Origin of the sequence: Bradyrhizobium sp. 153, from assembly GCF_023073835.1 — a bacterium.
Classification (GTDB): Bacteria; Pseudomonadota; Alphaproteobacteria; order Rhizobiales; family Xanthobacteraceae; genus Bradyrhizobium.
This window is the reverse complement of record NZ_JADPKH010000146.1, coordinates 1-55,675: the sequence shown is the minus strand read 5'-3', so window position 1 is coordinate 55,675 and position 55,675 is coordinate 1. Positions and strand designations below refer to the sequence as shown.

The window sequence follows — 55,675 nt, the reverse complement described above, 5'->3', positions numbered from 1 at the left end:
GGTCCACACGATCGGCTTCCAGTCCGGCGCGAGGATGAGACGCGCGCCGGCGTTGGCGACCTCGACGCGGTTGCCGCCAGGCTCATAGACGTAGAGGAAGAAGGTCTGCTGGATCGCGTGCTTGTGCGGGCCAGTCTCGATGTGCACGCCGTTCTCCAGGAAAATGTCTGCAGCGCGCAAAATCTCCTCGCGGCTGTCGAGCGCGTAGGTGACGTGATGGAAGCGGCCGGGCGTGCCTGAATGGTCGAGCGAATAGGCGAAGTCGTAGCTCTTGTTCGACATCGTCAGCCACATCGCGGCTTCACGACCGTCGTTCAGCACGATCTGCTCGGTGAGACGGCAGCCGAGATAGTTCTCGAAGAACTCGCGGTTGGCCTTGATGTCGACGGCGAGGCAGTTGAGATGGTCGAGCCGGCGCACGTTGACGCCGCGGGCCGGAAAGCGCTGGGCCTGGTTCTTCAGTGCGGGCTTCAGCTCCGGCGGCGCCTGATACCATTCGGTCTCGTAATAGAGTTCGACGATGTGTCCATCAGGATCACGGCAGCGGAAGGTCGGCCCCTGCCCCATATCGCCGTCGATCCAGCCGATATCGAAGCCGGAGCCTTTCAGCGCGGCGACTCGGCGTTCCAAGGCCTGCTGACTGCGCGCGCGCAACGCCATGTGCTCCATGCCCGAGGTCTTCGAGGCCGTGAGCTTGAGCGAATAGCGCTCGTAATCGTCCCAACCGCGCAAGTAGACCGACTCGCCGTTCTGCCCGCTCACGGTCATGCCCATGACATCGACGAAGAACTTCAGGCTTTCATCAGGCTTCGGCGTCAAGAGCTCCATGTGGCCGAGATGGGCGAGATCGAGGATCGGTTCGGGCTGCATGCTTCCCTCCAAACGTCGCCGTCAGCGTTGGCTGCGATCCGCAGGACCGAATCCCGCAATCGGGCGTGAGACTGCGATGCGCCCACGCCATGGCGGACACTGAAGCCGTCGGTTCATTTGTACTAATGTACAAATCATTAGGTCTCGTCAACAAATCAAACATCTTCCAACGGGAGGGCGCGCCGCTCCCGGGAACAATTACTCCCGAACGGCGGAACCCTGACTGCCTCCAATGGTAAAGCCTTCCTTAACCGCCTTCGGCTCTCCTGAACCTCCCAATGTAGCTTTTTCCTGCCATTTCTTCTCTCAACGCGGATAGGAAACCACCTTTCGGCCGGATTGCCGCGGATTTAACGAAGCGGCCGCGCCTGCGGCTTAACCGTTTGTGCAGCGACGGCTGCGCATAGTCCGGACCAAACCCGTTGCTCTTGCCAGGTTCATTCATTGTGACATCCTTTGGACGCGTGATTTCGGTTCGCGGATCGCTCGCCCGGGTCGGGCTTCTGGCGGAAAGCCGGATGCCGGTCTCGGAGGTTCGGGCGACCGTCGGCCGCTTCGTCAGTATCCGCTGCGCAAACTCGGTTATCGTCGCAATGATCACCGAGGTCTCCTGCGAAAACCTGTCGGCTAGCGACAATTACATTGCGATTGCCTCGGTCGACCTGCTTGGTGAGATCCTCAACGCCACCGACAAGCCGAAATTCCAGCGAGGCGTCACCAATTATCCAACCATCGGCGATGCCGTCGACCTGATCACGAGCCAGGAGTTGCGCACGATCTACGCGCCGATCGGGTCGGACCAGATCAATGTCGGCTTCCTCCAGCAGGACCGCTCGGTCGTCGCCTATGTCGACGTCGAGGAAATGCTGTCCAAGCACTTCGCGGTGCTGGGATCGACCGGCGTCGGCAAATCGACCGGCGTCTCGCTGCTGCTGAACGAGATCCTGAAGGCGCGTCCGAACCTGCGCATCTTCCTGCTCGACGTGCACAACGAATATGGCCGCTGCTTCGGCGATCGCGCGCTAGTGCTCAATCCGCGGAATCTAAAGCTGCCGTTCTGGCTGTTCAACTTCGAGGAAATCGTCGACGTGCTGTTCGGCGGCCGCGCGGGCGTGCCTGAGGAGCTCGACATTCTCGCCGAGGTGATCCCGATCGCGAAGGGCGTCTATACCCAGTACCAGAACGCCGACCGCATCGGTCTCAAGCGCATCGATCCCAAGCAGGTCGGCTACACCGCCGACACGCCAGTGCCGTATCGCCTGGTTGACTTGATCTCGCTGATCGACGAGCGCATGGGCAAGCTCGAGAACCGCTCGTCGCGCATCATCTATCACAAACTGATCTCGCGCATCGAGGCCGTCCGCAACGACCCGCGCTACGCCTTCATGTTCGACAACGCCAATGTTGGCGGCGACACCATGGCCGAGGTGATCAGCCATTTGTTCCGCCTGCCGGCCAACGGCAAACCGATGACGGTGATGCAGCTCGCCGGCTTCCCGGCCGAGGTCATCGATTCCGTCGTCTCGGTGCTTTGCCGCATGGCTTTCGACTTCGGCCTGTGGAGCGACGGCGTCTCGCCGCTGCTGTTCGTGTGCGAGGAAGCGCATCGCTACGCCTCCGCCGACCGCAACATCGGCTTCGGGCCGACCCGCAAGGCTGTTTCGCGCATTGCTAAAGAGGGCCGCAAATACGGCGTCTATCTCGGCCTCATCACCCAGCGCCCGGCCGAGCTCGACGCCACCATCATCTCCCAGTGCAACACGCTGTTCACGATGCGTCTCGCCAACGAGCGCGACCAAGCGCTGCTCCGCGCCGCCGTGTCGGACGCGGCCGCCAACCTGTTGTCCTTCGTGCCCTCGCTCGGCACCCGCGAAGTGCTGGCGTTCGGGGAAGGCGTCGCCCTGCCGACGCGGCTGCGCTTCAAGGAGGTGCCGCCGCATCAATTGCCGCGCGGCGAAGCCACCATCAGCAGCGTGCCCTCGGTCACCTCCGGTCACGACATGCATTTCGTCAGCGCCGTGCTCGAACGCTGGCGCGGCGCCACCTCGCAGCGCGACGTGCCAAACGATCCACTGTTCTCGGCCCCTCCCGCCAAGACGTTGTCCAGCCTCGAAGCGCCGATGCTGCAACCGTCGATGGGCCTCGATCCCGACCGCTTCTCGCTGCTGAAGAAGCCGTTGAGGTAAGGCCGCGCGTGTCCCGGACGCGCTACAGCGTGCAACGCTGCTGCGCAGGGCCGGGACCCACGCCACACGCACCGCACTCTCGGAAAGATGGGCCCCGGCTCTGCAGGGCACCGCTGGACAAGCGCTGCGCTGCGTCCGGGGCGCGCCCCACGGAATATGCAGCACGTTGAGACGGCCGCCCGCATCGACTATGTTTGCCGCCCCCAAGCCGGAGTCCGTGCAAATGACAAAGCCCGCGCAACGCTTCCCCGCCCCCGCCCTCGACACGCTGCCGGACGACATCCGCACGCGGCTCCTCGCCGTGCAGGAGAAGAGCGGCTTCGTGCCGAACGTGTTCTTGACGCTGGCCTATCGTCCCGACGAGTTTCGCGCCTTCTTCGCTTATCACGATGCACTGATGGAGAAGGACGGCGGCCTCACCACGGCCGAGCGCGAGATGATCGTGGTCGCGACCTCGGCGGCCAACCAATGCCAATATTGCGTGATCGCGCATGGCGCGATCCTGCGCATTCGAGCCAAGAATCCGCTCATCGCGGACCAGATCGCGATTAATTACCGCAAGGCCGACATCACGCCGCGGCAGAAGGCGATGCTCGACTTCGCGATGAAGGTCTCGGCCGAGGCGCAGCGGATTTCAGAGGACGATTTCGCAGCACTCGCGCCGCACGGCTTCAGCGACGACGACATCTGGGACATCGCTGCGATCTCCGCCTTCTTCGCACTTTCGAATCGGCTGGCGAATTTCACGGGCATGCGCCCGAACGAGGAGTTCTATCTGATGGGACGACTGCCGAAGAAGTGATCGACAGGCAATGACCGAGCTCGACTGGCCCGAAATCGTGCTGCGTCTCGGCAGCGCCACGCTTGCCGGCGGAGCGATCGGCCTGAACCGCGATCTGCAAGGTAAGCCGATCGGACTGAAGACGCTCGGCATCGTCGGGCTCTCCACCGCGGCCGTCGTGCTGCTCGCGGTCGAGTTCGCCGAGCCCGGCAGAATCACCGATGCGGCGAGCCGGGTGATCCAGGGCATCCTGACCGGGATCGGCTTCCTCGGTGCCGGCGTCATTGTCCACGAGAGCAAAGGTTTTCGCGTGAGCGGCCTGACCAGTGCGGCTTGCACGTTCCTCGCTGCCTGTCTGGGCATCGTCTGCGGCACCGGACAATGGAAGATCGTCGCAGCCGCGCTGGCGTTCGCCTTCGTTCTGCTGACGGTCGGCCGCCGCGTCGAGCGCTGGCTGCACCGGATGCTCGGTGGCCAGGAGGAACTGCTGCATGAAACAGCCTCCGAGCAGAAGCCTGAAAGCAGCGTTTAGGCGCTTTCGGCTCGCCGTGCGCTCGCCGCGCGCTCACCTTCCGCCGCAGGGTCCAGCGACTCCGTACGAGCAGGGGTCGCGGTGATGCATTGCGTGCGGCTACGAAGCGCTATGCCGCTAGCGCTTTGCCATCAACTCGAGTGCCGGAGCAAAGCGCTCGGCAAACGTCAACGTCAATGTCTTGGCATGGTGAACTGCCGCAAACGAGGCCGAAACCCCCGCTGACGCAAGGGCGAGCAGGGCAACAGCGAAAACCAGACGGCGCATTCTTGCCTCCCGTGTGAGCCCGATTGCCCCAAAGGATGGGACGGCTCTATTTCAGGACCGCTTCATGCGGGCGGAAAATGATTTCGCTCAAGAGGCTGTGATGAGGTCGGATTGCGGTGCAGTATCCATGTGCCTCTAATCCTCGTCCGCCGGCCCGCACCAGCCGGGCAGATAGATCGCATCCTTGCTTCTAGCCGAGGACATGGCCTTCTCGAGCGCCTTGTCGAAATCGGCATCGACCAGCTTGCGCGAGAGTTTTCGGCGCAGATAGTCGGCCCACAGGAATTCGGAGAATGGCGTCGTATCCTTGGCGAAGCCGCCGATGCGGCGGAGCTCGCCGGCGAGGCTGCGGAACGGGTCATCCTTGAGGTCGGCCACCGATTTCGGCAGGTCCCGGAACGGCCGCCTTTCGCCCTTGGCGTCGTAGGGATAGACCCAGCGCTTGTTGTCCAGGACGCCCCAGAACGCCTCGCGCTCGACCATTCTGAGGTCGCCGACGATGGTGACCAGCACCTCCTTGATGCCCTCGTCGTGCAATGCGCGGCCGAGATGATGATGATCGATCACGTAATAGCGCTGGTCCGGGCCGTAGACGACGGGGATCATGTGCTTGCCGAGCAGGTCGGCCTGCTTCTTCTTGTCGTGCTCGCGCCAGCGCTTGCGCTTCTCCTTGACCTCGCGCATGCCGACCGTCATCTGCGTCGGCCGCAGCGACAGGATGGGGACCGGGTGCACTCTCGGCTCGCGCGTATTTGTCATCTCGAACGGTCTCTCACTTGGTTGCGATTGGCGGAACAGGTTCCCTGGACTATGCCATCGCCCCAGCGACGGCAAAGGCGTTGGGCTGCACGCGCAGATCACAAGCCGATGTGGACGAGAGCACGCGTGAGTTCCCCGGCCAATATTGCAACGCAACCGCATATTCTTGACCACTTTACGGCCGGCTCGTGACGCTTGGCGGCGCGCTATGCAAAATAGTGCGAATAGGAAATGCATCTGGGCGTTGAGAAGATTTTCTGCAACGCGCTCATCACGTATGCTATTTAAAAATCGCTGCTTCGGAGTGATCCCCTGCCCTATGAAAAGCCAGCGGCCCATAAGCTCTGATGACGAGCACCGGGTGCTCCAATTCAGGCCGCGCACCTCGCCTTCCGCCATGGTTCGCCGGGGCAGCGGCACCGTGCAGTCATTGCGCGCGGCGCCGGAGCCGCTCGACCTATCGCGCTACGAGCAGCCCCGCACCGGACCGGACGATTTCCGCCACCGCATGCTCGCCAATATCGCGGCGCTCGCCTTCACCATCGCGCTGACCGCGATCGGGATTTGGCTCGCCGTGAGTATTGCCGACCTGCGCCGGACTCAGGATTGCGTGCTGATGGGCCGCCGCGACTGCGTCAAGATCACGACGCCGCACATCTAGGCGCGCCTTGCCGGCGGTCCCTCACTGGACGGCCCGTGGCGGGCATCCCCAGCCCTGTCTCCGCGCCTGGCCGGCTCCATTGAACTCAGGGCGGCGCTCCGATATACGGGCTTTCGACCCGGCCAGAGGGGGGTTTGAGGGCGTCATCAGGGGCGCGATGCCCACCCACCGTGCCACTCTGGAATCTGACAAATACCTGCAATATATCAAAGGCTTAGTGATGTCTTCCACATTCGATCAGGTCGCCACGATCATCGCTGAAACCTGCGACATCCCGCGCGACACGATCACGCCGGATAGCCATGCCATAGATGATCTCGGCATCGACAGCCTCGATTTTCTTGATATCGCGTTCGCGATCGACAAGCAGTTCGGCATCAAGCTGCCGCTTGAAAAGTGGACCCAGGAGGTCAACGACGGCAAGGCGACCACCGAGCAGTATTTCGTGCTGAAGAACCTGTGCGCGCGCATCGACGAGCTCGTCGCGGCCAAGGGCGCGGGCGCCTAAGCGCGCGGCCATGCAACTCGAATACTTCCACATGATCGATCGGATCGTCGACTTAAACGTCGACGAGAAGACGATTGTCGTCGAGGCCCAGGTTCCGAACGCAAGCACCATCTTCGAGGGACACTTCCCGGGCTATCCGCTGATGCCCGGCGTGCTCCTGATCGAATCGATGGCGCAGGCTTCGGGCTGGCTTCAGCTCGGCGTGCTGAAGTTCGAGCGCATGCCGATCCTCGCCGCCGTGAAGGAGGCCAAGGTCCGCGGCTCGGTCTACCCCGGTGATGTCATGAGCATCGAGGCGACCCTGTCCCATCAAGGCTCGGGTTACGCGGTCACCGAAGCCAAGATCCGGGTCGGCGGCAAGCTGCGCGCGAATTCGACGCTCACCTTCACGCAGATTCCCTTTCCCAATGCGGATATGCGCGGACACATGGACGCAATCGCCAAACGCGTCGGCTTTCCGCAACAGGCCGTTTCGCCATGACCGACACCTTCGCGACGAAGCCCGCCCAGACGGAAGTCTGGATCACCGGCATTGGACTTGCCACCTCGCTCGGCGAGGGGCTCGACGCCAACTGGGCTGCGCTCCAGGAGAAGCGCATCAATGTCGACGAGAAGGGCTTTGCGCCCTACATCGTGCATCCCTTGATGCCGGTCTCTTTCGACAGCCAGATTCCGAAGAAGGGCGACCAGCGCCAGATGGAAGCCTGGCAGCGTATTGGCACCTATGCCGCGGGCCTGGCGCTCGATTCCGCCGGGATCAAGGGCAACAAGGATATCCTGTCGAAGATTGACATGGTGGTGGCCGCAGGCGGCGGCGAGCGCGATCTCAACGTCGACACCGGTGTGCTCACGGCCGAGGCCAAGGGCGCCAACGCCCCCGGCTTCCTCAACGAACGGCTGATGAGCGACCTGCGGCCGACGTTGTTCCTGGCCCAGCTCTCCAACCTGCTCGCCGGCAACATCGCCATCGTCCATGGTCTCGGCGGCACTTCGCGCACCTTCATGGGCGAAGAGGTCGCGGGCGCGGACGCCGCCCGCATTGCGCTCGCGCGCATCGCCTCGGGTGAGAGCGACATTGCGCTGGTCGGTGGCTCGCACAATGGCGAACGCAAGGACCTGATGGTCCTCTACGAATTCGGCGACTTCAACCTGAAGGACAAGTTCGCTCCGGTGTGGGCGCGCAAGGACCGTCCCGGCTTCGCGCTCGGTTCGGCCGGCGCCTTCCTGGTACTGGAGTCGAAGGCGCATGCAGAGGCGCGCGGCGCAAAGCCGTTCGCCAAGCTCACCAGCGTCGTCGCCGACCTTGCCCGCCGCAAGCAGCCTGGCGACATGGCCTCGACGCTGGAGAAGCTTTGGGAAAAGCTGCCCAAGCGCGAGGGCAAGGCCGCGATCATATCAGGCGCGACCGGCGCCGAGCCCGCGACCTCGGAAGAGCGCAGCTTCCTGAGGGGCCATGCGGATCTGCCGGTGCGCTCGACCGGCACCATGTTCGGCCACACCATGGAAACGCAATTCCCGCTCGGAATTGCCCTGGCCGCACTGTCGATCTCGCGCGGTGCATTGTTCCCGCCGAATGATTCCACCGGGACCGAGATTGAAATGCAGGGCGCGCCCACCCAGATCGTGGTGATAGGGGCCGGACACTGGCGCGGCGAAGGCATGGCGCTGATCGAGGCAGTGAGCTAGCTCAGGGGGTCGAAATGACTGCACCACGCGACAAATTCGGCCGTCCCGTCGTCGTCGTCACCGGCATGGGCATCATGACCTCGCTCGGCGCCGGCAAGGCCGACAATTGGGCGAAGCTGGTCGCCGGCGAATCCGGCATCCGCACTATCACGCGTTTTCCGGTCGACGGCCTGAAGACCACGATGGCTGGTACGGTGGATTTCGTCAGCGTCGATCCGTTCTCCTCCACCGGCCTCTCCGAGCGGATGGCGGAGCTGGTGACGGAGGAAGCGCTCGAGCAGGCCGGCATCGGCGCCAAGGAGGATTTCCCCGGTCCCCTCTTCCTCGCAGTCGCGCCGGTCGAGGTCGAATGGCCGCAGCGGCGCGAGCTTGGCCGCGCCGTCGGAAAGACCGACTTCAACTACGACGACCTCCTGCGCATCTCCGGCGGCGGCAAGTACAGCGACTATCATCACCGCTTCATGTTCGGCTCGGTCGCCGCGCATCTCGCCGAGACTTTCGGCACCAAGGGTTCGCCGATCTCACTATCGACGGCCTGCGCGTCGGGCGCGACCTCGATCCAGCTCGGCGTCGAGGCGATCCGGCGTGGCGAGACCGACGCTGCGCTGTGCGTCGCGACCGACGGTACCGTCAATCCGGAGGCGCTGGTGCGCTTCTCGCTACTCTCGGCGCTCTCGACCCAGAACGATCCGCCGCAGGCGGCCTCCCGCCCCTTCTCCAAGAACCGCGATGGCTTCGTCATGGCCGAAGGCGCCGGCGCGCTCGTGCTGGAAAGCTACAAGGCGGCGACCGCGCGCGGCGCAAAGATCCTCGGCGTGATCGCCGGCTGCGGCGAGCTCACCGATTCCTTCCATCGCACCCGCTCCTCGCCCGACGGCAAGCCGATCATCGGCTGCATGAACAAGACGCTGGCCGATGCCGGCATGACGCCGGACCAGATCGACCACATCAACGCGCACGGTACCGCGACGCCCGAAAACGACAAGATGGAGTTCAACACGACGTCGGCAGTGTTCGGCGAGCTCGCGCAGAAGATTCCGGTCACCTCTAATAAGTCGATGGTCGGCCACACCATCTCGGCCGCCGGTGCGGTCGAGGCGATCTTCTCGCTGCTCACGCTCGAGCATCAGCGTATCCCGCCGACGATCAACTACGAGACCCCGGATCCGACGATCCTGTTCGATGTCGTCGGCAACAAGGCCCGCGATGCCCGCGTCACCGCGGTGATGTCGAACTCGTTCGGCTTCGGTGGCCAGAACGCCTCGCTGATCCTGACCCGCGAACCGGCCTGACCGGACGCATGGCACTGCTGACTGCGAGCACGAAGGCCCGCGCGCGGGAGGCTGCCAAATCGCTCGGCGGCAGCTTGATCGGCGCCGCGACTGTCGGCTTGCTGCGCACCACGCGCTATTTCGATCCGGTCAAGACTTCGGACTTTTTCGCGCGCGTCGTAAAGCTCATCGGCCCGCGTCTGCGCGAGCATCGCATCGGCCGCGCCAACCTCACTGCGGCATTTCCGGAGAAGTCGCCAGAGGAGATCGAACAGATCCTGATGGGCGTCTGGGACAATCTCGGCCGCGTCGGCGCCGAGTTCGCCCATATCGACCATGTCTGGGACTACGACCGCGATCACCCCGAGAAGAGCCGGATCGAATTGTCGCCGCGCAGCATCGAGCTGTTCGACCAGATCCGCGACGATGGCAAGCCGGCGCTGATCTTCGCCGCGCATCTGGCCAATTGGGAATTGCCGGCGCTCGCCGCCGTCGCGCATGGGCTGGATACTGCGATCCTCTATCGCCGACCGAACATCGCCTCCGCCGACCGCATCATCCAGGAGATGCGCCAAGTCAACATGGGCACGTTGATCCCGGCAGGCCGCGACGCGCCGCTGCGGCTCGCGCAGGCGCTCAAGGACGGCAAGCACGTCGCGATGCTGATCGATCAATATCTGACGGCCGGCGTCGAGGTCACCTTCTTCGGCCGCAAGACCCGCGCCAACCCGATGCTGGCGCGCCTCTTGCGCCAGGTCGAGTGCCCGATCCACGGTGTGCGCATCATCCGCCTGCCCGACGGCCGCTTTCGCGGCGAGCTCACCGAAGAGATCAAGCCGGTGCGCGATGCCGACGGCAAGATCGACATCCAGGGCACGACCCAGGCGATCACGAGCGTGGTGGAAAGCTGGGTGCGCGAGCATCCGGAGCAATGGCTGTGGCTGCATAGAAGGTGGCGGTAGTTACGCCGCCATTGCGAGGAGCGAAGCGACGATTCAATCCAGAGTGCCTCCGCGGAGAGATTCTGGATTGCTTCGCTTCGCTCCTCGCAATGACGGGTGTGCTCCTCACCGCCCCGTCTTCACCTTGGTCCAGAGTCTATTGATGATGCGCTGCGTCGCCGGCTCGCGCGCGGTGATGACGAAGAGCTTCGAAAGCGTCGCCTCGTCCGGATAGATGTTCTTGTCGTTCAAAATCTTTGGGTTGACCAGTTTCTGGCTGGCGAGGTTGCCGTTGGCGTAGGACAGGAAGTCCGAGTTCTTGGCGGCAACATCGGGGCGGTAGAGATAGTTGATCAGCTCGTAGGCCTCCTTGACGTTCTTGGCATCCGCGAGGATCGCGAGATTGTCGAAGAACATCTGCGCACCCTCTTTCGGAATGGCATAGCCGATCTCGATGCCACTCTTGGCCTCCGCAGCGCGGGCGCGGGCCTGCATGATGTCGCCGGACCAGCCGACCACGAAGCAGATCTCGCCGGTAGCGAGCGCGCTTAAGTATTCGGAGGAGTGAAACTTGCGCACGGACGGGCGGACTTTTGCCACGACGTCGGCAGCCTTCTCCAGGTCCGCCTGGTTGGTCGAGTTCGGATCGAGCCCGAGATAATTCAGCGCTGCCGGAAAGATGTCGTCGGCGGAGTCGAGCATGTGCACCCCGCAGTCTTTGAACTTGGTCAAATTCTCGGGCTTGAAGACGATGTCCCAGCTGTCGATCTTCGCATCCGGCCCCAGGATCTGCTTCACCTTGGCGACATTGTAGCCGATGCCCGTCGTACCCCACATGTAGTTGGCGGCGTAGACATTGCCGGGATCATAGATCGCGAGGCGTTCGGTCACCACGGGCCAGGCGTTGGCCAAGTTAGGCAGCATCGACTTGTCGAGCTTCTGGAAAATATTGGCCTTGATCTGGCGCTGCAGGAAATAGGCGGTGGGCACCACGACGTCGTAGCCGGACTTGCCGGCCATCAGGCGCGTCTCCAGCGTCTCGTTGGCGTCGAAGGTGTCGTAGACCACCTTGATGCCGGTTTCCTTGGTGAAGTTCTCAAGGACCTCCGGCGCCATGTAGTTGGACCAGTTGTAGAAGTTGACGACCCGTTCCTCCGCACTTGCAGGGGCGGAGAGCAACGTCAGCGCTGCGGCAATTGCGAGAGCGAAGCAAAGCCTGAAGCGGCCGACGTTCGTCATCTTCTACCTCTTGCGCCCGCGCACCGCATCCGACAGCCGCTCGAGTGCTGTGTCGAGCGTCTCGTCCTTCTTGGCAAAGCAGAAGCGCACCACCGAGGTCACCGGGTCCTGCTCGTAGAAGGCCGACACCGGGATCGCCGCCACCTTGTAGTCCTTCACAATCCGCCAGCAGAACTCGGTGTCGCTCTCGTTCAGCCCGAGCGGCGACAGATCGACCGTGAGGAAGTAGGTGCCTTGCGACCTCAGCACAGGAAAACCGAGGCTCTCCAGCCCTTTGGTGAGACGGTCGCGGCTCCGCGTCAGGTCCTTGCGCATCGACAGGAAGTAGTCGTCGGGCTTGCCGAGGCCGTAGGCGATGGCGGCCTGGAGGTTCGGCGCGGTGGTGAAGGTCAAGAACTGGTGCACCTTGGCGGCGACGCGCAAGAGCGGCGGCGCGGCGCAGACGAAGCCGATCTTCCACCCCGTCAACGAGAAGATTTTGCCGGCCGAGCCGACCTTGATCGTGCGCTCGCGCATGCCGGGGATGGTGATCAGCGGGATGTGCTTGTGCTCGTCGAAAGTGACGTGCTCCCAGACCTCGTCGCAGATCGCGATGACATCGAACTCCTGGCAGTAGCGCGCCAGCAGCTCGAGGTCCTCGCGCGGATACACCACCGCGGAGGGATTCAAAGGGTTGTTGAACAGCACCGCCTTGGTCTTTGAATTGAAGACGCTTTTCAGCATGTCCTCATTCAGCCGCCAGTGCGGCGGCTCGAGTCGGACGAGGCGCGGAGTGCCGCCCGCCTGTCGGATGATCGGCAGGTAGGAATCATAGACTGGCTGGAAGCAGACCACCTCGTCGCCGGGCTGAACCACCGCGAGAATTGCCGAGGTCAGCGCCTCGGTGCCCCCGGAGGTCACCATCACTTCGCTCATCGGATCGAGCTTGAGCCCGTGCCAGTGCCCGTAATGGGTTGCGATCGCCTGGCGCAGCTCGGGCAGGCCCATCATCGAGGGGTACTGGTTGTAGCCGTGCAGAGAGGCATCAGCCGCGGCCCGGCGGATGTCCTCGGGGCCGGGATCGTCAGGAAAACCCTGGCCGAGATTGATTGCGGCATTGTCGCGCGCGGCCTGCGACATCGCCTCGAAGATGGTGACGGGAAGGTCGGCGAAGACCTTGTTTAGCGACGAGCTCTTGGTCGTCATCGCGAGCTCAGCCGCCAACCTTGCTGGGAAGACCGGCCGCTTTCCAGCCCAGCATGCCGCCGGCCAGATGCTTGTCGTAAGGCAGGCCCGCCGCCTGCGCCGCGAGCGAGGCGGTCACCGAGCGCTTGCCCGATCGGCAGGCGAACACGACCTGCTTGCCTTCGGGATCCGGGATCGCCTTGGGATCGAAGGTCGAGAGCGGAACCACGACGCCGTAAGGATAGGCCTCGGCTTCGACCTCGTTCGGCTCGCGGACGTCGACCAGCAGATAGCGGCCTTCCGCGACACCTTTGGAGACCTCGTCCGGGGTCAGATCCTGTACCTGATTTGCCACATCATCCTCCAACGTCGCGCCTATTGGCCGGGGCACCCGGTCGGCGGCAACCTCGCCTCTCGGCCGACGAAAATCAAGCGCTACAATGGCTTGAGCTGAGCGGTGCAAGTTAAAGCTAAATCGCAGCGACTTGAAGCGCAGCGTTGGTTTGCCTGCCTAGATCGTGACCTGCGTTCCAACCTCGACCACGCGGCCAGAGGGGATCTGGAAATAGTCGGTGGCGTCGTTCGCCGAGCGGCTCAGCGAGATAAACAGCCGGTCCTGCCAGCGCGGCATACCGGAATGGGCCGCCGGCTTCAGCGCCCTCCGCGACAGGAAGAAGGAGGTCGACATGATATCGAACTGCCAGCCGAGCTTGCGCGCGATCGCCAGCGCCTTGGGCACGTTGGGCGATTCCATGAAGCCGAATTTCAGCGTCACCTTTGAGAAGGTCGGTGAGATCTGCTCCAGCCGCACCCGGTCGGCCGGGTCGATGCGCGGGGTCTGCGCGGTGTCGATAGTGAGAATGACGTTCTTCTCGTGCAGCACCTTGTAGTGCTTCAGACTATGCATCAGCGCCGTCGGCGCGCTGAGTGGGTCCGAGGTCAGGAACACGGCTGTGCCGGGCACCCGCTGCGGCGGCCTTTTCTCCAGCATCGCCACAAGGTCGGCGAGCGGGAATTCGAGCTTGCGCGACTTGTCGAACAGCAGCCGGCTGCCCCGCCGCCACGTGTACATCAGGATGATCATGAGCGCGCCGAGCGCCAGCGGCACCCAGCCGCCCTCGAACACCTTGAGCAGGTTCGCGGCGAGGAAGGTCAGGTCGAGAAACAGGAACGGCACGATGAGCGCTGCGGCGGCGAACGCAGACCACCGCCAGACCTTCCAGATCACGACGAAGCCCATCATCGCCGTGACCACCATGGTGCCGGTGACGGAGATGCCGTAGGCCGAGGCGAGCGCGCTGGAGGATCGGAACAGGAGTACCAGCAGCACCACCGCAACCAGCAGCAGCTGGTTGATGCGCGGGATGAAGATCTGGCCGGAATGGGCCTCTGACGTATGGCGAATTTCGAAGCGCGGCAGCAGTCCGAGCTGGATCGCCTGCCGCGTCAGCGAATAGGCGCCGGTGATGACGGCCTGGCTCGCGATCACGGTGGCCATGGTGGCAAGCACCACCATGCTGCCGCGAATAAAACCTTGCGGGAAGAGCTGGAAGAACGGACTCACGATCGCCCCGGGATCGCTGAGGACGAGCGCCCCCTGCCCTAGATAGTTCAGCGCGAGCGATGGTAGCACGATAGACAACCAGGCCGTTTGGATTGGCCGCTTGCCGAAATGGCCGAGGTCGGCATAGAGCGCCTCGGCACCGGTGACCGCCAGGAACACCGCGCCCAAGGTCACGAAGCCGATGACGCCATGCTGAAGCATGAATGACACGGCGTAGAGCGGATTCAGCGCGTACAGCACTTCCGGCTGCGCGATGATCGGATGGACCGCCGCCGCGGCGATCACCGCAAACCAGACGCACATGATCGGGCCGAAGAAGGCGGCGACCCGGGCGGTGCCGCGCGACTGCACGGCGAAGAGGCCGACCAGGATCGCCACAGTCAGCGGCACGATGTAGGGCTCGAACCGCAGCGTCACGTCTTTCATGCCTTCGATCGCCGACAGCACCGAAAGTGCGGGCGTGATCACGGCATCGCCGTAGAACAGGGCGCCGGAGATGATGCCGAGCAGGACGACGGTCGCTCCGCCGGTTCCGACGGCGCGCTGGGCCAGCGCCATCAGCGCCAGCGTGCCGCCCTCGCCATTATTGTCGGCGCGGAGCAGGATCACGACGTATTTGAGCGTCACCACGACGATGAGCGCCCACAGGATCAGCGACAGCACCCCGAGCACGGCCGCCGGCGTTGGTAGCCCCTCCGCCCCCGAAGCCGCCATCACGGCCTCGCGGAATGCGTAGAGCGGGCTGGTGCCGATGTCGCCATAGACGACACCGATGCTACCGAGCGTCAGCGCACCGAAACGAGCCGTGGTATGGGCATCGCCATTGGCCGCCGCCGTTTCCGGGGCCGAAATTGCTACGTCGCTTGTCATGGAGAGCCTGGTGGCCTCTAAAATGCTTCACTGCACAATGGCGGAAGGGCGCGCGGCTTATAGTCCTGCGCTACCGGCATAGCATAGCCCGATTCCGGGCCTTAGGCATGCAAATTTGCATGACTCCGGCAGTTGCATTTAGATGGTGACCTGGGTCCCGACTTCAACCACGCGCCCCGTGGGAATCTGGAAATAGTCAGTGGCGTCGTTGGCCGACCGGCTCAGCGCGATGAAGAGGTGGTCTTGCCACAGCGGCATGCCCGACTGGGCCGAGGCCTTCAGCGATCGTCGCGACACGAAGAACGACGTGGACATGATGTCGAACTGCCAACCCTGCTTGCGCGCGATCGCGAGCGCCTTCGGCACGTTCGGCTGCTCCATGAAGCCGAAGCGCAAGCGGACCTTGAAGAACTTGTCGCTGATCTTTTCCATGCGGAATCGCTCGGACAGGTCGACCCGCGGCGTATGCGCGGTCTCGATGGTCAGGATCACGTTGTGCTCGTGCAGCACCTTGTTGTGCTTGAGATTGTGCAGCAGCGCCGTCGGCACGAACGACGGATCGCTGGTCAGAAATACGGCCGTGCCCTTGACGATATGCGGCGGCCGCTTCTCCAGACTTCGGATCAGATCGTCCAGCGGCACCTCGATCCGGCGCGTCTTCTGGATCAGGATCCCCGAGCCTTTCCGCCAGGTCCAAATCGTCCCCGCCATGGCGACGCCGAACAGCAGCGGCACCCAGGCGCCTTCGAGCAGCTTGAGCAGATTGGCACTGAAGAAGCTTAGGTCGACGACGACGAAGGGCATGATCACGGCCGCAGCCGTGGCAGCGCGCCAGTTCCACAATTTCCAGATGACAATGAAGCCCATGATGCCGTCGGCGACCATGGTGGTGGAGACCGCGATGCCGTAGGCCGAAGCCAGATTGCTGGGGGTGTGGAACAGCAGCACCAGCAGCATCACACCGATCAGCAGCAGCCGGTTGACGCGCGGCAGATAGATCTGGCCGGCATGGGTCTCGGAGGTGTAGCGCACCTCGAAGCGAGGGAGCAGGCCGAGTTGCACCGCCTGATAGACCAGCGAATAGGCGCCCGTGATTACCGCCTGACTAGCGATCACGGTCGCGACAGTCGCAAGCCCGACCAGCGGCAGCACCAGACTTTCAGGCACCATGCGATAGAAGGAATGCTCGATCGCGCTGGGATCGGACAGCACCAGCGCACCCTGCCCGAAATAGTTGATCAGGAGCGCCGGCAGCACGAAGAACATCCAGGCTGACTGGATCGGCTTGCGCCCGAAATGGCCGAGATCGGCATAGAGCGCCTCGCCCCCGGTCACAGCCAGGAACACGGCGCCGAGTGTGACAAGGCCGATCGTGCCGTGCGACAGCACGAACTGCACCGCGTAATAGGGATTAATCGCCGCCAGCACTGAGGGGTCGTCGGCGATGTGGACAGCTCCCATCACCGCGATGACGGTGAACCAGACCACCATCACCGGCCCGAACGCCGAGGCGACCAGCGCGGTGCCCTTGCTCTGCACTGCGAACAGCAATGCCAGGATGAGCACCGTGAGCGGCACGACGTAGTGCTCGAACGCAGGGGTTGCGAGCTTGAGACCCTCGACCGCCGACAGCACCGAGATGGCCGGTGTGATCATGGAATCGCCGATGAACATGGAGGCGCCAACCACGCCGAGCGCGAGCAGGAACCAGCTCCGCCGCCCGAGCGCACGCTGGCCGAGTGCCATCAGGGAGAGCGTCCCGCCCTCCCCGTTATTGTCGGCGCGCAGCAGCAGCAGGACGTATTTGGCGGTGACGACGATCAGAAGCGCCCATAGGATCAGCGAGAGCACGCCGAGCACGATGACCCGCGAGACCGGCTCGCCATGGGCCGCGCCTCTGACCGCCTCGTGGAAGGCATAGAGCGGCGAAGTGCCGATATCGCCGAAGACGACGCCAATGCTCCCGAGCGTAAGGGCCCAAAAACCTGATGTGACCGGCCCTTCCTGGGTCTCGGTCGATGTGATGCTCGCCGTCATGAGGGTGGAGAACGCTTCGTCCCTGAATTTGATCCGGCGCCTTTTGACGCTTCCGGCGGGCCTGTCAACCGGCTCACCACCATAGCAGGCGCCGAGCCGGATGCTGTGACGGCGCGGTCACGCTCGCCGCAGCGCGACGAGATGCCTCAGGTAAGATGGTAGCGCAAGTCCCTACGGCTTCAGATTCGGCGGCAGTGGCGGATCTTCCCGCATCAGGGTGATGGTCACCCGCCGATTGGCCGCGAGCGAGGGATCGTCCGGAAACAGCGGCTGGGTGTCCGCCTTGCCCGAGACAGCGAAGATGTGCGACGGCGGCAATCCTTCGCGTTCGAGGATCTGGCGCACGGCATTCGCGCGGTCGGCCGACAGGTCGAAGGCGCCGTAGTCGCTGCGGACCGGCACAAATCCCGCCGCGGTGTGGCCGGCGATGGAGACGCGAAGCGGCGTCGCCTTGAGCGGGATCGCGAGCTTCTCGACCAAGCGGCGGGTGCGGTCGTAAGGCACCTTGGAGCCGTCGGCGAACATCGAGCGGCCATCCTGGTCGACGATCTCGAGGTTGAGGCCCTGCTTGGTCTCTTCAAACATGATGTGCTTGGACATTTCCGTCAGTTCCGGCATGTCCTGCAACGCCTGGCGCAGCGAGGCCGCGGCGAGCGCGAAATTGCGGTCGACCTTGATCTTCGCCCCCGAGGTGCGGTCGCGATCATCCTGGTCGGGCGTCGGCGTGTTGGAAGCTTCCTCGGGCTGGATATGGTCGACGTTCTTCAGCCGCGGCCGCGTCGGCAGACCGTCGGACTCGACGATGCCGGCATAGCGCGCTTCGCTCTGCACGCCGAAGGCGTCGCGCATGGATCCGGCGACGATCTTCAACTTGTTGGCGTCCTGGGTCGAGAACGCGACGAGCATCACGAAGAAGCTCATCATCAGGCCCATCAGGTCGGCGAAGGTCACGAACCAGCCGTGACCGCCGCCGTGCGCATCGCCGCGTTTCTTCTTGGCCATGGTCTAGATCCCGGCGCGCGCGATCAGGCCGGCACCGGCTCGCCGTCGGCGTGACGGTGCTTCTCCGGCAGATAGGCCAGCAGCATTTCACGCACCAAGGTCGGGCTCTTGGAGTCGCGGATCATCAGGATGCCGTCGATGATCAGGGTGCGATTGGTCTCCTCATCCAGCAGCTTGCCGTGAAGTTTGTCGGCGATCGGCAAACAGAACAGGTTCGCGACGAGCGCGCCGTAGAGGGTCGCGAGCAACGCGGTCGCCATGAACGGGCCGAGCTTGGAAGGGTCGGTCATGTTGGCGAACATCTGCACCATGCCGATCAGGGTACCGATCATGCCGAAGGCAGGGGCGCAATCGCCGATGGCACGGTAGATCTTGCTGCCCTCGTCGAGGTGCATCAGGAAGTTGTCACGGTCGCGCTCGAGATTGTCGCGGATGAAGTCGAGGTCGTAACCGTCGGCAACGTAGCGGATGCCCTTGGCGAGGAAGGGTTCGTCGGTCTCGACCTTTTCCAGGCCGACCGGGCCCTGCTTGCGGGCGATCTCGGCGATGCGGGCGAGTTCGTCGACGAGGTCGTGGGCCGACAGGCGGCTCATGGTGAAAGCGAACTTGGCGCCGAGCGGAAGGCCATGCAGGAGCGCGCTGAGAGGAAAGCGGATCATGGTGGCGGAGATCGAGCCGCCGAAAATGATGATCATCGCATGTTCGGAGATGAACATGTGGAGATCGCCGCCCATGAAGATCATCGCAACGATGACGATGGTGCCCGCAATGAGCCCGACGCTCGTCATGATATCCATGGGAGACTCCAATGCGTACACGACAACGGCCGTCCTGGCCGCTGGCGCGGCCCAACCCCGAACCGCATCGGAACCCTAGAGCGCCGCCCTTAAAGCCGCGTAAAGGTTAAGTCTGGACAGCGAGGTACGGCGCGCCGCAGGCGCTGCGATTCCTGGTGGGCGGCGGGAATCTCAACACTTCGCTAACCATAACGGTCGCTAGGACGATAACCCCGTCAGCTCCAGGCTGAGCGCACGCAGGCGCTTGCGCGCGTCGGCATCGTAGGCCTGCGGATTTGCGCGTGCCTCGTTCATACCGTTGAAGAACAATCCGCTTCGATCAGCGACGTCGTCGCCCTCGACGAGGTGGAGGATGGCTGCACCGCCTTGCTCGACCGTCGACATCGGAGTGATCCCGCCGGCGCGCACCATCGTGGTGTTCATGTAGGTCGCGGGATGCAGCGCGTTCACGGTGATGCCGGTGCCCTTTAATTCCTGCGCCAGATCGATCGTGAACATGATCTGAGCGAGCTTGCTCTGCGCATAGGCGCGCGAACCGCTGTAGCCCCTGGTGATCATGACGTCGTCGAACTCGATCGGGTGCTGGCCGAGCGAGGCGACGTTGACGATGCGCGACGGCGCAGCCGCCTTCAGCAATGGCAGCAACAGATGGACGAGCAGGAAACCGGCGAGATAGTTCACGGCAAATCGCAGCTCGTGACCCTCGGCACTGACCTGCCGCTGCGGGCCGTCATTCTGCGAGCCGATGCCGGCATTGCTGACCAGGACGTCGAGGCGCTGGTGGTCACGTTTCACGGCCTCCGCGAGCGCACGCGTGCCCGACATCGATGACAGGTCGGCCTGGTAGAAAGTCGGCGCGATACCGCCGGCCTCCACGATCTCGTCGCTCAAGGTCTTCGCACGCGCCGCGTCGCGGCCATGGATCAGGACCCTCGCACCTTCTTTGGCCAGGCGGCCTGCAACGTAGCGGCCGACGCCGTCGGTCGAGCCGGTGATCAGAACCGTCTTGCCCTTCATCCTCATTGCGCTTCCTCCAACTGCGGCCCTGCGTCACATCCGTGACGCGCCATCATGCGGTACTCTGTAGCTATGCGGCATGCTCCATCGCAGGAGCCCATTTGCCATGTTGACGTTGTTCAGTCTTCTCACTGCGCTGCCGGCGGTACTGGCGCTCCATCTGCTCGAGCCGGAGCTGGTGCTGCCAGCGTTCAGCGCCCTGCTTTTTGTCGAGGCCGCCTTCGCCGTGATCGCGGCGCGGTTGATCCATCTCCCGGACAATGCGGACGACATCACCTTGTGGGACCTTGCGGGCGGCTTCACCCTGATCGGATGCGCCGCCGCGGTGTTCGGCGAGCCGGATCAGGCTGCCCTGTTTCTGACGGAACAAGGCGGCCCACGGTCGGTGCCCCGACCGTAGGCCGCTCCGCCGCGCGTCTAGTGAATCTCCGCCGAGCGCTTCAGCGCCGCCTTCAGCTTCTCCAGCGAAAAGTTGGGACTGCGGGCGATCTCGAGGATCGGGGTCTCGCGGCGGCCGCAGAGCTCGGCTGCCTCGGGCAGCTTTGCCGCGACGTCGATCGGGATCACGATGGCGCCGTGCTGGTCGGCATGGATCAGGTCGTCCGACTTAACGGTCATGCCGGCGACACGCACCTCGCCGCCAAAGCTCTCCGCATGCACCCAGGCATGCGACGGCCCGATCGAGCCTGCCAAGGCCTGGAAGCCCGGGGCCCATTGCGGGATGTCGCGGATCGAGCCGTCGGTGATGACGCCGAGACAGCCCAGCGCCTTGTGCACGTTGCTCTGCACCTCGCCCCAGAACGCGCCATAGCCAACGTCGGGGCCATCGATGTCCTGGATCACCGAGATGCGCGGACCGTGGCCGGTGCCGACATATTCGTAATAGTCGATGCGGCGCTTGGACTGCTCCTCAGCAGGAAGCGAGGATTTCAGCACCGAGCGGATCATGACCGTGCGGGCATAACCGACGATCGGCGGCAGATCGGGGAACGGACAAACAAGCTGCTTGGTGGTGTAGCCGATCAGCCGGCGCTCGGGCGCCACGATCTCCATGGCATTGCAGATCGTCGGCGTATCATAGCGGCCCAGCGCTTCGAGGACGGAAGCGGGCAGCGGCCCGGTCGCGGAATTGGTCACGGCGTTCTCTCCCAAATTGGCGGCCGCTGTTGGCGCGGTGCCGCCGTCACAGGGCGATATAGCCGAGATCAGGCATCAACCCAACTCAGCGGGACTCATGGCAGATATCCGCGTGTGGCCGCTTAGTGCAGCCGTCCGGGCCGGTCGTCGTCGTCGTGCGGCGGCTCGGACAAATTCGCCAGCGTCGGCGCCGAAGGCGGTGACGCGACCTCACCTCCCGCCGGCGCGGTGGTTTCCATCGCCCGCGCGTGATCGCGGTAGGATTTGTAGCCGAGCGGCAGGCAGAGCAGATAGAGCACCGTGCCGATCGACAGCACGTGCCAGGGATAGGCGATCAACAGCGCGATGAAGACGATGACGGCGACGAACGCCGGCAGCACCAGCTCGGGCGGCACGCGCATGCGCTTGGTCTTGCCGGAGAACACTGGCAGGCGCGACACCATCAGGAAGGCGATCAAGAGCGTGTAGCCTGCCGTTACCGCCGCGGGCCAGCGTCCGAGATCGAGGAACGCGACATAGATCGGCAGCAGCACGGTGATGGCGCCGGCCGGCGCCGGCACGCCGGTGAAGAAATTGGCCGCAAACGCCGGCTTGTTCGGATCATCCATCGTGGCGTTGAAGCGGGCAAGGCGCAGACCGCCCGAGATCGCGAACACCATCGCGGCGATCCAGCCGGCATTGCCGAGCTCGTGCAATTGCCAGAAATACAGCATCAGGCCGGGCGCAACGCCAAAATTGACGAAATCGGCGAGGCTATCGAGCTCGGCGCCGAACTTGGACTGGCCTTTGATCATGCGCGCGATGCGGCCGTCGATGCCGTCGAGCGCGGCCGCGAACACGATGGCATAGACCGCGAGCGACATCCGCCCCTCGATCGACAGCCGGATCGAGGTCAGGCCGGCGCAGATCGCCAGCAGCGTGATGACGTTGGGCACCAGCATCCGCACCGGAATCGGACGGAACCGCCGCCGGCGCGCGTCAGGATCTTTGAAATCGTAGGGCGTCATGGCTCGTCCTCACCTCAAGGCGAGATATAGCAAGCCGCGCTCCCCTCCGCCATTGCGGCGGAACGGCTTCCTGGAACGACTTATTGGTTAATTGGTGCGATAGGTGCGGCTGGCGTCGTCCCCGGCAAGATCGGCCAAAATCGTCTCGCCAGCGATCGCGGTCTGCCCTTCCCATACCAGCGCTTTGGTACCGACCGGCAGATAGACGTCGAGCCGCGAGCCGAAGCGGATAAGACCGAAGCGCTCACCGGCGCCAATCGCCTGCCCTTCCTTGACGAAGCAGACGATGCGCTTGGCCACGAGGCCGGCAATCTGGATCACGCCGATCCGCGCCGTGGGCGTCGTGATCACCAGCGAGTTTCGCTCATTGTCCTCGCTCGCCTTGTCGAGCTCGGCATTGATGAACAGGCCGGGCCGGTAGGCGATGCGGTCCACCCTGCCCGCGATCGGGCTGCGGTTCACGTGGCAGTTGAACACGCTCATGAACACCGAGATGCGCGGCAACGGCCGGTCGCCGAGCCCGAGCTCGGCCGGAGGGAGCGCCATGGTGATCATCGAGACGCGGCCGTCAGCCGGCGACACCACGAGCCCCTCGCGCACCGGCGTGACCCTGACGGGATCGCGGAAGAACAGCGCGCACCACACAGTCAGGATCGTGCCGATCCACCCCAGAGGGGACCACAGCCAGAATAGGATCAGGCTTGCCAGCGCGAAACCGCCGATGAAGGGATAGCCCTCCTTGTGGATCGGCGGGATCTGACGCTGGATCGAATCGAGAATGGACATCGCTCTCTGCCGCTGAAGGGTTGACGGCGCACGGGGCCGTCCCGCGCGGTGGAGTTGTTTAGGCCAGAGTTGGCACCCGAGACAAGGTCACTCCGCCGCCGCAGGCGCCGTCAGGGAATCATTGACCGGCGGCGGCTCCCGGTTGGGTGCCTCGCTACTGTCGGCCATCTTGGCCAGTTTCTCCCGCGCTGCCTCGGCCTCGCGCTGCCTGTTCCACATGCTGGCATAGAGGCCGCCCTGCGCGAGCAGCTTTGCGTGGGTGCCGCGCTCGGCGATACGGCCCTGATCCAGCACGATGATCTCGTCGGCGCCGACGATGGTCGAGAGCCGGTGCGCGATCACCAGCGAAGTGCGGTTCTTGGCCACGCGGTCAAGCGCGCCCTGGATCTCGTGCTCGGTGTGGGTGTCGAGCGCCGAGGTGGCCTCGTCGAGCACCAGGATCGGCGGCGCCTTCAAGACGGTGCGCGCGATCGCGACGCGCTGTTTCTCGCCGCCGGAGAGCTTCAAGCCACGCTCGCCGACCTGGGTCTCGTAGCCCATCGGCGCCAAGCGGATGAAATGGTCGATCTGTGCCAGCCGCGCCGCCTCCTCGACCTCGACATCGCTGGCGTCCCATCGGCCGTAGCGGATGTTGTAGCGGATGGTGTCGTTGAACAGCACGGTGTCCTGCGGCACCATGCCGATGGACGCGCGCAGCGAGGCCTGCGTGACGTCGCGAAGATCCTGGCCGTCGATCAAGATCTTTCCGCCGGAGACGTCATAGAGACGGAATAGCAGCCGCGAGATCGTCGATTTGCCCGCACCCGAGGGGCCGACGATCGCGACCGTCTTGCCGGCCGGCACCTCGAAGCTGATGCCCTTCAGGATCGGCCGCGTCGGCTCATAGGCAAAGCGCACGTCCTCGAAGCGCACGGTGCCGGCGGAGACGACCAGCGGCTGCGCATCGGGCGCGTCCTTGATCTCGGCCTCGCGGCCCAGCACACCAAACATCTTCTCGATGTCGATGATCGCCTGCTTGATCTCACGATAGACCATGCCCATGAAGTTCAGGGGCTGGTAGAGCTGGATCATCATGGCGTTGACCAGCACGAAATCGCCCACCGTGTTGGTGCCGTTGCGCACGCCGATCGCACACATCAGCATGGTCGCGGTCAGGCCGAGCGTGAAGATCACGGCCTGGCCGGTATTGAGCACCGCGAGCGAAGTATACGTGCGGACGCTCGCCTCCTCGTAACGCGCCACCGATCTGTCATAGCGCTGGGCCTCGCGCGCCTCCGCGCTGAAATATTTGACGGTCTCGTAGTTGAGCAGCGAGTCGATTGCCTTGGTGTTCGCCTCGGTGTCGGAATCATTCATCTTGCGGCGAATGCCGATCCGCCACTCGGTCGCGATGTAGGTGTAATACATGTAGAGCGTGACCGTGATCAGAGTGGCGACCACGTAGCGCCAATCGAACTGCCAGAGCAGCACGGCCATCAGCAGCGAGACCTCGACGATGGTCGGGATCAGCTGCAGGATCACCATGCGCACGATGACCTCGATGCCCTCGCGGCCGCGCTCGAGCACCCGCGTCAGACCGCCGGTCTTGCGCTCGAGGTGGAAGCGCAGCGACAACTCGTGCATGTGAATGAAGGTGATGGTCGCAAGCTTGCGCACTGCATGCATGGCGACGCGGGCGAAGATGCCGTCGCGCCATTGCGTCAGCACGGCCATCAGGATGCGCATCGCGCCGTAGCTCGCGGTCAGCAGCAGCGGCGGGGCGATAACCCAGAGCTGCCAATTGTCCGCCTGCACCGGCGCCGTGTTGGCGCCGGTCAGCGCGTCCGTCGCCCATTTGAAGCTGAACGGCACCGCGAGCGTGATCAGCTTTGCGGCGAGCAGCAGCACCAGCGACCAGACCACCCGCATCTTCAGGTCGAAGCGGTCGCCCGGCCAGATATAGGGCCACAGATGCGCCAGCGTGCCCATCAGCGTGGCCCGCTCCAGCCCTTGCCCCGCGGGAGGATCAGGAACGTCGGCGCCGTCGAACGATTGAGGTTGGTCCATCAAAAAGCCTGAAAGCCCGCCGGATGCGGGCGGCGTTACGATTTGCGATTTTCGCCCGTCATATAGAGCCTTCCCGATGCCAGCGCACCCCGCCAGATGGCGAATCTTCGATTGTTTGTCGCTATTTGCCGGTAGATTTCCGGGAGTACCGAATCACGGATTTGGCTTGACGCCTCTTCGCTGCAATGCATCATGGCACCAATGAGCACAATCAAAACCGTCTGTGTCTATTGCGGCTCCGGCCCCGGAACCAATCCCAACTTTACCGAAGGTGCCAAGGCATTCGGCAAGGCGCTCGCCGAGAACAACATCCGCCTGGTCTATGGCGGCGGCTCGCTTGGCCTGATGGGCGCGGTCGCGACCTCCGTGCTGGATCACGGCGGCACCGTCACCGGCATCATCCCCGACTTCCTGCGGCTGCGCGAGAACGCGCTGACGCGGGTGCAGGAGATGATCGTCACCCCCGACATGCACGAGCGCAAGCGGCTGATGTTCGAACGCTCCGATGCCTTCGTGGCGCTGCCGGGCGGCGTCGGCACGCTGGAGGAGCTGGTCGAGCAGATGACCTGGAAGCAGCTCGGCCGTCACGCCAAGCCGGTGCTGCTCGCCAACATCGACAATTTCTGGGAGCCGCTGTTCTCGCTCTTGTCGCATATGCGCCAGACCGAGTTCATCCGCGCCGGCCTGTCGATCGACATCCTCAAGGCCGATCGCGTCGAGGATATTTTACCGAAGCTGAAGGCAGCCGCCGCCCAGGTCGCCGAGGCGGAAAAGCAGATGGCTCCGGAAGTGGCACGCCGGCTGTAAGGATTACGCGCTCGGAAACGTCACCGCCTCGATGCGATTGCCGTCGGGATCGCTGACGAACGCCGCATAATAGCGCACGCGATCGTGGGGGCGGAGGCCGGGCGCGCCATCGGAGGCACCGCCGGCGGACAGCGCGGCGGCGTGAAACGCATCGACCTCATCAGTCGTCTTCGCCCGCAGGCAGATGTGCACGCCGCTCTCCGGCGGGACGTGCGGCATGCCCTCGCGCAAGTTGATCCAGAACTCTGGATAGGCCTTGCCGAAGCCGACCGTCCGCGGTCGCGTCACGAGGCGCGTGAGGCCGAGCGCGGAGAGCGCGGCCTCGTAGAATTTTGCGGCGCGATCGAGATCGCTGACGCCGACGGAGATGTGATCGATCATTGGTCGCGCTCCCCCTCTCCGCTGTCGTTCCGGGGCACGCGAAGCGTGAACCCGGAATCTCGAGATTCCGGGTTCGGCCCTGCGGACCGCCCCGGAATGACTCCCTGATAGCTACGCCGGCGCCCCCGACTTCACCAGCTTGTAGATCACCGAATCCATCAGCGCCTGGAACGAAGCGTCGATGATGTTCGGAGACACCCCGACCGTGGTCCAACTGTCGCCGTTCTCGTCCTCGCTCTCGATCAGGACGCGCGTGACCGCACCGGTGCCGCCGTTCAGGATACGCACGCGATAGTCGATTAGTTTCAAGCCCTCGATGTAGGTCTGGTACTTGCCGAGATCCTTTCGCAAGGCGACGTCGAGCGCGTTGACGGGACCGTTACCCTCGGCGGCTGAAATCAGGCGCTCGCCGGCGACGTCGACCTTGACCACGGCCAAAGCGACGGTGACGCGCTCGCCATGCGAATTGTAGCGCTGCTCGACATTGACGTCGAACTGCTCGACCTCGAAATAGTGCGGCACCTTCCCGAGCGTCCGGCGCGCCAGGAGCTCGAACGAGGCGTTTGCGGATTCGTAGGCGTAGCCCGCCGCCTCGCGCGCCTTCAATTCCTCGACGAGGCGCGTCAGCTTCGGATCGCTCTTCTCGTAAGGAATGCCGGCGCGATCGAGCTCGGCAATGACGTTGGAGCGTCCGGCCTGGTCGGAGACCAGCACCTTGCGGTGGTTGCCGACCAGTTCCGGCAGGACGTGCTCGTAGGTCTGTGGATCCTTCAGCACGGCGGAGGCATGAATGCCCGTCTTGGTGACAAAGGCGCTCTCGCCGACATAGGCCGCATGCCGGTTCGGCACGCGATTGAGCATGTCGTCGAGCGTGCGCGAGACCTTGACCAGCGTTGCCAGCTTCTCGGCCGTGACGCCGATCTCGAAGGCGTCGGCAAAGCCCTTCTTTAACCTCAGCGTCGGGATCAGCGAGCAGAGATTGGCGTTGCCGCAGCGCTCGCCAAGGCCGTTCAGCGTGCCCTGGATCTGCCGTGCGCCGGCACGCACCGCAGCGAGCGAGTTGGCCACCGCCTGCTCGGTGTCGTTATGGGCATGGATGCCGACGTGATCGCCGGGGATGTGCTTCGTCACTTCGGTGACGATGTCCTCGACCTCGTCAGGCATGGTTCCGCCATTGGTGTCGCACAGCACCACCCAGCGCGCGCCGGCCTCATAGGCGGCCTTGGCGCAGGCGAGCGCGAACGCCGCGTCTTCCTTGTAGCCGTCGAAGAAGTGCTCGCAGTCGAGCATTACCTCGCGGCCGGCGGCATTCGCAGCCGCGACGCTGTCGCGAATCGAGGCGAGGTTTTCCTCCTTCGTCGTCTCCAGCGCAACGCGCACCTGATAGGCCGATGACTTCGCCACGAAGCAGATCGCGTCGGCCTTTGCTTCCAGCAACCCGGCGACACCAGGGTCGTTGGAGACCGAGCGCCCGGCCCGCCGCGTCATGCCGAAGGCGATAAAGCGCGCATGATTAAGCTTGGGCTTGGTCGCAAAAAATTCGCTATCGAGCGGATTGGCGCCGGGATAGCCGCCCTCGATATAGTCGATGCCGAGATCATCGAGCATCGCCGCGATGACTTGCTTGTCGGCCAGCGTGAAATCGACGCCGTTGGTCTGCGCGCCGTCGCGCAGCGTGGTGTCGAACAGATAGAGACGCTCCTTGCTCATTGCGGCGCTCCAAGCGTCTTCTTCATGGTCGTGTTGGCGAGCCACTCATCATTGACGGTGACGCTGTTGCGCTGCTGGGCGGTGTAGCCGCGCTTGGCGAAGAAGCCCTGTGCGGTGTCGCTGGCGTCGACCGAGAGGCTCGTCGCACCGCGGCCGCCGGCAAGCTTCTCCAGCGCATCGACCAGCATGGTCGCAACGCCCTGCCCGCTCACTCCGGGATGCACATAGAGCATGCGGATATGATCGTTGCCGCGCAGCGAGGCGAAACCGATGGGCGAGCCTTCCAGCGTCGCGACCAGGGTCAGGTCGGCGGCGAGCCGCTTGCCGAACTCTTCGCTTTCCGCCGTCTCCATCCAGGCCTGCTGCTGCGCCTCGCTATAATCGTCGCCGGTCAGCTCCTCGATGCTGGCGGTGAAGATCGCGGCGAGCACCGGCACGTCGGCCGGCAGGAACGGCCTGAGTGCGGGCTTTGGCAAAGTCTGTCCCATGGTCTTCACCACATCCCATAGAGTTTCAGCACGATCGCCACGGCCGCGCCGAGCAGTGCGATCTTCAGCGCGATGTAGTAGAGCCAGTGCCGCGGAAAAGGCGTGTCGGGCCGCTTCATCGCGCAATCTCCCAGGTCGTGCCTTCCTTGGAGTCCTTGATCGCAACGCCCATCGCGGCGAGCAGATCGCGGATGCGATCGGACTCCCCAAAGTCCTTACGACGACGGGCGGCCGTCCGTTCCGCGATCAGGCGTTCGACTTCCTTCGCATCGATGCCGCTCGCCTGCTGCTTGCGGCTTTCCCATTGCGCAGCGCTCTCGGAGAGAAAACCGAGCAGCCGCAACGATCCCGCCAAGCCGTTCACGTCGCTGCCGCGCAAGCCGTGCAGCGCCGCGATCGCAAGGGACGTGTTGAGGTCGTCCAGCAGCGGCTCGACCACGGATGCTGCCGGCCTGCCGGATTCGACGTCGGCCGCAACGCGATACCAGTCGTCGAGCGTCTTGGCGCTCTCCTCCAGCGATTTCATGGTCCAGTCGATCGGCGAGCGGTAATGCGTCTTCAGCATGTTCAGACGCAGCACCTCACCCGGCCAATCCGCAAGCAGCTCATGGATGGTGATGAAGTTGCCGAGGCTCTTCGACATCTTCTCACTCTCGACCTGCAGGAAGCCGTTGTGCATCCAGTAGTTCGCCATGCGCTGCTGGTGGAAGGCGCAGCAGGTCTGCGCGATCTCGTTCTCGTGATGCGGAAACACGAGATCGATACCGCCGCCATGGATGTCGAAATGCTCGCCGAGATGCTTCCAGGCCATTGCCGAGCACTCGATGTGCCAGCCCGGGCGTCCCTGCGCGGCGATGCCCGCCGGCGATGGCCATGACGGCTCGCCCGGCTTTGATGGCTTCCACAGCACGAAGTCGGTGTTGCCCTTCTTGTAGGGCGCGACATCGACGCGGGCGCCGGCGACCATCTCGTCCAGCGAGCGATTGGATAGCGCGCCGTAGCGCGGCAGGCCGGCATTGGCCGCGTTCATTGCCTGCGGCGAGAACAGCACATGATCCTCAGCGACATAGGCAAAGCCGCCGGCGACGAGTTTTTCGATGATCTCGCGCATCTCGCCGACATGCTCGGTCGCGCGCGGCTCGACGCTCGGTCGAAGCGCGCCCAGCGCATCGACGTCGGCATGAAACTGCCGGCCCGTCTCCTCCGTGACCTTGCGGATCGCCTCGTTCAGCGGCAGGCCGGGAAAATCCCGCGCGGCGCGGTCGTTGATCTTGTCGTCGACGTCCGTGATGTTGCGGACATATTTGACATGCGCCTCGCCATAGAGATGGCGCAGCAGCCGAAACAGCACGTCGAACACGATCACCGGCCGCGCATTGCCAATATGGGCGAAGTCATAGACGGTCGGTCCGCAGACATACATGCGCACGATGTTGGCATCGAGCGGTACAAAGGTCCGCTTTTCCCGGCTCAGCGTATCGTAGAGGCGCAATTCCATATGGATACCCGTCGGCTGTTGGCCGGGCGTCCAAGGCTCTCAATGTTTTTGAGAAAAGACGGCTCCAGCCAGCGAATCGCTAGCTCGTAATCTCGCGGCAAATGGCGCAAATGGCGAGGAGACCGTTCATGCGGCCACATATGGGCTATGAGGCGGCTCCGCGTCAAGAGAGCCGCGAAAGCGCCGCTTTATCTCCGCAAAGCACGCGGCTCGCCCTGCTGGTTCGTGATCCTTAACCACTTGAGCCCATTCTGGAACTGGCGGTTCCATTTTTTCACGGGTATTTTCATGCGATCCTTGCTCGTCCTGATTTTGTGCGCCTCCACCCTTGCGGCAGCCAGCGCTTACGCCGAGACGCGCGTCTTCATCATTGCCAACCAGGCGGACGGCTATGGAGTTGACCAGTGCCTGGCCAAGGGCGAGAGATGCGGCGCCTCCGTCGCGCGCACCTATTGCCAGTCACGGGATTTTGCCCAGGCCTCGGCCTATCGCCGGGTCGATCCCGACGAAATTACCGGCTCCGTCCCCAAATCCGGCGCAAACTGCTCCCATGGCCGTTGCGACGAATATGTCGCAATCACCTGCCAGCGCTGAATTCCCTCGGAACTGGCGGACCTTAGGCCCAATCTTTGGCCCCTGAAACGACGTGACGATGCCGCAGGAAGCGGCTATGGGAGGGCGCGCTTCGGCCCTCAAGTCACTTCGGCTTCCCAAGTCACATTGGGCCGTGACCTCGCTAGAATGGCGGATATGCCTGAATTGTTGTCCCTGCCCCGTGCCCGCTTCCTCCTTGTCTGCACCGTGCTCTTGAGCACGGTCGTGCTCGCCACCGGCGCTTTCGCGCAGGTCGGCCCTCCGGGACCGCCGCCTCAGCCCGCCCAGAACGGGCTCGGCCCTAATCCGATGTGCGTGCGGCTGGAAGGCCAGCTCGCCGCACTCGACCGCGGCGGCGGTGGTGACCCCGCGCGCGAAGAGCAGATCCGCCGCTACCAGGATTCCCAGACCCGTCAGCAGGCCGAGCTCGATCGCGTCACCATGCAGGCCAAGCGCATGGGCTGCGATTCCTCCGGCTTCTTCTCGCTGTTCAGCGGCCAATCCGCGCAATGCGGCCCGGTCAACACCCAGATCCAGCAGATGCGCGCCAATCTGGATCAGATCACTGGCAATCTCGAGCGCCTGCGCGGCGGTGGCCCCGGCGGCTTCAGCCCCGAGCGCGACAATCAGCGCCGTTCGGTGCTGGCGGCGCTGGCGCAGAACAATTGCGGCCCGCAATATGCCAACGCGGCGCAGTCGCAAGGCGGCGGCAACTTCCTCAGCAATCTGTTTGGCGGCAATAACGCGGGCAATCCGCAAGCCGTTCCGCCCGCCGATCTCGGCCCGCAATCCGCCACCTTTCGCACCGTGTGCGTGCGCACCTGCGACGGCGCCTATTTTCCGATCTCGTTTGCGACCGTGCCGGCGCGCTTCCCCGACGACGAGAAAACCTGCAAGGCGCTGTGCCCGGCCGCGGAGGCCGTGCTCTACACCCATCGCAATCCCGGCGAAGACATGAACTCGGCGGTCTCGATCGGCGGCCAGCCCTACACGGCGCTGCCGACAGCGTTCAAGTTCCGCAGCGAGTTCAACCCATCCTGCTCCTGCAAGGCCGCAGGCCAGACCTGGGCGGACGCGTTGAAATCGGCGGACGACAAGGCCGCAGTCGAGCAGCAGGGCGACATCATCGTCACCGAAGAGAGCGCCAGGAAGATGCAGCAGCAGCGGCTCAACAAGGGCACGCCTGCGAATGCCAAGAAGGGCGCAGCTTCGGCGCCGACGACGGCCAATACGCCGGCCACGACGTCGCCGGCGGATACCGGCACCACCGCTAACTCCGAGAATAAGCCGATCCGTTCAGTCGGCCCGACCTTCCTGCCGCAGCAGCAGAAGTAGGCCGTTACTTTCTGTCATGCTCCGCGCAGGCGGCCGCCGGCGCGGCCGTTTCGGCCGTTACGGCTCTCCCTCGCGGCTCCAGGGGAAGAGATTGGCCGGAAAGTCTGCTGCGTAGCGCCTTCCCTTCCGGGGCGGGGGCGGTGCGTCCGGTGGGTTCGGATTCGGCTCGACCACCCGCCGGTAGAGGTGCCAGGTGGCATGACCGAGCACCGGCAGAGCGACAGCAAGGCCGACGAAGAGCGGCAGCGAGCCGATCACGAGCAGCGCTGCCACAATGAGGCCCCATCCGGCCATCGCAATCGGATTCGCCGCCACCACTCGGAGCGACGTGCGGATCGCGTCGATCGCAGTCGCATGCCGGTCGAGCATCAACGGGAATGACACGACGCTGACGCACAGCGCGACAACCGCAAACAGGAAGCCGACGCCGCAACCGACGATGATGAGCGACCAGCCTTCCGGTGTCGTCAGCACGCGCGTTGCGAAGTCGGGAATGCTTGCGGCCGCCGCGTGACCGAAGATCGCGACATAGATTGCGTTCGCGGCACCGATCCAGGCCCCGAACAGGACCAGCAGGAGCACGCCGAGTTCTACCATGGCGCCGAACGAGGGTGCGCGCAGCACCTTGAACGCATCCCATGCGTCGACCTCCTCGCCGCGCTCGCGACGACGGCTGAGCTCGTAGAGACCGATGGCGGCAAAAGGCCCGACCAAGGCAAAGCCGGCGGCCAGCGGAAACAGTAGCGGCAGCACCGAATAGCCGAGCACCATCCTGAACAGGACGAGACCGAGAACGGGATAAATCACGCACACGATGATCGCGTGACTCGGCATTGCCTGGAAATCCCCCCAACCCAGGCGCAGGGCCTCGGACAGGTCGGACAAGCTGATCTTGCGAATGGGATAGGAGGCCGCTTCGCCGAATACGTGCCGCCTGATGTCGTGGGAGTACAGAGTGGCCATGAACGGACCCTCCCGTGCTGAAAATCGCGGATTCGATGACACGCGCTTTCCAGCCACGCGTGTCCGCCGGATAAGCAGGAAACGCGATGGGTCGGGTACGGCAACCCAGGTTCAGCGAACGAGCCTGGCCGGACGGAACCCGCCGCGACCTGCCTCACAAGCTTAGCGCGCGCGGGGCACGGCTGCACTCACGGTTGGGTGAATTGTGCGGCTGATTGTGCGTTGCATCACCCCGGACGCTGAGCGCACCTGATGCCCTGATGCTTGGTCGTGCCCGACGACGGCAACGCCCACGCCGCGTCGACACGAAAATATGCTCTATTGACGCCGGCTTAGGCTGGGATCATTTTAGACACAGACGCCCTAAGCTCCGATGAGATTGATGGTCGCGAGCGTTCCTTTGATTTCGCGACCAGTGGAATGGGCGAAGCAAGAGGCCGGAGATGGCATGAACGCCAACGAGAAAGGCCAGCCATCGCAACCGACATGAGCTCCGCCCTGGATTCGTATCCGTAGCCTTCAATGGCAAGGATGGATCAGGATGGCTGTCGCACTGATATTGCTGCTGGTCGCGATTGGCTCCGTGCTGTTTCACCTCTACAGCCCGTGGTGGTGGACGCCGATCGCCACTAACTGGGCCTATATCGACCACACCATCAACATCACGTTCTGGATCACGGGCTTTGTATTCGTCGCGGTCATCGCCTTCATGGCCTACTGCGTCTTCCGCTTTCACCACAAAGAGGGAAGACGGGCCGATTACAATCCGGAAAACAAAAGGCTCGAATGGTGGCTGAGCGTCGGAACCGGCGTCGGCGTCGCGGCCATGCTGGCGCCTGGCCTCGTGGTCTGGCACCAGTTCGTGACGGTGCCTGCGGATGCCACCGAGGTCGAGGTCATGGGGCAGCAATGGCAATGGAGCTTCCGCCTTCCGGGCAAGGATGGGCAATTGGGCACATCCGACGTCCGCAACATCGCCTCCGACAATCCGATGGGGCTCAATCATGACGACCAACACGCGCAGGACGACGTCGTGATCGAGAACGGCGACCTGCACCTTCAAGTGGGAAAGCCGGTCAAGGTTCTGCTCCGCTCGGTTGATGTCCTGCACGATTTCTACGTGCCCGAATTCCGGGCCAAGATGGACATGGTTCCAGGCATGGTGACCTATTTCTGGATAACGCCAATCCGAACCGGAACGTTCGATGTTCTCTGTGCGGAGCTTTGTGGCGCTGCTCACTATCAGATGCGGGCCAAGGTCATCGTCGACGAAGAGCGTGAATATCACGCTTGGCTGGAGCAACAAAAAACGTTTGCAGAATTGTCGCCGGCGAAGGCCGTCGTGAAGGCGACGTTCCAATCCGGAGGCAACTAGCAAGCTGCCGCCGCAAAGATAGATCGGGTGCATGAGGCCAACGCCTCCCCCGATGGAAACGACCGAGGAGGTTTCTGTGGTCGATATTCCATATGAAGGGATCCCCGGCATCCCGCCTGCCGAAGTACCTGATGTCGAGCTCTATCATCCGAGGAGCTGGTGGACACGATATGTCTTCTCGCAGGACGCCAAGGTGATCGCTATTCAGTATTCGCTGACGGCCACGGCGATCGGGCTGGTGGCCCTGGTGCTATCGTGGCTGATGCGGCTGCAATTGGGATTCCCCGGCACCTTCTCTTTCATCGATGCCAACCAATACCTTCAGTTCATCACCATGCACGGCATGATCATGGTGATCTATCTGCTCACCGCGCTGTTCTTGGGCGGCTTCGGCAACTACCTGATCCCGCTAATGGTCGGCGCGCGGGACATGGTCTTCCCTTATGTGAACATGCTGAGCTACTGGGTCTACCTGCTCGCAGTCCTGGTGCTGGCCTCGACATTCTTCGTGCCCGGCGGCCCCACCGGCGCCGGCTGGACGTTATACCCGCCGCAAGCAATCCTCTCCGGAACGCCCGGGCAGGATTGGGGCATCATTCTCATGATGTCGTCCCTGATCCTGTTCATCATCGGCTTCACCATGGGCGGACTGAATTATGTGGTAACGGTACTCCAGGCCCGCACCCGCGGCATGACGTTGATGCGCTTGCCCCTGACGGTGTGGGGCATTTTCACGGCGACCGTCATGGCGTTGCTGGCATTCCCTGCCCTGTTCGTTGCCTCGGTCATGCTGCTGCTCGACCGCCTGCTCGGAACCAGCTTCTTCATGCCTTCGCTCGTCGAGATGGGCACGCTGTCGAAATATGGTGGCGGCAGCCCGCTGCTCTTCCAGCACCTGTTCTGGTTCTTCGGCCATCCCGAAGTCTACATCGTCGCCCTGCCCGCCTTCGGCATCGTCTCCGATCTGATCAGCACGCATGCGCGCAAGAACATCTTTGGTTACCGTATGATGGTCTGGGCGATCGTGGCCATCGGCGCGCTCAGCTTCATCGTATGGGCGCACCACATGTATGTGAGCGGCATGTTCCCGCAATTCGGGTACTTCTTCGCCACCACAACGCTCATCATCGCAATCCCCACCGCGATCAAGGTCTACAACTGGGTGCTGACCCTGTGGCGCGGCGACATCCATCTCACGGTGCCGATGCTGTTCGCCCTCGGCTTCATCATCACCTTCGTGAACGGCGGGCTCACCGGCCTCTTCCTCGGCAACGTCGTCGTGGACGTGCCCCTCTCGGACACCATGTTCGTGGTCGCGCATTTCCACATGGTGATGGGCGTGGCGCCGATCATGGTCGTGCTCGGCGCGATCTATCATTGGTACCCCAAGGTCACGGGACGGATGCTGAACGAGGCCTTGGGCAAGTTTCACTTCTGGGTCACCTTCCTCGGCGCGTACCTGATCTTTTTCCCCATGCACTATCTTGGACTGCTCGGGGTTCCGCGGCGGTATTTCGAACTCGGCGATGCGACATTCATCCCATCCTCGGCCCATTCACTCAACGCCTTCATCTCCGTGGTGGCCTTGACCGTCGGCTTCAGCCAGATGGTGTTCCTGTTTAATCTTGCCTGGAGCTTGTTCAAAGGTGAGGCCTCAGGCGGCAATCCGTGGCGGGCGACGACGCTAGAGTGGCAGACGCCGGAGACCCCTCCAGGGCACGGCAACTGGGGCAAGGAGCTCCCGGTCGTGTACCGCTGGGCCTATGACTACAGCGTGCCCGGCGCCGCAGAGGACTTCATTCCGCAGAACCAGCCGCCGCGCGCGACGCAGCTCATTCAGGGAGCTGCTTCGTGAGCGCCGTCATCCTCTTCCTGGCTGTGCTTGCGGTGATCGCCGGTTGGTGGCTATCGCAGCAGCGGCTGACGGCCAAGCCATGGCTGGAGGAAGGCCCGGTCGGTAACTTCCCGGGCGGCGATACCATGACCTGGCCGGCAGCGAAGGTCGGACTTGGCGTGTTTCTCGCCGTCGCGAGCGCATTATTCGTCCTCTTCATCAGCGCCTACTCGATGCGCATGAGCGTGGTGGACTGGCGGCCGCTGCCGATACCGCGACTGCTGTGGGTCAACACAGGAGTCCTGGTCCTGAGCAGCGTCGCGCTGCAATGGTCGTACGTGGCCGCGCGCCGACACGATGCTGAAGGCGCCATGATCGGTCTGCTCGCCGGCGGAGCGTCTGCCGTGATCTTCCTCGCCGGGCAGCTCCTGGCCTGGCAACGGCTGGGGGCTGCCGGATATCTCGTGGCGTCCAATCCGGCGAATTCTTTCTTCTACCTGTTGACCGCAGTGCACGGGCTCCATCTGACAGGCGGTCTGGTGGCCTTGGGCCGAACCTCAGCCAAGATGTGGCGCGGCACCGAGATCGCCAACATGCGCTTGAGCGTGGAGCTGTGCGCCATCTACTGGCACTTCCTGCTGCTGGTCTGGCTTGTCCTGCTCGGTCTTCTCACGGGCTGGACCGACGATTTCGTCAACATCTGCCGCCAATTGCTGAGCTAGAGAGACCAGATGGCTGAGACCGTGCTCACAAATCCGGGCCAATCGCCTGCGCGGCCTGAGGGCTGGCGCGGCGTCGCCGACGACTGGGCGTCCGATCAGCGCGCCTTCAAGAACGTGTCCTGGGGCAAGGCCATGATGTGGATCTTCCTCCTCAGCGACACCTTCATTTTCAGTTGCTTCCTGCTCTCCTACATGACGGCGCGCATGTCGACGACCGTGCCCTGGCCCAATCCCAGCGAAGTCTTCGCTCTCAACATCGCCGGCAAGCACATTCCGCTGATTCTGATCGCCATCATGACGTTTATCCTGATCAGCAGCAGCGGCACCATGGCGATGGCCGTCAATTTCGGCTACCGACGCGATCGCGTCAGAACCGCGGCCTTAATGCTGGCCACGGCAGCCTTCGGCGCGACCTTCGTTGGAATGCAGGCCTTCGAATGGACCAAGCTGATCATGGAGGGCGTCCGGCCCTGGGGCAATCCATGGGGTGCCCCGCAGTTTGGCGCGAGCTTCTTCATGATCACGGGCTTTCACGGCACCCATGTCACGATCGGTGTGATCTTCCTCATCGCCATCGCGCGGAAGGTCTTTCGCGGCGATTTCGACGTCGAGAGGCGCGGCTTTTTCACGAGCCGCAAGGGGTATTACGAGATCGTCGAGATCACGGGCCTGTACTGGCACTTCGTCGATCTCGTGTGGGTGTTCATCTTTGCATTCTTCTATCTTTGGTGAGGTCGGCGCATGACAAACGCGGCGGTACACATGGAAGGACAACTTCACGCTCCGGTGCATGGCGCAGTCGCAACGGGGGCCGTTCACGCCAAGGGTCAACAGCACCCGATCAAGCTCTACCTCGTGGTCTGGGGCTGGTTGTTCGTCCTCAGCACGTGCTCCTACCTCGTCGACTACTTTGGCCTACATGGCTATCTGAGGTGGTCGCTGATCCTGCTGTTCATGGTGTTGAAGGCCGGCTTGATCGTCGCTGTCTTCATGCACATGGCCTGGGAGCGACTGGCCCTGGCCTACGCCATCCTGCTGCCGCCGGTCGTGGTATTGGTATTTGTGTCGATCATGGTGCTCGAATCCGATTACACCCACTTCCTTCGCGTGCTCTTCTTCGCAACCCCGTCGTAGCGGCAACCCGAGTTCTCACCGTCATTCCGCGCGAGGCGGGCATCTAGAAGAGTCACCCCTCAAACGCGTCGATCGACGCCTTGCTACCACGTGACACCAGCGCCTCATCCGCCGCCGGCAAGGGCTCGCCCTTGTCACGAAAACGGTTGGTGATGGGATAGCGGCGGTCGCGACCGAAGTTCTTAGGTGTCACTTTCACGCCGGGTGCGGCCTGGCGGCGCTTGTATTCGGCGACGTTGAGGAGATGGTCGATGCGGGTGACCGTCTCGCGGTCAAAGCCGGCTGCGATGATGTGATCAAGTGGCTCCTCGCGTTCGACCAGACGCTCCAGGACGGCATCGAGCACATCGTAGGGCGGCAGAGAATCCTCATCACGCTGGTTCTCGCGCAATTCCGCGGTCGGCGGCCGCGTGATGATATCCGGCGGAATGACCTCCCCGGCCGGTCCGAGCGCGCCTTCCGGCTTCCAGGAATTGCGCAGTGTCGCCAGCCGAAACACCTGCGTCTTATAAATGTCCTTGATCGGATTGAAGCCGCCGTTCATGTCGCCATAGAGCGTGGCGTAGCCGACCGACATTTCCGACTTGTTGCCTGTCGTCACCACCATCAAGCCGGTTTTGTTGGAGATCGCCATCAAGAGCGTGCCGCGGGTGCGGGCCTGGAGATTTTCCTCGGTGATATCTGGCGGCAGATTCTTGAAGATGCCGGACAGGATCGTCTCGAACCCGTTCACCGCTTCGGCGATCGGCAAAACCTCGTAGCGGATGCCGAGATGGCCCGCGAGCTCGCCGGCATCCGCAATCGCGTGTGGTGCCGTGTAGCGATAAGGCAGCATTACGCCATGCACCTGATCGGCGCCGAGCGCATCGACCGCGATCGCCGCACACAGCGCGGAATCGATGCCGCCGGAAATGCCCAGCAGCACGCCTGGAAAGCCGTTCTTGGCGACGTAATCGCGGAGGCCCAGCACGCAGGCGGCATAATCGGCCTTGTCGCCCTCGGGCTGCTGGGCGACCGGCCCGGTGCAGCGCCAGTCGTCACCATTCCTGGTGAAGCGCAGCGTGACCACGCTCTCCTCGAACGCCGGTAATTGCGCCGCAAGCGAGAGGTCGCCATTGAGCACGAAGGACGCTCCGTCGAACACGAGCTCGTCCTGGCCACAGACCTGATTGAGATAGACCAGCGGCAGGCCGCTTTCGGTGACGCGCGCCACGGCGACCGACAGACGAACGTCGTTCTTGTCGCGGGCGTAAGGCGAGCCGTTCGGCACCAGGATGATCTCGGCGCCAGTCTCCGCCAGCGTCTCGATCACGTTTTCGTAGTCCTCGGACTCTTCCAGCCAGATGTCCTCGCAGATCGGCACCCCGATGCGCACGCCACGCACGGTCACGGGTCCTGCTGCGGGTCCGCGCGCAAACAGTCGCCTCTCGTCGAACACGCCGTAGTTCGGCAGATTGCATTTGAAGCGTAAGCCGGAGACACGGCCGCCATCGAGCAGCGCACAGGCATTGTAAAGCCTGCCCTCCTCGACCCAGGGCGTGCCGACCAGCATCGCCGGACCACCGTCCGCGGTCTCGCGCGCGAGGCCTTCGATCGCGGCGCGGCAGGCAGCCTGGAACGCCGGCTTCTGCACCAGGTCCTCCGGAGGATAGCCGGCGATGAACAATTCCGGAAACAGCACGAGATCGGCACCGTCGGCGGCGGCTCGCGCGCGCGCCGAGCGTGCCTTCGCAGCATTGCCCTCGATGTCGCCCACGGTCGGATTGAGCTGGGCGAGCGTGACCGCGAATGCGTTGAGACGTTCGGTCATGGACCGCCCTTGTTCGATCCTCGCTAGACGAAACCCAATCGCTCGATGAGCGCAAAGATCCAGAACGCGCCAGCCATCAGCAGCGCAACGCCGACCGCGGCCGAGCCCATGTCCTTGACCCGGCCGATCTGCTTGTCGTGGTCCATGGTCAGGCGGTCGGCGAGTTTTTCGATCGCGGTGTTGAGCAGCTCGACCACCAGCACGAAGGCGACTGCACAGACCAGCTCGACCGCGCGCATCGCGGTCGCGCCGATGAACCAGGCCAGCGGCAGCGACAGGAGGAGCACAAAGATCTCCTCGCGGACGGCCTGCTCCGAGCGGAACGCAAAGGCCAGACCGTTCCGGGAATTGATCGTGGCCTTCCAAATTCGCAGCAAGGTTCTAGAGCCCCGCTGCGGCCGGCATCGGCCTGGCTTTGCCGGCGCGTTCCTGCTTCAGCAGCTCGGCAATCAGGAAAGCCATGTCGATGGATTGCTCAGCATTGAGACGGGGATCGCAGACCGTGTGGTAGCGGTCGTTGAGATCCTCGTCGGTGATGGCGCGGGCGCCGCCGAGGCATTCGGTGACGTCCTGGCCCGTCATCTCCAGGTGCACGCCGCCGGCATGGGTGCCTTCCGCGGCGTGGACCGCGAAGAACGACTTCACCTCGGACAGGATGCGGTCGAAGGGGCGGGTCTTGTAGCCCGAAGTCGAGGTGATGGTGTTGCCGTGCATGGGATCACAGGACCAGACCACCACCCGGCCCTCGCGCTGCACGGCGCGGATCATGTTGGGCAGATGCTCACCGATCTTGTCGGAGCCGAAGCGGCCGATCAGCGTCAGCCGGCCCGGCTCGTTGTCGGGGTTGAGCACGTCGATCAGCTTCAGCAGTTCGTCGGGCTTAAGTGACGGGCCGCATTTGAGCCCGATCGGGTTCTTGATGCCGCGGAAATATTCGATATGGCCATGATCGAGCTGGCGGGTGCGGTCACCGATCCAGATCATGTGGCCCGAGGTCGCGTACCAGTCGCCGGTGGTGGAATCGACGCGGGTCAGGGCCTGCTCGTAGCCGAGCAGCAGCGCCTCGTGGCTGGTGTAGAAATCCGTGGCGCGCAGCTCGGGATGACTTTCGAGATCGAGGCCGCAGGCGCGCATGAAGTTGAGCGCGTCCGAGATGCGGTCGGCCAATTCCTTGTAGCGGCGGGACTGCGGGCTATCCTTCAGGAAGCCGAGCATCCATTGATGCACGCTGCCGAGATTGGCGAAGCCGCCGGTGGCGAAGGCGCGGAGCAGGTTCAGCGTCGCGGCCGACTGGCGGTAGGCCATCAGCTGGCGCTGCGGATCCGGCACGCGCGCTTCCTTGGTGAAGGCGATGTCGTTGACGATGTCGCCGCGATAGCTCGGGAGCTCGACACCGTTCACCTTTTCGGTCGGCGACGACCGCGGCTTGGCGAACTGGCCGGCGATGCGGCCGACTTTCACCACGGGGACGGCGCCGGCGTAAGTAAGCACCACCGCCATCTGGAGCAGCACGCGGAAGAAGTCGCGGATGTTGTTGGCGCCGTGCTCGGCAAAGCTCTCAGCGCAGTCGCCGCCCTGGAGCAGGAAGGCCTCGCCGGCCGCAACCCGTGCCAACGCCTTCTTCAGATTGCGCGCTTCGCCGGCAAACACCAGCGGCGGAAAGGTCGCAAGCTGCGCCTCGACGTCGGCCAAGGCCTTGGCGTCGGGATAGTCGGGCACCTGTAGCACCGGCTTGCTGCGCCAGGACTCGGGCGTCCACCGCTCGGACATCGCAATCTCTCCGTGAAGCAAAAAGCGCAACCTGATCTGTGGGTTGCGAGGGCCGCCTTATACACAGGCTGGCCCCGTCCCGCCAGTTGTAAATCCATTCCGCATTGCAAACCCTTGCGGCCAAAGTCAAATTCGCAATTGTTGGGAAACGGTCGGCGATCAAACCGGAGGTGTTGACGGTCAAGCCATTCGACGTCGGCGCCACCGCCCCGATCACCGCGATACAAGGTGGGGCGGCGTCGCGGAATGGACCCAGACCTAGGGGGAATGACGTCAGCGAATGATCGTCGTCAGAGACGAGTAACGCCTGTTCAGCCTGGCTTCGCCCGGCGCGAATTGCGCAAATGCGTCGCTAACTCGCACCGCCGGCGGCGTATCGCTCGCAAAGCGAAATTCCTTCGGCCGCGGCGCGTAGAAACTGGTGCGGAAATAGGCCTCGTCGAAGCGTGCCTCGCCGACCCCGAACAATGCGTCGCAGAGAAACAGGAGCGCGTACACTCCTGCGACTGCGGCGACGATCTCCCTGAGAATAGACATGAGGATGCCCTGCCCTTTTGCCGGGAGGATGCACGCTGGTTCCAAAGTCGAGGTTTAAAGCCGCGCGCTTCTTGTTCGCAGGGTTTGCCGCTACTGTGCGGATTGCAGGCAATTTTATCGATCCGGAAAAGGGAGCCCGCCCGACCAAGCGACCAGGCGGGCCCAGGCTTGGCCGCTCGGGAGGTATCGGACGGCCGGATTCGTCAGCCGTGGCTTGCCTCCTTGCGATGGCCGCTCTCGCTGAGGCGATCGACCCAAGCGATGCCGATCGCCGAGATGATGAAGGTCAGGTGGATCAGCACCTGCCACATCACGCCGCTCTCGGTGAAATTGCTGCGCGTCGTGCCGAGATTGCCCGCCTCAATGAAGGTCCTGAGCAGAGAGATCGAGGAGATGCCGATGATCGCCATCGCCAGCTTGATCTTGAGCACGCTGGCATTGACGTGACTGAGCCATTCCGGCTCGTCGGGATGCCCGGTCAGGTTCAGGCGGGAGACGAAGGTCTCATAGCCGCCGACAATCACCATCACCAGCAGGTTCGAGATCATGACGACGTCGATCAGCCCGAGCACGACCAGCATGATCTGCTGCTCGCTGGCGTCGAACGAGTGCAAGACCAGGTGCCAGAGCTCTTTGAGGAACAGCAGCACATAAACGCCCTGCGCGATGATCAGGCCGACATAGAGCGGCACTTGCAGCCAGCGCGAACCAAAGATGAGCTGCGCAAACGGGCCGATCTGCGGCCCCTCCGCGGCATGCGCCGAAGGTGCTTTCGGTTCAGACGTCATTGATCACTCCGGATTGCAAATAGGAAGCGCCTCACAGACTCGCGATGACAGGCGCGAGCTCGAGCGAGCCCCGATAGATCATCTCGAAGGCGACGTAAACGATGATGGCGAGACCGACATAGGCGATCCAGCGCTGCTTCTGCAGCACGCGGCCGAGCAGGTCGGCCGCAACGCCCATCATCGCCACCGACAATAGCAGACCGAAGGCAAGGATGTAGGGATGCTCGCGCGCGGCGCCCGCAACCGCGAGCACGTTGTCGAGCGACATCGAGACGTCGGCGGCGACGATCTGCAAGGCCGCCTGACCAAAGGTCTTTCGCTGCGCCGGCGCAGCACCCGCGCCGCCGCCATACTCGAACGCGAGCTGGCGCGAATGCGCGGACTGCTCGCGCAGCTCGCGCCACATCTTCCAGCAGACCCACAGCAACAGCACGCCGCCGGCGAGCAGGAGGCCGATCACCTGCAGGAGCTGGGTCGCAACGCCGGCGAAGACGATGCGGAGCGCCGTGGCGGCGACAATGCCGACGACGATGGCGCGCCGGCGCTGCTCGGCCGGCAGTCCCGCCGCGGCAAGGCCGATGACGACGGCGTTGTCTCCGGCCAGCACGAGGTCGATCAGGATGACCTGAAACAGCGCGGTCAGAGCATCGGCGGTGATGAATTCTGTCATGATTGATCGTTTTTCGGTGCAGACGGATCGAGCCAGTGCGGTTTCTTCCGTTCAACCCAATCCAGGACCTTGGCGCGCGAGGAGCGCAGCAGCGGCACGTCTTCCGCCAGCAATGCAAGACCGAGCGGCAGCATCCAGACGCCGAGCACCGGCAGAAAGGAGAGCACGCCGCCGACGATGAGCAGCAGGCCCGAGGGAATCCTGATCCAGCGGCTGGACGGCTTGAGCAGATAGGTGACGGCGTCGCCCATGCGCGGCGGCAAGCGATGGACGAGCTTGTCGAGACGCGGGTCGCCGCCGGCCAACTGGCTGGCGGGGCCCGTGGCCCCATTCGTAGGCTCGTCCGAAGCTGCGCTCATGCTCACTCCTCTGCCGCCACGGGCTGTTGGGCGCGCGCAGCACCCGGTGCGACCTGCTTTGCACGCGGCAGGGCCAGCGTCAGCAGGCGCAACAGCTTGATCGCCTGCACCTCATGCGGATGCACGTCCTCGTCGGCAGCGGCGACGCGCTCCGACAACTCCATCAGATGCGACGACAGCGGCATGTCCGAGACCGGCCGCAGCGTATCGATCACGACGTTTGCAAAATCCGGCTCCTCGAGTCGCTCGGCGAGTGTGTCGAACATCCCAAATAGCCTTTCGTCCTCGATATGAGGCGCCAATCCGCGATCGCGAATGAAGCGGATCACCTCGTCGCGCTCGACCGGCGAAACGCGCCGGTCGGCCACGGCGACGAGCGCGCCGGCAATGACCAGCGCCGCCGCAGCCTGCTCGTTCAGGCTGGACGGATCGGCGATCTCGATCTCGATCGGATTTGAATGCTTGGCGTCAGACATCGTTGCTCCCTAAGCTTGCGAAATGGCCGCACGGAGCTGCGATGGAACGACTGGTCGGAGAGAACCGAAGAAGGCCCGACGATCGGCCGATCCATCGCATTCGCGCGGGACAGGTCATCCGACATCACGAGGTTTGCCGACATTGTCGGCGTCCTCGCCAGAGGGGCCCGGATTCTTGTTCCTCTCAGAGATAAAGACGGGGCTGTCGGAATCAAGGCGATACGGCTGCGACTAGCCGCCGCATTGGGTTCCATATGGCCATGGAAGCGGGCTGGAGTCGATCTTTCGTGGCTCGCCAAGTGACGCCATGCGCCGCGCGGTCACACACCTCAGGGCGATGGTGTCGGGTTGGCGCTCGTTGCATCGCGAGCCAGCATGAATGGATGCCCCTGGCCAAGTGCTCCTCATCCTCCCCGCTCGACGAGATGCGCACGCGAGGGCGACGGCTCGAACCTGTCACCGAAATACTGCGTTTCGTGCGCCACCAGGCCTTCGCGGAATTCCATGATACTCACGACGTAGGACGGCACCCCATCATAGCTCAGGACGAATTCGCTCACCCAGAAATCGCCTCCACCGGCAATCCGCCGGACCGTGAATCGCTTCCTGTTCGGCTGCGCGGATCGACTCTCCTGAATGTTCCTACGACCGCGGATGCGCTCGCCGGACTGCGGATAGTCGAGCACGGCATCCTCGCAGTAAATGTCATGCTCCGCCTCGAAATTGCTCGCGTCCGAAGCATCCCAATGGCGCTTGAGCGCGGCTAGCTTGGCTCGATCATTCATCTCGATCTCCATCTCGATTTTCTCGCATCCTAGCAACGAAGCCGGCCTTGGTCGCGCTCCCGGCATCACCGGGAACCATGAGGGAGTCAGAACTGTTGGTGCAGCTCAAGACACATCCCCGAGAGGATCCCTCATGTGCCGCTGGATCGCATACCGGGGCGAGACGACGTCCTTCGAGCCCTACGTCACCGAGCCCGAGCATTCGCTGGTCGCGCAGAGCATCCGCTCGCTTCAGTCGACGGCGGGTTCGAACGGTGACGGCTTTGGCCTCGGCTGGTACGGCGAGCATCCGGAGCCAGGCCTTTATCGCGAGACGCGCCCGGCCTGGTCGGACGAGAACCTGCGCTATCTCTGCCGCCATCTGCGCTCGCATTTGTTCTTCGCGCACGTGCGCGCGGCCACCGGCACGGCGGTGACACGGCAGAATTGCCATCCCTTCGCCTGCGGCCAATGGATGTTCATGCACAATGGATTCGTCGGGAGCTGGAATCGGCTGCGGCGCAGGGTCGAGGCGTTGATCCCCGATCCTTATTACCCATCGCGGCTGGGCACGACCGATTCGGAAGCCGTATTCCTCGCCATGATGGGCGCGGGTCTGGATAGCGATCCGCTCGGCGCAACGCACCGCGTGCTGCAAGCCCTCGTCAGTCTCGTCAACGAAGGCCAGCTACGCGAACGGCTGCGCTTCACGAGCGCGATCGCCAACGGCCACGATCTCTACGCGTTCCGCGTTGCGGTCAACGATGCCGCGAACACGCTGTATTTCCGCGAGGCCGGCGGCCAGGTCGTCGTCGTGTCCGAGCCGTTCGACAAGGACGAGGATTGGGCCGAAGTGCCGCCGAATCACACGCTGATCGCGCGCGCGTCCGAAAGCGTGAAGATTGTTCCGTTCACTCTTGCAATTACGGGTGAGTGCGACGCGGAACCCGTTCCATCCAGAAGAATTGTTGCCGGCAGGTAAATACCTCGGCCGGGTGGGACAATGACATTTGCTTCAGACGTTTTGAAACTGCTGCGGCTTGATCCGTCCGACGACAGGCAGCACTTCGTCATTCGCTCCGCCGGCAGAGGCGGCAAGGCGGCGGAATATTCGTTCGGCATCGAGGAGGAATATTTCCTCGCCGATCGTCGCAGCCTGGAAGTCGCGATCGAGACTCCCAACGAGCTGTTCGAATCGGCGAATTGGTCGACCGGCGGCCAGGCGATGCGGGAAATGCTGCAATCCCAACTCGAGGTCGCGACCAACATTCACGTCGAGGTCAATGACGCGCGCGAAGAGCTCCGCTTCCTGCGCCGCGAGGTCGCAAACGTCGCCGCGCAATACGGCTTCGTGATCATGGCCTGCGGCACGCATCCGACCGCGGTCTGGCGCATGTCGCAGCCCAGCCCGAAACCGCGCTACGAGGAGATGATCGAGGATTTGCGCAGCATCGGCCACCGCAACATGATGTGCGGCATGCATGTGCACGTCCAGCTGCCAGATCCCGAGAAGCGCATGGCGGTGATGCGGGCGATGCTGCCGCATCTGCCGCTGTTCATCGCGCTCTCCGCCTCGTCCCCATTCTGGAATTCGCACAAGACCGGACTAAAGGGCTACCGGCTCGCCGCCTACTCCGAGCTGCCGCGCACCGGCCTGCCCGAACTGTTCGAAAGCAAGCAGGACTTCGACGACTATGTCGGCGCGTTGCAGCGCTCGGGCGTGATTCCCGACGAGAGCCACATCTGGTGGGCGATGCGACCTTCGATGCGACACCCGACCCTCGAGCTGCGCGCGCCCGACACCTGCACCTTCATCGACGACGCCGTCGCGATCGCCTCGCTCTATCGCTGCCTGACACGGCACCTCTACCTGCGGCCCCACCTGTCGAAGGAGGTCACCGCGGTCGAACGCGCGATTGCGGTCGAAAACAAATGGCGCGCCCAGCGCTACGGCACCGATTGCATCTTCGCCTCGAAGGACGGGCCCGTCACGATCTCGGAGCTGCTCTCCCGCGTGATCGACGACATCGCTGGGGACGCAGCGGCACTGAACTGCGCCGCCGAGGTCGAGCACTGTCGGACCATCGTTGCGCGCGGCAGCTCCGCAGAATTCCAGCTTCGCGCCTATCGCGAACATGCCGAGGACATCGGGGCAGTTTCGCGCTGGATCGCAGCCTCGACCATCTCAGGGACGAGCGCTCCGACTGGCAGCGTTCCTGCTCCGTCATAACGCCCGGGCAAGCTTCGGCAACGAAATGTCGTCTTGAATTCGGGCATCGGAGGAACGCATGAATCGCGTCACGTCTTGCCCCGGCTGCGGCCATGGACTTGTCCCGATGCTTTCGGCCAAGGGCCGCGCGGAGCTCAGCTGCCTCTGGTGCGAAGGCATCGACGTGCGAACGACGGACATGGCGAAGTGGGCGGACAGCCCGTCCGGCAAGCCTGAGCGGGCTGCCCGTCAGTCGCTCGAATGAGCGGTCGCCCCGTTCCGGTCAGATCCTCGCCGCCACGCGTTGCGGTGGAATATTGCCGGCTCCGGGAGGCGATCAGCCGATGATTTTCGCGGCTGCCGGCGTCGCCGGAGATAGAGGCAGTTGACGAGGATCGGCTCGTCATCGCCGAGCGTTGCACGCTCCTTGACGAGCAGGCTCATGACCGAACGCATCTTGAGGATTTCCTGCGCGACGAAGCTGCAGTCCTCGTCCCGATTGACCTGCTCACGCATGATGGACTCGGCCTCGAGCATGCTGACCCGGAGCGCTCGTATGGTTCTGCGGATTTCGTTGATACGGTTGTCCATGGCTGCCTCCCTGACGATCGCAGCATAAGAACAAAACATGAACATAACGTCAAGGCCTCACAGGCCGAGACCTCACAGTCGAAAGGCTACTCCGCCGCCTGGCGCACGTGGCGTGCGCTCGGCGTGCGCATGGTAACGAGCTCTTCGGCCGCGGTCGGGTGCAGCGCGATCGTCGCATCGAAATCGGCCTTGGTCGCCTTCATCTTCACAGCGATCGCGACCGCCTGGATAATCTCGGCGGCGGCATCGCCGACGATGTGGCAGCCCAGCACGCGCTCGGTCGCCCCGTCGACGACGAGCTTCATCAGCATGCGGGTGTCGCGGCCCGACATCGTCGCCTTGATGGGGCGGAACGTCGTCTTGTAGATATCGACGTGGCTGTACTGCGCCCGTGCCTCCGTCTCGGTGAGGCCGACGGTGCCGACCTCCGGCTGCGAGAACACGGCGGTCGGGATGTTGGCATGATCGACCCTGACCTCGCGCTTGCCGAACACGGTGTCGGCAAAGGCGTGGCCTTCGCGGATCGCTACCGGCGTCAGGTTGAAGCGGTGGGTGACGTCGCCGATCGCATAGATGCTGTCGACCGAGCTCTTCGAGAAACCATCCACCGCTATGCCGCCATTGCTCGGATTAATGGCGACGCCGGCGTTCTCAAGGCCGAGATTGGCCACCGCAGGATGGCGGCCGATCGCGAACATGACCTGATCGGAGGCGAGGCTCGACCCGTTCGACAGATGCGTGGTGAACTCCTCGCCGTGCCGATCGACCTTGGTCACGGTGCAGCCGGTGAGGATGGTGATGCCCTGCTTCTCCATCTCGGCGCGAACGTGGGTCCGAACATCCTCGTCAAAACCGCGAAGGATGTTGTCGCCGCGATAGATCACCGTGACGTCCGAGCCGAAGCCGGCGAAGATCCCGGCGAATTCCAGCGCGATGTAGCCGCCGCCCTGAATCACGATCCGCTTCGGCAACTTTTTCAGATGGAAAGCCTCGTTGGAGGAGATCACGTGCTCGATGCCGGGAATCGCCGCGCCATGGTTTGGCGCCCCGCCGGTGGCGATCAGGATGTACTTCGCCGTGATCTTGCGGTCGTTCTCGAGCAGACGGACAGTGTGCTCATCCTCGATCACCGCCCGGCTCTTGACGATCTGCGCACCCGACTTCTCGACATTGGCCGTGTAGGCGGCCTCGAGCCGCGCAATCTCCTTGTCCTTGTTGGCGATCAGCGTCGGCCAGTCGAAGGTGGCTGGCGGGACTGTCCAGCCGAAGCCGGCGGCGTCCTCGAGCTCATGACGAAAATGCGAGCCGATCACGAACAGCTTCTTCGGCACGCAGCCGCGGATCACGCAGGTGCCGCCCATGCGGTACTCTTCCGCGATCATCACGCGGGCGCCGTAACCAGCCGCGATGCGGGCGGCCCGCACGCCGCCCGAGCCGCCACCGATGACAAAGAGGTCGACGTCGAATTCAGCCATTGTCCACTCCGACCTCTTTCAGAGCATGATCCGGGAAAGTGTGGAGCGGTTTTCCGAAAAAGATCTTGCTCAAATAACAACCCAGAGCGCGATGACGCGCTTTAGGACTCCTATCAGATAGGTGCGCTCAGATCTCCTTGCCACGCTTGCGCATCTCGGCGCGGAAGGCTCCCATCACGGTCTCGGAGAAGTTCTGGGCCCAGGAGTTCATGAAGGCCATGCTGAGGCCGATGGCGCGCGGCTCGGCCTCGATCAGCTTCTTGCCGAGCGGCGACCTGTAGAAGGTGACGAGGTCCTTGAGCTCCTGCTCGGTAAATTCGCTGGCATAGATCTGCGCCATGCCTTCGCCGATTTCGTTCTGGCGGCCGTTGAGCTGCTGGGCGACGATCGGCGCGACCTCGTTGAGGTCCTTCTGGTAGTTGAGATTCTGCTGGATCAGCGCGATCTTGGTCTTCTCGACGAGGCCGGGCACGGCGCCGCTGTACATCGCAGTCGCGTTCTTGATCTGCAAAATCTCCTTGGCCGCCGCAATCGCCGCAGGTGAGGCTTTCGGCTGGGCCGGCGCGGCGGCCTTGGGCGCGGCCTGCTGGGCCATTGCCGGGGCGGCCGAAAGCGCCAGTCCCACAGCGAGGGTCGCAGCCGGCAAGAATTTCAACACGATCTTCATTCCAAGTCTCCTTTCGGCTTGCGCCGTTCAATCACGCGGATTCCCTCGCCGCCCGCCAAAACGGCCGAGCCGGCCAAGCCGATGAACAACCCATGCTCGACCACGCCCGGAATCGCGCTCAACGCGTTGGCGAGGCCGGATGGATCCACAATACGTCCGAGCTGGGCATCGACGATCCAGTGGCCGCCATCGGTGACGAAAACGTGGCCGTCTTTGGCCTTGCGGACCGCCATCTGCCCGGAAACGCCGCATTCGGCAAATGCAATCTCGATCGCGCGACGCGTTGCCCCAAGCCCGAACGGGATGACCTCGACCGGCAGCGGAAAGCGTCCGAGCGTCGGCACCCATTTGCTCTCGTCGGCAATCACGATCATGCGATCCGACGCAGCCGCCACGATCTTCTCGCGCAGCAGCGCCCCGCCGCCGCCCTTGATGAGGTTGAGCTCGGGATCGATCTCGTCGGCGCCGTCGACGGTGATGTCGAGATGGTCGATCTCGTCCAGCGTGGTCAGTGGCACGCCGCAACGCTCGGCGTCCGAGCGGGTCGCTTCCGAGGTCGGTACGCCGATCACCTTGAGCCCGGCGGCGACGCGCTCGCCGAGCAGCTCGACGAAATGTTTTGCGGTCGAGCCGGTGCCGAGCCCGAGTTGCATGCCGTCACGCACCTCCTCGAGGGCGCGCGCGGCCGCTTGCCGCTTCAACTGGTCCATGTTCACGTTTGCGCCCGCCTTGAATCGAGAATGTGCCGCCGGGTGTGGCCGGTTGCGGCGGCCTATGTAGCCTCGTTTTTTCCCGGAGAACAGGGTCTGGGATCAGGTCTATAAGCGGATCTTATGGTCCCGCCCCTTGCTTCGATACGACCGGGCCGGTAGCGCTTCGCCCATGACCTTCCCTCACACCATCGTCTTCGATCTCGACGGCACGCTTGTGGATACGGCGCCCGACCTGATCACCGCGCTGAATCACGTGCTCGACCGCGAAGGGCTGCCGCCGGTGCCGATGGCCTCGGCCCGGAACATGATCGGCGCCGGGGCCCGCAAACTGATCGAGCGGGGCCTGGAGGCCGAGGGGCGCACCGTCACCACTGCCGACATGGACCGGATGACGGCGGATTTCATCGCCTATTACGCCGATCATATCGCGGTGGAATCCCGCCCCTTCGAGGGGCTCGAGGCCGCGCTCGACCATTTTGCCGCCCAAGGCCACCGCCTCGCGGTCTGCACCAACAAGCTGGAATGGCTGTCGAAGCGGCTTTTGGACCAGCTCGACCTCAGCCGCCGCTTCGCGGCGATCTGCGGCGCGGACACGTTCGGCGTCCAGAAGCCGGACCCGACCATTTTCCGCGAGACCGTGGCGCGCGCCGGCGGGGAGGTCAAAGCCTCCATCATGGTCGGTGATGCCGGAACCGACGTTGGCGTGGCCCGCCGGGCCGGGGTGCCCGTGATCGGGGTCAGCTTCGGCTATACGGACGTGCCGATCGCCGAACTGAAGCCGGACCGGCTGATCCATCACATGCGTGACCTGCCCGCCGCAGCGCGCAGCCTGATGACCGCCCAGGCTCCAGCAAACCCCTGATAAATCTGAGTTATTCCTTGCAATTCTGCGTGATCGATGCGCAGCCGTGGTTGCCTGCCCAAGCGGCACGCCTTAGGTCCGGCTGGGCGATGTAGCGGTTGGTCGCAGAAGGTGGCCTCCATCACCGCGCCAAATCCGGGATTTGCAGAGCTTCAATCGGCCACTCCGCCCAAACCGGTCCGTAAGCCGCAGCGGCCCAAGAAGCCGAAACCTGCGGCAGCCGCAGCCCGGCGGACGCCGCGCGGGCCGCGTCCCCCGAGCCAAGCGCGGGAGGCGCTGACCTATCGACCCGATTGTCCTTTGCCTCTCCGATGCTTAGATTGCTTCCAGAGCACCGCTGAAGCGTCGGTGCGCAAGCTGCCCGAAGTACAAGGCTTCCCGTATGAACGGATCTTCCGCGAGCCCCCTCGCTACAGCGAGTCCCCTCGCCGCGCTGTCGAGCCCCATGACCGATCCGTTCGGGCGGACCATCAGCTATTTGCGCGTGTCCGTGACCGACCGTTGCGATTTGCGCTGCTTCTATTGCATGTCAGAGGACATGACGTTCCTGCCCAAGGCTGACCTGCTGACGCTGGAGGAACTCGACCGGCTCTGCTCGGCCTTCATCGCCAAGGGCGTGAAGAAGCTGCGGCTCACCGGGGGCGAGCCCTTGGTCCGCCGCAACGTGATGATGCTGGTGCGCTCGTTGTCGCGGCATCTTTCCAGCGGCGCCTTGAATGAGCTGACGCTGACCACCAACGGCACCCAGCTTGCGAAGCATGCGCGGGAGCTCGCCGATTGCGGCGTCCGCCGCATCAACGTCTCGCTCGACACGCTCGATCCCCGGAAGTTTCGCGAGATCACCCGTTGGGGCGAGATCGACAAGGTTCTGGAAGGCATCGAAGCCGCCCGCGCCGCAGGGCTCAGCGTGAAGATCAACGCGGTGGCCCTGAAGAACCTCAACGAGGACGAGCTCCCCGAGCTGATGCGCTGGGCCCATGGCAAGGGCATGGGCCTGACGCTGATCGAGGTCATGCCGATGGGCGAGATCGGCTCGGGCCGGATCGACCAATATCTGCCGCTGTCCCTGGTGCGCGCGCGTCTCGCCCAGCAATTCACGCTGACAGACCTAGCCGAGAGCACGGGCGGACCCGCGCGCTATGTCAACGTCGCCGAGACCGGCGGCAAGCTCGGCTTCATCACACCAATGACCCATAATTTCTGCGAATCCTGCAACCGGGTGCGCATCACCTGCACCGGAACGCTGCACACCTGCCTTGGCCACGAGGATGCTTCCGATTTGCGTAAACCTCTGCGTGCATCGAACGAGGATGTGCTGCTTGCGGATGCGATCGATCGTGCCATTGGGCTCAAGCCCAAGGGCCACGATTTCATTATCGACCGCCGCCACAACCGTCCCAGCGTCTCCAGGCATATGAGCGTCACCGGCGGGTAGCCCTTAACCTGCTCGCGGGTATTATTTCCCCTTAACTATCAACAAACTTCCAATTGACTGGCGGCACGCCCGCTGGTTTGGTGCGGCTGCCTCATGCCTGCGCGGCGAGACAAGCCACGCGCCAACTCGGCGCAGTCAAGACGGCCGGGGGCACAATCGGGGGAGGACCTATCGTTGCAAGCGCTCCTAAAGTTGAGCAGCAGGATTGACGCGTTCACGCGCTGGACGGGCAAACGCCTGGCATGGCTGATCGTGCTCGCAGTCATCATCTCGGCGGTCAACGCCGTCATCCGCAAGACCTTCGATACGTCCTCCAATTCGTGGCTCGAGCTGCAATGGGTGCTGTTCAGCATCGTCTTCCTGCTCTGCTCGTCATGGACGCTGCTCGACAACGAGCACATCCGCATCGATATCGTGAACAACGCACTGCCGAAGACGGCCCGCAACGTGATCGACGTGATCGGTCACTTGTTCTTCCTCATTCCGCTGTGCGTCGTGATGATCATCACCGGCGTGCCGTTCTTCCAGCGCTCCTTCCACATCAACGAGCAATCCGGCAATGCCGGCGGCCTGCCGCAATGGCCTGCCAAAGCCCTGATCATGATCGGGTTCGCTCTCCTGCTCGTGCAAGGTATCTCCGAGCTGATCAAGCGGATGGCAGTCATGCGCGGACTGATGCCCGATCCGCATGAATCCCAAGTGTCGGCGCTCGAGGCAGAAGTCGAGCATCTCGTCGAAGCGATCGAGAAGAAGTAGCCGTTGGCGACGGTTTAGGGGAAATCATGACCGCGTTTATCATCGCCAATATGGCGCCCATCATGTTCGCGTCGCTGGTTGTCGTGCTGCTGCTCGGCTATCCCGCGGCATTCTCGCTCGGCGCCGTCGGCCTGTTCTACGCCATCATCGGCGTCCAGCTCGGCCAATTCCACCCCGACTTCCTCCAGGCCCTTCCGGAGCGGGTCTACGGCGTGATGAACAACGACACGCTGCTCGCCATTCCCTTCTTCACCTTCATGGGGCTGGTGCTGGAGCGATCGGGCATGGCCGAGGACCTGCTCGACACCATCGGCCAATTGTTCGGCACCATCCGCGGCGGACTTGCTTACGCGGTGGTGTTCGTCGGTGCGCTCTTGGCCGCGACGACGGGCGTGGTTGCCGCCTCGGTGATTTCGATGGGGCTGATTTCGCTGCCGATCATGCTGCGCTACGGCTATGACCGCCGGGTAGCGACCGGCGTCATCGCCGCGTCCGGCACGCTCGCGCAGATCATTCCGCCCTCGCTCGTCCTGATCGTGATGGCCGACCAGCTCGGCAAGTCCGTCGGCGACATGTACGAAGGCGCCTTCATCCCGGGCCTCGTGCTCGCCGCCCTCTACGCCGGTTATGCCTTCCTCGTCAGCATGATCTTCCCGAAGGCCGTGCCGGGCCTGCCGAAGGAGGCCATCGGTTTCCGCGAGGAGGACGGCAGCCGCGGCCTGGTCTCGCTCGGCATGCTGTTCCTCGCGAGCTGTGTGTTCGGATGGTTCATGATGCGCAGTTCGAGCACGCATGGCGCCGACTACGTCGTGCTGAGCATGTTCTACGGTATCATCTTCGCCTTCGTCGTCGCCGTGCTGAACTGGGTTATCGACAAGCTCACCGGCTTCCGTTTCCTCTCGAAGATGGCGCAGCAGACCACCTTCGTCATGGTGCCGCCCCTGTTCCTGATCTTCCTGGTGCTGGGTACGATCTTCATCGGCATCGCGACGCCGACCGAAGGCGGCGCGATGGGTGCCGCCGGCGCCCTCATCCTCGGTGCCGCAAAGCGGCGGCTGAGCTGGGACCTGATCCGGCAGGCCACGGAATCGACCGCCAAGCTGTCGGCTTTTGTTGTGTTCATCCTGGTCGGCGCCCGCGTGTTCTCGCTCACCTTCTACGGCGTCAACGGGCATGTCTGGGTCGAGCACCTGCTCACCTCCCTGCCCGGCGGCCCGGTCGGCTTCCTGATCTTCGTCAACGCGTTCGTGTTCGTGCTGGCCTTCTTCCTCGACTTCTTCGAGCTGGCCTTCATCGTGATCCCGCTGCTCGGACCTGCCGCCGAGCATCTCGGCATCGACCTGATCTGGTTCGGCGTCATCCTCGGCGTCAACATGCAGACCTCGTTCATGCATCCGCCATTCGGCTTTGCGCTGTTCTATCTGCGATCGGTCGCCCCGAAGGATCGATATACTGATCGCGTCACCGGCAAGCGAATGGAGCCTGTCACCACGGGCCAGATCTATTGGGGGGCGGTGCCATTCGTCGTGATTCAGTTGATCATGGTAGGTCTGGTGATCGCGTTCCCCTCGATGGTGATGCACTACAAGGGCGTGCAATCGAACATCGACCCCAGCACGATCAAGATCGAAGTGCCGCAGATCGACTTGCCGCCGCTCGATCTCGGCCCGCCGCAAAAGTAGCGAAGGAGCGCGCGACTGCCCCTCCTACCCTCCCCCTGAGGGTCAGGGCTATCGCATGTGGCCGAGGAGCTCAAAAAGAAAGGCATCGTTCCACCCGGCGCGCTTGAGCTTGAGGCGCAAGGAGATGGTGGTGTCAGGGTGA

General features: G+C 63.6%; 57 protein-coding genes and 1 pseudogene (1 of these 58 cut by a window edge). 25 read left to right on the top strand and 33 right to left on the bottom strand.

Features of this window, described 5'->3' with window-relative positions; genetic code table 11:
• Positions 1-870: the 5' portion of a catechol 2,3-dioxygenase gene (locus IVA91_RS32615; RefSeq protein WP_247276843.1), read on the bottom strand. 99 nt of this gene lie to the left of the window's left edge; only the first 870 of its 969 coding nucleotides appear in the window; the start codon lies at positions 868-870; its stop codon lies off the left edge, out of view.
• Between the two features lie 446 nt (positions 871-1,316).
• On the opposite strand from IVA91_RS32615, the gene IVA91_RS32610 reads away from it, so the two are divergent.
• The 3 genes from IVA91_RS32610 to IVA91_RS32600 all read left to right on the top strand — a co-directional run bounded on the left by IVA91_RS32610 (position 1,317) and on the right by IVA91_RS32600 (position 4,369).
• Positions 1,317-3,056 (top strand): DUF87 domain-containing protein, encoded by a 1,740-nt coding sequence (locus IVA91_RS32610; protein WP_247276842.1) that lies wholly within the window; start codon positions 1,317-1,319, stop codon positions 3,054-3,056.
• 223 nt (positions 3,057-3,279) lie between these two features.
• Positions 3,280-3,858, top strand: a complete 579-nt coding sequence (locus IVA91_RS32605) for a peroxidase-related enzyme (protein ID WP_247276841.1) — start codon at positions 3,280-3,282, stop codon at positions 3,856-3,858.
• A gap of 10 nt (positions 3,859-3,868) precedes the next feature.
• On the top strand, positions 3,869-4,369 hold the full coding sequence (locus IVA91_RS32600; protein ID WP_247276840.1) for an MgtC/SapB family protein: 501 nt from the start codon (positions 3,869-3,871) through the stop codon (positions 4,367-4,369).
• A 117-nt stretch (positions 4,370-4,486) separates the two neighbouring features.
• Here IVA91_RS32600 and IVA91_RS32595 read toward each other — a convergent pair whose 3' ends face one another.
• Together IVA91_RS32595 and IVA91_RS32590 are read right to left on the bottom strand one after the other, a co-directional pair.
• Positions 4,487-4,636, bottom strand: coding sequence for a hypothetical protein (locus IVA91_RS32595; RefSeq protein WP_247276839.1), 150 nt, complete (start codon positions 4,634-4,636; stop codon positions 4,487-4,489).
• A 135-nt stretch (positions 4,637-4,771) separates the two neighbouring features.
• Positions 4,772-5,395, bottom strand: coding sequence for a ParB-like protein (locus tag IVA91_RS32590; RefSeq protein WP_247276838.1), 624 nt, complete (start codon positions 5,393-5,395; stop codon positions 4,772-4,774).
• A gap of 319 nt (positions 5,396-5,714) precedes the next feature.
• Between IVA91_RS32590 and IVA91_RS32585 the strand changes: the two genes are divergently transcribed.
• From IVA91_RS32585 to IVA91_RS32560, 6 genes are all read left to right on the top strand, one after another.
• The gene (locus IVA91_RS32585; RefSeq protein WP_247276837.1) at positions 5,715-6,056 is read left to right on the top strand and encodes a hypothetical protein; all 342 of its coding nucleotides are present in this window, start codon (positions 5,715-5,717) and stop codon (positions 6,054-6,056) included.
• A 220-nt stretch (positions 6,057-6,276) separates the two neighbouring features.
• On the top strand, positions 6,277-6,564 hold the full coding sequence (locus IVA91_RS32580; protein WP_094974763.1) for an acyl carrier protein: 288 nt from the start codon (positions 6,277-6,279) through the stop codon (positions 6,562-6,564).
• Between the two features lie 10 nt (positions 6,565-6,574).
• A complete protein-coding gene (locus tag IVA91_RS32575) occupies positions 6,575-7,045 on the top strand; it encodes a 3-hydroxyacyl-ACP dehydratase FabZ family protein (protein WP_247276836.1) in 471 nt (156 codons plus the stop codon).
• Entirely contained in the window at positions 7,042-8,250 is a 1,209-nt protein-coding gene (locus IVA91_RS32570; protein ID WP_247276835.1) for a beta-ketoacyl-ACP synthase, read from the top strand. The genes IVA91_RS32575 and IVA91_RS32570 overlap by 4 nt, the downstream gene beginning before the upstream one ends.
• A gap of 14 nt (positions 8,251-8,264) precedes the next feature.
• Positions 8,265-9,542, top strand: a complete 1,278-nt coding sequence (locus IVA91_RS32565) for a beta-ketoacyl-ACP synthase (protein WP_247276834.1) — start codon at positions 8,265-8,267, stop codon at positions 9,540-9,542.
• A gap of 8 nt (positions 9,543-9,550) precedes the next feature.
• Positions 9,551-10,483, top strand: coding sequence for a lipid A biosynthesis lauroyl acyltransferase (locus tag IVA91_RS32560; RefSeq protein WP_247276833.1), 933 nt, complete (start codon positions 9,551-9,553; stop codon positions 10,481-10,483).
• A 105-nt stretch (positions 10,484-10,588) separates the two neighbouring features.
• Here IVA91_RS32560 and IVA91_RS32555 read toward each other — a convergent pair whose 3' ends face one another.
• The 8 genes from IVA91_RS32555 to IVA91_RS32520 all read right to left on the bottom strand — a co-directional run bounded on the left by IVA91_RS32555 (position 10,589) and on the right by IVA91_RS32520 (position 20,158).
• Positions 10,589-11,701 (bottom strand): polyamine ABC transporter substrate-binding protein, encoded by a 1,113-nt coding sequence (locus IVA91_RS32555; RefSeq protein ID WP_247276832.1) that lies wholly within the window; start codon positions 11,699-11,701, stop codon positions 10,589-10,591.
• Between the two features lie 3 nt (positions 11,702-11,704).
• Positions 11,705-12,886, bottom strand: a complete 1,182-nt coding sequence (locus tag IVA91_RS32550) for an aminotransferase (RefSeq protein ID WP_247276831.1) — start codon at positions 12,884-12,886, stop codon at positions 11,705-11,707.
• 7 nt (positions 12,887-12,893) lie between these two features.
• On the bottom strand, positions 12,894-13,220 hold the full coding sequence (locus IVA91_RS32545) for a rhodanese-like domain-containing protein (RefSeq protein WP_247276830.1): 327 nt from the start codon (positions 13,218-13,220) through the stop codon (positions 12,894-12,896).
• A gap of 156 nt (positions 13,221-13,376) precedes the next feature.
• Positions 13,377-15,299 carry a potassium transporter Kup gene (locus IVA91_RS32540; protein ID WP_247276829.1) on the bottom strand — a complete coding sequence of 641 codons (1,923 nt, stop codon included), beginning with the start codon at positions 15,297-15,299 and terminating at the stop codon, positions 13,377-13,379.
• A gap of 138 nt (positions 15,300-15,437) precedes the next feature.
• A complete protein-coding gene (locus IVA91_RS32535) occupies positions 15,438-17,336 on the bottom strand; it encodes a potassium transporter Kup (RefSeq protein WP_247276828.1) in 1,899 nt (632 codons plus the stop codon).
• A gap of 171 nt (positions 17,337-17,507) precedes the next feature.
• The gene (locus tag IVA91_RS32530) at positions 17,508-18,338 is read right to left on the bottom strand and encodes a flagellar motor protein MotB (protein ID WP_247276827.1); all 831 of its coding nucleotides are present in this window, start codon (positions 18,336-18,338) and stop codon (positions 17,508-17,510) included.
• A gap of 23 nt (positions 18,339-18,361) precedes the next feature.
• Complete coding sequence (locus IVA91_RS32525) at positions 18,362-19,135, bottom strand: MotA/TolQ/ExbB proton channel family protein (protein WP_172788099.1); 774 nt, start codon at positions 19,133-19,135, stop codon at positions 18,362-18,364.
• A gap of 198 nt (positions 19,136-19,333) precedes the next feature.
• Entirely contained in the window at positions 19,334-20,158 is an 825-nt protein-coding gene (locus tag IVA91_RS32520; protein ID WP_247276826.1) for an SDR family NAD(P)-dependent oxidoreductase, read from the bottom strand.
• Positions 20,159-20,258: 100 nt separating this feature from the next.
• On the opposite strand from IVA91_RS32520, the gene IVA91_RS32515 reads away from it, so the two are divergent.
• Complete coding sequence (locus IVA91_RS32515; protein ID WP_247276825.1) at positions 20,259-20,552, top strand: hypothetical protein; 294 nt, start codon at positions 20,259-20,261, stop codon at positions 20,550-20,552.
• A 17-nt stretch (positions 20,553-20,569) separates the two neighbouring features.
• Here the strand turns inward: IVA91_RS32515 and IVA91_RS32510 are convergent, their stop codons facing one another.
• The 4 genes and pseudogenes from IVA91_RS32510 to IVA91_RS32495 form a co-directional block, all read right to left on the bottom strand.
• Positions 20,570-21,289, bottom strand: a complete 720-nt coding sequence (locus tag IVA91_RS32510; RefSeq protein WP_247276824.1) for an RraA family protein — start codon at positions 21,287-21,289, stop codon at positions 20,570-20,572.
• A gap of 122 nt (positions 21,290-21,411) precedes the next feature.
• Positions 21,412-22,296, bottom strand: a complete 885-nt coding sequence (locus tag IVA91_RS32505; RefSeq protein ID WP_247276823.1) for a phosphatidylcholine/phosphatidylserine synthase — start codon at positions 22,294-22,296, stop codon at positions 21,412-21,414.
• Between the two features lie 87 nt (positions 22,297-22,383).
• Positions 22,384-23,097 (bottom strand): annotated as a pseudogene (locus IVA91_RS32500) (phosphatidylserine decarboxylase); the annotation flags it as partial.
• A 72-nt stretch (positions 23,098-23,169) separates the two neighbouring features.
• Positions 23,170-25,128: an ABC transporter ATP-binding protein/permease gene (locus IVA91_RS32495; RefSeq protein WP_247276821.1), complete on the bottom strand. Its 1,959-nt coding sequence runs from the start codon at positions 25,126-25,128 to the stop codon at positions 23,170-23,172.
• 201 nt (positions 25,129-25,329) lie between these two features.
• On the opposite strand from IVA91_RS32495, the gene IVA91_RS32490 reads away from it, so the two are divergent.
• Positions 25,330-25,935, top strand: coding sequence for a TIGR00730 family Rossman fold protein (locus tag IVA91_RS32490; protein WP_247276820.1), 606 nt, complete (start codon positions 25,330-25,332; stop codon positions 25,933-25,935).
• A 3-nt stretch (positions 25,936-25,938) separates the two neighbouring features.
• Here the strand turns inward: IVA91_RS32490 and IVA91_RS32485 are convergent, their stop codons facing one another.
• From IVA91_RS32485 to cysS, 4 genes are all read right to left on the bottom strand, one after another.
• On the bottom strand, positions 25,939-26,316 hold the full coding sequence (locus IVA91_RS32485; RefSeq protein ID WP_247276819.1) for a VOC family protein: 378 nt from the start codon (positions 26,314-26,316) through the stop codon (positions 25,939-25,941).
• Positions 26,317-26,427: 111 nt separating this feature from the next.
• A complete protein-coding gene (cimA, locus tag IVA91_RS32480; RefSeq protein ID WP_247276818.1) occupies positions 26,428-28,026 on the bottom strand; it encodes a citramalate synthase in 1,599 nt (532 codons plus the stop codon).
• Entirely contained in the window at positions 28,023-28,514 is a 492-nt protein-coding gene (locus tag IVA91_RS32475) for a GNAT family N-acetyltransferase (RefSeq protein WP_247276817.1), read from the bottom strand. The genes cimA and IVA91_RS32475 overlap by 4 nt, the downstream gene beginning before the upstream one ends.
• A 115-nt stretch (positions 28,515-28,629) precedes the next feature.
• Complete coding sequence (gene cysS, locus IVA91_RS32470; protein ID WP_247276816.1) at positions 28,630-30,012, bottom strand: cysteine--tRNA ligase; 1,383 nt, start codon at positions 30,010-30,012, stop codon at positions 28,630-28,632.
• Positions 30,013-30,300: 288 nt separating this feature from the next.
• On the opposite strand from cysS, the gene IVA91_RS32465 reads away from it, so the two are divergent.
• Positions 30,301-30,606 (top strand): hypothetical protein, encoded by a 306-nt coding sequence (locus IVA91_RS32465; RefSeq protein WP_247418496.1) that lies wholly within the window; start codon positions 30,301-30,303, stop codon positions 30,604-30,606.
• Positions 30,607-30,753: 147 nt separating this feature from the next.
• Entirely contained in the window at positions 30,754-31,941 is a 1,188-nt protein-coding gene (locus IVA91_RS32460) for a DUF2865 domain-containing protein (RefSeq protein WP_247418495.1), read from the top strand.
• A 57-nt stretch (positions 31,942-31,998) separates the two neighbouring features.
• Here the strand turns inward: IVA91_RS32460 and IVA91_RS32455 are convergent, their stop codons facing one another.
• A complete protein-coding gene (locus tag IVA91_RS32455; protein ID WP_247460310.1) occupies positions 31,999-32,904 on the bottom strand; it encodes a DUF2189 domain-containing protein in 906 nt (301 codons plus the stop codon).
• Positions 32,905-33,445: 541 nt separating this feature from the next.
• On the opposite strand from IVA91_RS32455, the gene IVA91_RS32450 reads away from it, so the two are divergent.
• The 5 genes from IVA91_RS32450 to IVA91_RS32430 all read left to right on the top strand — a co-directional run bounded on the left by IVA91_RS32450 (position 33,446) and on the right by IVA91_RS32430 (position 37,969).
• Positions 33,446-34,279 (top strand): cytochrome c oxidase subunit II, encoded by an 834-nt coding sequence (locus tag IVA91_RS32450; RefSeq protein WP_247276813.1) that lies wholly within the window; start codon positions 33,446-33,448, stop codon positions 34,277-34,279.
• 76 nt (positions 34,280-34,355) lie between these two features.
• The gene (locus IVA91_RS32445; protein ID WP_247276812.1) at positions 34,356-36,134 is read left to right on the top strand and encodes a cbb3-type cytochrome c oxidase subunit I; all 1,779 of its coding nucleotides are present in this window, start codon (positions 34,356-34,358) and stop codon (positions 36,132-36,134) included.
• Positions 36,131-36,835, top strand: coding sequence for a cytochrome c oxidase subunit 3 (locus tag IVA91_RS32440; protein WP_247276811.1), 705 nt, complete (start codon positions 36,131-36,133; stop codon positions 36,833-36,835). The genes IVA91_RS32445 and IVA91_RS32440 overlap by 4 nt, the downstream gene beginning before the upstream one ends.
• Positions 36,836-36,844: 9 nt before the next feature.
• Complete coding sequence (locus IVA91_RS32435; RefSeq protein ID WP_247276810.1) at positions 36,845-37,567, top strand: heme-copper oxidase subunit III family protein; 723 nt, start codon at positions 36,845-36,847, stop codon at positions 37,565-37,567.
• A 9-nt stretch (positions 37,568-37,576) separates the two neighbouring features.
• Complete coding sequence (locus IVA91_RS32430; protein WP_247276809.1) at positions 37,577-37,969, top strand: cytochrome C oxidase subunit IV family protein; 393 nt, start codon at positions 37,577-37,579, stop codon at positions 37,967-37,969.
• Positions 37,970-38,021: 52 nt separating this feature from the next.
• Here the strand turns inward: IVA91_RS32430 and IVA91_RS32425 are convergent, their stop codons facing one another.
• The 9 genes from IVA91_RS32425 to IVA91_RS32385 all read right to left on the bottom strand — a co-directional run bounded on the left by IVA91_RS32425 (position 38,022) and on the right by IVA91_RS32385 (position 45,164).
• Positions 38,022-39,779, bottom strand: coding sequence for an NAD+ synthase (locus tag IVA91_RS32425; RefSeq protein ID WP_247276808.1), 1,758 nt, complete (start codon positions 39,777-39,779; stop codon positions 38,022-38,024).
• Positions 39,780-39,802: 23 nt separating this feature from the next.
• On the bottom strand, positions 39,803-40,156 hold the full coding sequence (locus IVA91_RS32420; protein WP_247276807.1) for a diacylglycerol kinase: 354 nt from the start codon (positions 40,154-40,156) through the stop codon (positions 39,803-39,805).
• Between the two features lie 4 nt (positions 40,157-40,160).
• Entirely contained in the window at positions 40,161-41,549 is a 1,389-nt protein-coding gene (locus tag IVA91_RS32415) for a 3-deoxy-7-phosphoheptulonate synthase class II (RefSeq protein WP_247276806.1), read from the bottom strand.
• A 273-nt stretch (positions 41,550-41,822) separates the two neighbouring features.
• Positions 41,823-42,086 (bottom strand): hypothetical protein, encoded by a 264-nt coding sequence (locus tag IVA91_RS32410; protein ID WP_247276805.1) that lies wholly within the window; start codon positions 42,084-42,086, stop codon positions 41,823-41,825.
• Between the two features lie 203 nt (positions 42,087-42,289).
• The gene (locus tag IVA91_RS32405; protein ID WP_247276804.1) at positions 42,290-42,874 is read right to left on the bottom strand and encodes a TIGR00645 family protein; all 585 of its coding nucleotides are present in this window, start codon (positions 42,872-42,874) and stop codon (positions 42,290-42,292) included.
• A gap of 31 nt (positions 42,875-42,905) precedes the next feature.
• A complete protein-coding gene (locus IVA91_RS32400; RefSeq protein WP_247276803.1) occupies positions 42,906-43,544 on the bottom strand; it encodes a TerC family protein in 639 nt (212 codons plus the stop codon).
• Positions 43,541-43,903, bottom strand: coding sequence for a hypothetical protein (locus tag IVA91_RS32395; protein ID WP_247276802.1), 363 nt, complete (start codon positions 43,901-43,903; stop codon positions 43,541-43,543). The genes IVA91_RS32400 and IVA91_RS32395 overlap by 4 nt, the downstream gene beginning before the upstream one ends.
• 2 nt (positions 43,904-43,905) lie before the next feature.
• Positions 43,906-44,379: a TerB family tellurite resistance protein gene (locus IVA91_RS32390; protein ID WP_247276801.1), complete on the bottom strand. Its 474-nt coding sequence runs from the start codon at positions 44,377-44,379 to the stop codon at positions 43,906-43,908.
• Positions 44,380-44,783: 404 nt separating this feature from the next.
• Positions 44,784-45,164 carry a nuclear transport factor 2 family protein gene (locus IVA91_RS32385; RefSeq protein ID WP_247276970.1) on the bottom strand — a complete coding sequence of 127 codons (381 nt, stop codon included), beginning with the start codon at positions 45,162-45,164 and terminating at the stop codon, positions 44,784-44,786.
• A gap of 133 nt (positions 45,165-45,297) precedes the next feature.
• Here IVA91_RS32385 and IVA91_RS32380 point away from each other — a divergent pair, with 133 nt between their 5' ends.
• Genes IVA91_RS32380 through IVA91_RS32370 form a run of 3 tightly spaced genes read left to right on the top strand, consistent with a single transcriptional unit; the run spans position 45,298 to position 47,617 of the window.
• Complete coding sequence (locus IVA91_RS32380) at positions 45,298-46,125, top strand: class II glutamine amidotransferase (protein ID WP_247276800.1); 828 nt, start codon at positions 45,298-45,300, stop codon at positions 46,123-46,125.
• Between the two features lie 21 nt (positions 46,126-46,146).
• Positions 46,147-47,373 carry a carboxylate-amine ligase gene (locus IVA91_RS32375; protein WP_247276799.1) on the top strand — a complete coding sequence of 409 codons (1,227 nt, stop codon included), beginning with the start codon at positions 46,147-46,149 and terminating at the stop codon, positions 47,371-47,373.
• A 58-nt stretch (positions 47,374-47,431) separates the two neighbouring features.
• Positions 47,432-47,617, top strand: a complete 186-nt coding sequence (locus IVA91_RS32370; RefSeq protein WP_247418488.1) for a hypothetical protein — start codon at positions 47,432-47,434, stop codon at positions 47,615-47,617.
• Here IVA91_RS32370 and IVA91_RS32365 read toward each other — a convergent pair.
• From IVA91_RS32365 to rpiA, 4 genes are all read right to left on the bottom strand, one after another.
• Positions 47,602-47,943 (bottom strand): hypothetical protein, encoded by a 342-nt coding sequence (locus IVA91_RS32365; protein WP_247418487.1) that lies wholly within the window; start codon positions 47,941-47,943, stop codon positions 47,602-47,604. The genes IVA91_RS32370 and IVA91_RS32365 overlap by 16 nt on opposite strands.
• A gap of 86 nt (positions 47,944-48,029) precedes the next feature.
• Positions 48,030-49,418 (bottom strand): glutathione-disulfide reductase, encoded by a 1,389-nt coding sequence (gene gor, locus IVA91_RS32360; protein ID WP_247276797.1) that lies wholly within the window; start codon positions 49,416-49,418, stop codon positions 48,030-48,032.
• Between the two features lie 127 nt (positions 49,419-49,545).
• Positions 49,546-50,085 (bottom strand): DUF2059 domain-containing protein, encoded by a 540-nt coding sequence (locus tag IVA91_RS32355; RefSeq protein ID WP_247276796.1) that lies wholly within the window; start codon positions 50,083-50,085, stop codon positions 49,546-49,548.
• Complete coding sequence (rpiA, locus tag IVA91_RS32350; protein ID WP_247276795.1) at positions 50,082-50,801, bottom strand: ribose-5-phosphate isomerase RpiA; 720 nt, start codon at positions 50,799-50,801, stop codon at positions 50,082-50,084. The genes IVA91_RS32355 and rpiA overlap by 4 nt, the downstream gene beginning before the upstream one ends.
• Before the next feature lie 166 nt (positions 50,802-50,967).
• Between rpiA and IVA91_RS32345 the strand changes: the two genes are divergently transcribed.
• The 4 genes from IVA91_RS32345 (at position 50,968) to IVA91_RS32330 (ending at position 55,533) form a co-directional block, all read left to right on the top strand.
• Entirely contained in the window at positions 50,968-51,660 is a 693-nt protein-coding gene (locus IVA91_RS32345) for an HAD-IA family hydrolase (RefSeq protein WP_247276794.1), read from the top strand.
• A gap of 382 nt (positions 51,661-52,042) precedes the next feature.
• On the top strand, positions 52,043-53,095 hold the full coding sequence (moaA, locus tag IVA91_RS32340; RefSeq protein ID WP_247276793.1) for a GTP 3',8-cyclase MoaA: 1,053 nt from the start codon (positions 52,043-52,045) through the stop codon (positions 53,093-53,095).
• A gap of 174 nt (positions 53,096-53,269) precedes the next feature.
• Complete coding sequence (locus tag IVA91_RS32335; protein WP_247276792.1) at positions 53,270-53,851, top strand: TRAP transporter small permease subunit; 582 nt, start codon at positions 53,270-53,272, stop codon at positions 53,849-53,851.
• Positions 53,852-53,877: 26 nt separating this feature from the next.
• Positions 53,878-55,533, top strand: coding sequence for a TRAP transporter large permease subunit (locus IVA91_RS32330; protein ID WP_247276791.1), 1,656 nt, complete (start codon positions 53,878-53,880; stop codon positions 55,531-55,533).
• Positions 55,534-55,675: the final 142 nt, after the last annotated feature.

Bases quoted from the DNA above. Each gene is read 5' to 3' on its own strand.
- IVA91_RS32605 (WP_247276841.1), top strand. From the start codon at position 3,280: ATGACAAAGCCCGCGCAACGCTTCCCCGCCCCCGCCCTCGACACGCTG.
- IVA91_RS32600 (WP_247276840.1), top strand. From the start codon at position 3,869: ATGACCGAGCTCGACTGGCCCGAAATCGTGCTGCGTCTCGGCAGCGCC.
- IVA91_RS32595 (WP_247276839.1), bottom strand. From the start codon at position 4,636: ATGCGCCGTCTGGTTTTCGCTGTTGCCCTGCTCGCCCTTGCGTCAGCG.
- IVA91_RS32590 (WP_247276838.1), bottom strand. From the start codon at position 5,395: ATGACAAATACGCGCGAGCCGAGAGTGCACCCGGTCCCCATCCTGTCG.
- IVA91_RS32585 (WP_247276837.1), top strand. From the start codon at position 5,715: ATGAAAAGCCAGCGGCCCATAAGCTCTGATGACGAGCACCGGGTGCTC.
- IVA91_RS32580 (WP_094974763.1), top strand. From the start codon at position 6,277: ATGTCTTCCACATTCGATCAGGTCGCCACGATCATCGCTGAAACCTGC.
- IVA91_RS32575 (WP_247276836.1), top strand. From the start codon at position 6,575: ATGCAACTCGAATACTTCCACATGATCGATCGGATCGTCGACTTAAAC.
- IVA91_RS32570 (WP_247276835.1), top strand. From the start codon at position 7,042: ATGACCGACACCTTCGCGACGAAGCCCGCCCAGACGGAAGTCTGGATC.
- IVA91_RS32565 (WP_247276834.1), top strand. From the start codon at position 8,265: ATGACTGCACCACGCGACAAATTCGGCCGTCCCGTCGTCGTCGTCACC.
- IVA91_RS32560 (WP_247276833.1), top strand. From the start codon at position 9,551: ATGGCACTGCTGACTGCGAGCACGAAGGCCCGCGCGCGGGAGGCTGCC.
- IVA91_RS32555 (WP_247276832.1), bottom strand. From the start codon at position 11,701: ATGACGAACGTCGGCCGCTTCAGGCTTTGCTTCGCTCTCGCAATTGCC.
- IVA91_RS32550 (WP_247276831.1), bottom strand. From the start codon at position 12,886: ATGACGACCAAGAGCTCGTCGCTAAACAAGGTCTTCGCCGACCTTCCC.
- IVA91_RS32540 (WP_247276829.1), bottom strand. From the start codon at position 15,299: ATGACAAGCGACGTAGCAATTTCGGCCCCGGAAACGGCGGCGGCCAAT.
- IVA91_RS32535 (WP_247276828.1), bottom strand. From the start codon at position 17,336: ATGACGGCGAGCATCACATCGACCGAGACCCAGGAAGGGCCGGTCACA.
- IVA91_RS32530 (WP_247276827.1), bottom strand. From the start codon at position 18,338: ATGGCCAAGAAGAAACGCGGCGATGCGCACGGCGGCGGTCACGGCTGG.
- IVA91_RS32525 (WP_172788099.1), bottom strand. From the start codon at position 19,135: ATGGATATCATGACGAGCGTCGGGCTCATTGCGGGCACCATCGTCATC.
- IVA91_RS32520 (WP_247276826.1), bottom strand. From the start codon at position 20,158: ATGAGGATGAAGGGCAAGACGGTTCTGATCACCGGCTCGACCGACGGC.
- IVA91_RS32515 (WP_247276825.1), top strand. From the start codon at position 20,259: ATGTTGACGTTGTTCAGTCTTCTCACTGCGCTGCCGGCGGTACTGGCG.
- IVA91_RS32505 (WP_247276823.1), bottom strand. From the start codon at position 22,296: ATGACGCCCTACGATTTCAAAGATCCTGACGCGCGCCGGCGGCGGTTC.
- IVA91_RS32495 (WP_247276821.1), bottom strand. From the start codon at position 25,128: ATGGACCAACCTCAATCGTTCGACGGCGCCGACGTTCCTGATCCTCCC.
- IVA91_RS32490 (WP_247276820.1), top strand. From the start codon at position 25,330: ATGAGCACAATCAAAACCGTCTGTGTCTATTGCGGCTCCGGCCCCGGA.
- IVA91_RS32485 (WP_247276819.1), bottom strand. From the start codon at position 26,316: ATGATCGATCACATCTCCGTCGGCGTCAGCGATCTCGATCGCGCCGCA.
- cimA (WP_247276818.1), bottom strand. From the start codon at position 28,026: ATGAGCAAGGAGCGTCTCTATCTGTTCGACACCACGCTGCGCGACGGC.
- IVA91_RS32475 (WP_247276817.1), bottom strand. From the start codon at position 28,514: ATGGGACAGACTTTGCCAAAGCCCGCACTCAGGCCGTTCCTGCCGGCC.
- cysS (WP_247276816.1), bottom strand. From the start codon at position 30,012: ATGGAATTGCGCCTCTACGATACGCTGAGCCGGGAAAAGCGGACCTTT.
- IVA91_RS32465 (WP_247418496.1), top strand. From the start codon at position 30,301: ATGCGATCCTTGCTCGTCCTGATTTTGTGCGCCTCCACCCTTGCGGCA.
- IVA91_RS32460 (WP_247418495.1), top strand. From the start codon at position 30,754: ATGGCGGATATGCCTGAATTGTTGTCCCTGCCCCGTGCCCGCTTCCTC.
- IVA91_RS32455 (WP_247460310.1), bottom strand. From the start codon at position 32,904: ATGGCCACTCTGTACTCCCACGACATCAGGCGGCACGTATTCGGCGAA.
- IVA91_RS32450 (WP_247276813.1), top strand. From the start codon at position 33,446: ATGGCTGTCGCACTGATATTGCTGCTGGTCGCGATTGGCTCCGTGCTG.
- IVA91_RS32435 (WP_247276810.1), top strand. From the start codon at position 36,845: ATGGCTGAGACCGTGCTCACAAATCCGGGCCAATCGCCTGCGCGGCCT.
- IVA91_RS32430 (WP_247276809.1), top strand. From the start codon at position 37,577: ATGACAAACGCGGCGGTACACATGGAAGGACAACTTCACGCTCCGGTG.
- IVA91_RS32425 (WP_247276808.1), bottom strand. From the start codon at position 39,779: ATGACCGAACGTCTCAACGCATTCGCGGTCACGCTCGCCCAGCTCAAT.
- IVA91_RS32415 (WP_247276806.1), bottom strand. From the start codon at position 41,549: ATGTCCGAGCGGTGGACGCCCGAGTCCTGGCGCAGCAAGCCGGTGCTA.
- IVA91_RS32410 (WP_247276805.1), bottom strand. From the start codon at position 42,086: ATGTCTATTCTCAGGGAGATCGTCGCCGCAGTCGCAGGAGTGTACGCG.
- IVA91_RS32405 (WP_247276804.1), bottom strand. From the start codon at position 42,874: ATGACGTCTGAACCGAAAGCACCTTCGGCGCATGCCGCGGAGGGGCCG.
- IVA91_RS32400 (WP_247276803.1), bottom strand. From the start codon at position 43,544: ATGACAGAATTCATCACCGCCGATGCTCTGACCGCGCTGTTTCAGGTC.
- IVA91_RS32395 (WP_247276802.1), bottom strand. From the start codon at position 43,903: ATGAGCGCAGCTTCGGACGAGCCTACGAATGGGGCCACGGGCCCCGCC.
- IVA91_RS32390 (WP_247276801.1), bottom strand. From the start codon at position 44,379: ATGTCTGACGCCAAGCATTCAAATCCGATCGAGATCGAGATCGCCGAT.
- IVA91_RS32385 (WP_247276970.1), bottom strand. From the start codon at position 45,164: ATGAATGATCGAGCCAAGCTAGCCGCGCTCAAGCGCCATTGGGATGCT.
- IVA91_RS32380 (WP_247276800.1), top strand. From the start codon at position 45,298: ATGTGCCGCTGGATCGCATACCGGGGCGAGACGACGTCCTTCGAGCCC.
- IVA91_RS32375 (WP_247276799.1), top strand. From the start codon at position 46,147: ATGACATTTGCTTCAGACGTTTTGAAACTGCTGCGGCTTGATCCGTCC.
- IVA91_RS32370 (WP_247418488.1), top strand. From the start codon at position 47,432: ATGAATCGCGTCACGTCTTGCCCCGGCTGCGGCCATGGACTTGTCCCG.
- IVA91_RS32365 (WP_247418487.1), bottom strand. From the start codon at position 47,943: ATGGACAACCGTATCAACGAAATCCGCAGAACCATACGAGCGCTCCGG.
- gor (WP_247276797.1), bottom strand. From the start codon at position 49,418: ATGGCTGAATTCGACGTCGACCTCTTTGTCATCGGTGGCGGCTCGGGC.
- IVA91_RS32355 (WP_247276796.1), bottom strand. From the start codon at position 50,085: ATGAAGATCGTGTTGAAATTCTTGCCGGCTGCGACCCTCGCTGTGGGA.
- IVA91_RS32345 (WP_247276794.1), top strand. From the start codon at position 50,968: ATGACCTTCCCTCACACCATCGTCTTCGATCTCGACGGCACGCTTGTG.
- moaA (WP_247276793.1), top strand. From the start codon at position 52,043: ATGAACGGATCTTCCGCGAGCCCCCTCGCTACAGCGAGTCCCCTCGCC.
- IVA91_RS32330 (WP_247276791.1), top strand. From the start codon at position 53,878: ATGACCGCGTTTATCATCGCCAATATGGCGCCCATCATGTTCGCGTCG.